This window comes from Oceanispirochaeta sp. M1, assembly GCF_003346715.1.
In the GTDB taxonomy this organism is placed as follows: Bacteria; Spirochaetota; Spirochaetia; order DSM-2461; family DSM-2461; genus Oceanispirochaeta.
This window is the reverse complement of the sequence record NZ_QQPQ01000017.1, coordinates 57,672-115,342: the sequence shown is the minus strand read 5'-3', so window position 1 is coordinate 115,342 and position 57,671 is coordinate 57,672. Positions and strand designations below refer to the sequence as shown.

The window sequence follows — 57,671 nt, the reverse complement described above, 5'->3', positions numbered from 1 at the left end:
CTGGTTGAAGAGTATGCGGACAGAGTGGCTGTATTCAGTGAAGGACTCAAACATTTTGACGGCATTCCTACAGAACTATTTAAGACACCCGAGATTCTTGATAAGGCAAACCTGCAGCAGACCCTTCTGAACCAGATTTTAAGAAAACTGGAAGATCGCGGAGTAATAGTGAATGGACACATTCCCGGAACCTCAGCATTTCTTCGGCTTCTGGATAACTGCGGGAACAACCAGAATAGTAAGGAGCAGTCCTGATGTCACAGAACAATTTTCTCAGCTATAAAAACAGAGGCTCCCTGCTCAACCGAACCTACCCCTTTGTCAAATTGATATGGGTTTTCATGGTCGCCCTAGGGCTGTTTCTCTTTAAGACACCAATCTCCGGAGGAATCATGTTCCTCCTTGTTCTCACAATGACTCTCAGTGCGGGAAAAATCAGTATTTTTGAAATTCTCCGCAGCGGAGTTATCGTATTCGGATTGGGATTTCTACTGATGCTCTTCCACTTCTTCATAGATCCGGGTGAAACAGTCTACTCCCTGGGATTCCTGACTATCACTGATTACGGCCTGATTCAGGGACCCGTATTCTTTTTCAGACTGTCTGTTATCGTATTATCCAGTTTCGTATTGATCTGGACCACAGACACAAGAGACCTGATGACATCTCTTGTAAAGGTCGGCATGCCCTACCGTTATGCATTCACCGTTTTCCTGGCCCTGAGATTTCTGCCCCTTATTCAGAAAGAGGTGGAAGCTGTTCAATCCGCCCACTCTATTCGAGGAAGAACAACAGGCTCAGGTCTGGGTCACCGATTCAAACTGTGGCAGCGATACGTTTTCACCATCCTGATAAACGGACTTCGCAAGGCGGAGGTAACAGCGGACGCTCTTGAATGCAGAGGCTTCGGTTATGACAGTAAAAGAACCTATCTGAAGGATGTTCATTTCAAGGCACGGGACCTTATCCTCCCCATACTTACCGGAATGATCCTGACTGCTCTGATCTATATGGAACACAGCAGCTGGAGAGGAATGCTGGGAGTCTGACAACGGGCGGAGAGTTATCCTTTCACAAATGGTCTGATAACATCCATGCTCTGGTCGTGAATCAGGCCGTTAGTGGCAAGGACTTCGGTGGGCAGTCCGTCAATTCCACCACTGTAGTCGGTCACCAGGCCGCCGGCCTCCTGGACCAGGAGAATTCCCGCGGCGACATCATAAATTTCTATATGTTTTTCCCAGTATCCATCATACTGACCACAGGCCACAAAACAGAGATCCAGAGCTGCAGAACCACCCCGGCGGAAATCACGGATATTCACCATCATCTCAGAAAAAAGAGGAAGATTGGTCTCCTTCATACCCGCTCTGATACAGGGAAACCCTGAAGCAAATACGGAATCTCCGATTTTACCAGTATCTGAGACATGGATGGGATTCCCGTTCAGGAAGGCTCCCCCGCCTCTGACAGCCGTAAAAAGATCATTCAGGGCCGGCGCAAAGACTGCGGCAAGCTCTAAACGTCCTGAGATTTCCAGAGCGATGGAGATCGAATACTGGTACTGGCCATGGAGAAAGGCGATAGTACCGTCAATGGGATCTACAATCCAGCGGCAGTCGTGACTACCGGTCTCCCCCTCTTCTTCTCCCAGAACAGCATGGTCCGGATACTTCTCTGATATTTTCTTACGGAGAAAACTCTCAACAGCCTTATCCGCCTCGGTGACAATATCTCTGTCAGTGGCCTTATGTTCAACCCGGATGGTTTTAAGTCTTTTCCTGTACTCCAGGCTGATATCACCTGCCTCTTTTATTATATCTTTCAAAAAGATCTGAGCTTCGTTTAAATTAATCATGCATCAACTTTAACAGAAAACCGGATTCAGTAATATGCTTATTCAATAAGCTTCAGGTCCTTGGGTTCTGAATTATTTCCAATATTAAAGTAGGACATAAGCTGTTTCATCTCACCCGCCTGTACCGCAAGAGTTTCTGACGTAGCTGCCATCTCTTCTGAAGAAGAGGCATTCTGCTGTATAACCTGATCAAGCTGAGTCAGTGCGATATTGATCTGTTCCACTCCGGAGTTCTGTTCCTGACTGGCTGAACTTATCTCCTCTATAAGGGAGGATGTTTTTTCAATATTCGGAACAAGCTTATCCAGCAGTCCACCGGCCTCTTCGGCAACAGATACCGACGACACAGCAAGGTCTGTGATCTCTCCTGCCGCTTTCTGACTGCTCTCCGCCAGCTTACGCACCTCTGATGCAACTACGGCAAAGCCCTTACCGTGTTCTCCCGCTCTCGCAGCCTCAATGGCTGCATTAAGTGCCAGCATATTAGTCTGCCGGGCAATCTCTTCAATAACATTTATCTTATCGGCAATATCCTTCATGGCAGACACCGCCTGAAATACAGCCTTACCGCTCTTCCGGGCATCTTCAGTAACCTGGGTAGCCAGTTTTTCGGTCAATCCGGCATTCTCTGAATTCTGCTGAATATTGGCAGCCATCTGTTCCATTGAACTTGAGACCTCCTCTGCTGAGGCGGCCTGTTCAGAAGCTCCCTCTGACAGGACCAGGGTGGCGCTGTTCATCTCGACACTGCTGTTTGCCACACTGTCGGAACTCTCCATAATACTGCCAATTATATTATGCAGATTATCTTTCATATTGTTCAGGGAATCAGCCAGATCCCCCAGCTCATCTTTCCTTTTATTATCAAAAACAGCCTGTATGTTACCTTCTGAGATCTCACCGGCAAATGATATGGCTCTTTTCAGAGGGATGGTTATTGTTCTCGATATGAGTGATGCCAGCAGAACCGCCAGAGCAGACATAAAAATTCCGATGATGATGATCACCAGGGACATCCTATTTGTAAGATAATTGATTTCGGCCTCAGGAATACTTACCAGCATAGTCCAGACATTTCCCGATGCACCAAGCTCTATGGGGATTGAATAGTTATACATTCCCCCCTTGATACCCTCTATCTCGGAATGAAAGCTGAAGGACTCTCTTCCTTCGATCCGTCCCTGGACCTCATCAGTGATCCACGAGTATGAACTAACATGCTGTCCCACCATGGATTCATCACTGGTAGCAACAAGAATTCCACCCTCTGAGACCAGTGTAAGAAAACCGTTTTCATAAATATTTACCTTGCTGATCTCTTCATTCAGATAACCTACTTCGAAGTCACTGCCCACAACGCCCGCAAATTGGTTTGAAGAGTTATAAACCGGCATGGCAATTGTCACCACAGTCTGCATTCCGTTGGAATATTCAAACTCATAGACATCGGAAACTGTTACTTTTCCTCTGTCCCTTGCATCTGTATACCAGGTGTTCGATGCAGGATCTTCTGAAAGCTCTGAAGGATAGATCCCAAGTACACCGTTTCCCTCATCATAAATCCAGGTGCTGTAGCCACCGCTCTCTCCATATGTTTCTGATCCTGCAAATTCCGCATCTCGGTTATCAAACATTCCCGGTTCAAAGGTAGCCCAGGTATCATAGATATTGGATGTCCCTGAAGAGACAACAAACCAGTTACTGAGAATTTTCGTGACAAGTTCTCTTGAGTCCTCAGTTGTTCCATCCTGAACAAGGGTCTGAACACCGGATGCCATGGATGTGGTTTCACTGATTACTGTCTGAAAGATTCCCTGAACCTCCGAGGCATAATGAGCCGCATATTCATGGGCAATGACCTGCGAATCCTTGCTGGCTATCTCTGTCGTCCTGTTTCTGGTAAACAAAACGAAGAAGGCAATAATAAATATGATCAAAAAAGAAAAAATTAGAGTTAGTTTAGTACCTATTTTCAAAATGGATCTCCTTAATTACCTGAAATTATAGAATTTTCACCACTGTATATCTAGTTTTATTGACAAAAAGATACATTCTCTTCTATATTAACTACCATGGTAGTTAATATAGTCAATCAACTCAGAGAAACAGGACTCAGTGATTATGAAGCAAGGGCCTATATGGCACTCCTGGAAGAGCACCCTCTCACAGCATATGAGTGTGCTGGAAACGCCGGCATCCCCACATCCAAGATCTATGGTGTAATGAAAAAACTGGAAGAGAAAGAACTGGTTCTGGAACTGACAGAGAAGAATAAAAAACGCTATATACCCCAGGAGCCTGAGGAGTATATTTCCTCCTACCGCTTCAAAATGGAGAAGACTCTCAAGGTGCTGAGCAAGGAATTGAAAAATCCAAGGCCGAAAAAAGAGGTTTCCTATGTCTGGAACCTCAATGAGTACTCCTCGATTATTGAAAGGGCTGAAAAGATGATCAGCCGCTGCCGGACATCACTGCTCATATCTCTGTGGGCCGAAGAATTCAGCACTCTGGCTCCCCTTATCAGAGGGAAAGAAAAGGAAGGGATAAAAACGGCTGTCGTTCACTTCGGGCAAGCTTCGGAAACAAGCAGTCAGATTTTTGAACATCCCATACAGGACACACTTTATGAGGAAAAAGGGGGCCGGGGTTTTACTCTTGTCTGTGATGGAAATGAAGCTCTCTCAGCCACTTTTTCTGATGATTCCAGCGAGGGAGCCTGGAGCCGGGGCAGAGGATTTGTCACCCTGGCGGAAGACTATATCAAACACGATATCTACATTATGAAGATTGTAAAACACTTTGATCACGAACTGGTTGAAAACTATGGTGAGGGCTATATCCTTCTCCGGGATATCTATTCAGACAGAACATTGGGAGAGAAATAATGGAAGTTTATATTGATGGTAAATGGTACGCAAAAGATGAAGCAAAAATATCGGTCTATGATCATGGACTGCTATACGGTGACGGTCTGTTTGAAGGTATCAGAATCTATGGTGGTAAAATCTTCAGACTGAAAGAGCATATAGACAGATTATCTGAAGGGGCCCGGGCCATCCGCCTGGAACTGAACCTGTCCCATGCAGAAATAATGGAGACTGTGGAAGAGGCGGTCCGCCGAAATAAAAGAGAAGAGGGGTATATCCGTCTTCTGGCCACCAGAGGGAAAGGCCCTCTGGGCATCAGCCCTTTCACCTGTCCCCGATCTTCACTGGTAATCATTGTAGAAGATATTCAGCTCTATCCAGAAGAACTCTATGCCAAGGGGATTCCCATCATTACTGCCGCCACAAGACGATTGAGCGGAAGGATCTTTGATCCCAGAATTAAGACCCTGAACTACCTTAACAATATTATGGCGAAGATCGAAGCTGTGGATGCCGGATGCCTTGAAGCTGTCATGCTCAGCGAAGAAGGCTATGTCTGTGAATGTACAGGAGACAATATCTTTATAGTTAAAAACGGGAAGCTCCTGACACCCGCATCCTGGCATGGTCTGCTGGAGGGTATAACCCGTAATTCCATATTGGAGCTGGCCGAAAAACTGAAAATAGAGACTAAAGAGACCACCCTGACCCGTTTTGATCTCTATACTGCAGATGAGTGCTTTCTCACAGGATCAGGGGCCGAATTAATCCCCGTAATCTCTGTGGATAAAAGAGTTGTGGGAGATGAAAAACCGGGACCTGTGACCCTGAGGCTCAAAGAGGTTTTTACCGAGTTGATCTACTCCTGAAATACTGAAATTCCGGGGCATTTTGATTTTTTGGTATTTCATTCAATTTAGAGATTCTCTCTGAAGATCGATTTCATTATACTGATCCGGTCTTCAAGGAGTTTGTTATCAAAACAGAAAAAAACCATTTAATTCCCGGAACCTTCCCTTTTTCACCTAAGAAGGTCCCTTTTTACTACGGCTGGGTTGCCATGGTAGCCGGAGCACTGGGTATTCTATTCAGTATTCCCGGACAGACCATGGGTGTATCAGTCTATACAGACCATCTGATCACCAACTTGAATCTCAGCAGAATTGAGATATCCACTGCCTATATGATCGGGACTCTTAGCAGTTCACTTGTAATGACACGGGCCGGTATATTCTATGACCGCTTCGGAGCGAGAGTGGCGGCGGCAGGTTCAGCCCTCGGACTGGGACTCTGTCTCATATTTCTCTCCCGTTCTGTGAATATCACTTCTTTTATATCTGCCCTTTTACATATTTCCGGAAAAAAGACTGCCTTTGTCTTTATGATTATTGGATTCTTCGGAATAAGATTTTTCGGCCAGGGAGTACTGACTCTGGTCTCCAGAGGAATGGTAATGCGCTGGTTTGAGGCCCATAGAGGTTTTGCCGCCGCCATCATGGGTATATTTACATCCTTCGGATTCTCATATGCGCCCCGGATTCTTCAGAGTCTCATAGAGCTCTCCAGCTGGGACCGTTCCTGGATGTATATGGGAATGACAACAATCATCCTGATCATCCCTTTTATTATCATCGTTTTCAGGGACAGCCCCGAAGACTGCGGCATGGAGATGGAAGAGGGAGTAAAGATTCATACAGGCAGCAAGGCAAAGAAGAACGAAGCTGTTAAGTCTTTGACCCTCCAGGAAGCCCGGAAAGATCCACGATTATGGTGCTATGTAGCAGTTCTCTTTTTCTGGGCCCTCTACAGCACTGCCTTCACATTTCATATAACTTCCATTTTTGCATCCCTGGGTAAAACGACCACTCAGGCAGTGGCAATATTTCTGCCCATTTCTATTATCTCAGTGGGTGCCCGTTTTCTGGGAAGCTGGCTGAGCGATATAATAGATATGAAATACCTGTTTTACACTCTTATTCTCTCCTCTATTACAGGTGCCTATGCCCTGACACTTCCTTATACAACATTTGCAGCAGCTCTTCTTATCGGAGGGTTTGGAGTGGCGGGAGGCCTCTACGGAGTCATGAATTCAGTAACATGGCCGAAACTTTTCGGCCGTGAACATCTGGGAGCCATCTCAGGAATGGCCATGAGCTTTATGGTGGCCGGAAGCGCCATCGGCCCCTGGAGTTTCAGCCTGATGGAAAAAATCTGGGGCCATTACCGCTACACCGGATGGCTTGGAATTATTGCAGCAGCTATTATTGGATTAGCCGGAATCCCCTTCCTTTCCCAAAAGCGGAACAATTAAAATTCACCTATTTTTCAGTCAGAGTAATGAGTCTTGTTATGGCTTTTCCTGTTGACTGTTCCATCTCTCCTGCGGCCTGGAGGGCATCGTGCAGCTGTCCGGTACTCTCCAGCATCTCCTCAACACGTCTATTTACCTTATTACTGAGACCCAGCAGCTGCTGAAGACTGTTCTCCGCCTTTTCGCGACTGTTTTTGATTTCAGAAGATTCCCTGAGAACCTGATCCGACTCTTTCTGTACGGATTCAAGACTCCCTCTTATGACATCTCCCTGGCGGTTCTGCTCATCCAGAACCCCCTTCATCTCATTAAGATTGTCCCTGAAAATTGAAACACTCATCTGTATACTGTGAAAGTTTCCTTCCACTCCCTCGGTGGCACTGACCATACCCCTTATCTCAGACAGGATTTCCTTGAGTTCTTTATCGGACTCGGAAGACTGAGCGGCAGTCTGCTCGGCAAGTTTTCTAATCTCATCAGCAACAACGGCGAAACCCTTTCCTGCATCCCCCGCATGTGCCGCCTCAATGGCCGCATTCATAGCCAGCATATTAGTCTGGCTGGAGATTCCCGAAATAATATCATTGGTTTCAATCAGCTTCTCGGAACGTTTGCTGACTGCCTGCACCAGCTGACTCATACTGTCTACAAGCTCTTCACCCGACTCACTGGATTCTGAAAGGAGGGTAAATGAGTCCTCCATCTTTCCAAAACGGGAGAAGAGTTCTTCTGTTTCTTCAAGAAGTGTTGAAATGGTGGTGGCCGCCTGCTCGGTCTGCTCAGATTGCCTGTTAACACCCTGAACCAGAGAGGAGAGAAATGTATTTAGCAGACTGCTGACCTCGGCATTCTCTTTAAGGCCTTCATTCTGACTGCTGATTTCCAGATCTACCGAGTTTATATGTCCCGTAATATCCGCAACAGCCTGCCGAGAACTATCCATACTGCTGCTGAGAGCCTGACCGGATTCTGAAAGATGCCCTCCTGCTGAACGAATTTCCTGAAAAAGATCCTGAAGCTGCCTGGTGGAGACTTCGAGTTCCCGACTGAGAATATCGCTTCTGTTTTTATCTGCCGTAAACTGTCTTGCCAGCAGAAAAGCCATACAGAGAAGAAAGCCCATCATTCCATAACTGAGTATCGAGCTTGTCTGCAGAACAAGCATTGCATTGAGTGTATCGTTGATAAAGGCAAGCATCAGGAGCAGAATACCCACAAGAGCATAAACCCCGCTGTTCCGCTTCCTGACAACAACAATCACTCCGATATATACGATGTAACAATTCTGCAGCAGCATCACAATCTGCTGAACAGTAATCAGCGAAGTGAAGAGTACAGATGGTCCGAACAGGATCAGCAGACTGTACAGGCCCGAGAGTCCCATGGAAGCGTAGAGAGGAAGCTTGTGAACATCCTCTGGAAAAAGCTCCTTCAGCAGCACCAGCATGGCAACTCCGATGGTGGCAAAGGTAAGATATTCAAGCCTGATAATGACCTGCCAGGAGATTGCAGGGATAAGTTCCTGCAGGAAAATTGATTCCGTAACAAAAGCCCTTATGACAGCAATCATGGTAAAAATGAAAAAATAGAGATATGACTTTTCTCTCATAAAAAAATAGAGGACCAGGTAGTAGAGCATCATTGAAAGGGAGACTCCAATAAGGAGCATCTCAAGACCCCGTACCAGGTCCCAGCGGGATTTCATTGATCTGTATTCACCCAGTATGAGCTCTTCCTGGAGTCCTCCCGTAGACTGATGAAAGTTGCTGACCTGTATAGAGATCTGCAGTTCCTTGACTTCAGGTGGAATGGAGTAAAGCTCCCGGTCATAACCGGGAACCGTAGATTCTTTATCAATTCCGGCTATGCCGGTTTCTCCAACTAAATGTGAATTTATATAAATGCGGTGTGCATTGCTGGGCCTGTTAATTTCAAGGGCCAGAGGAGGCTGATTACCGGGAAGATCAACTGTAAGGCTGAATGTGGCATATCCCATGCTGCCGGGAGAATCCTGAGTATCAATATCATATGAATTCCAACTCGAGGGGACCTTTACATAGCTGTCATGATCTCCGGGATTTTCCAGTTGTTTCTGCCATGAGAATTCCCAGTCACCATTCAGTACAGCAAATTCTTTCCAGTCATGGCCGGTCAGATCCATATGGCCCTGTACCGCGTCCTGACTCCAGAGCAGAAAGGAAGTGAAAAACAATAAAATACTAAGGATAATTTTTTTCATGGACAATTATTCATATAAATATCAAACATTGTAAAGTGTTAATCTGTGAAACACCTTCCCGCTGAATCGAAACAGCAATCATCCGCGGGATCATAGAAAAAAACCGGTATAACTGTCATTCTTTTCTACACATTTCAGCATATCTATGTACAATACTGCTGTACGGTTGAAAAGCCGTTAATGAAGAACTGGAGACTATAAATGAGTATTTTTTATATGGACGGAGAATATATAGATTCCGCACAGGCTGTTATATCCGTAAACGATATGGCGGTACTGAGAGGGTATGCAATATTCGACTTCCTGAGAACATATAACAAACGGCCCTTTTATCTGAAAGAGCATATCAGCCGTTTTGCCCATTCAGGTGAATGTGTGGGCCTTGATCTTCCACTGAGTGAACTTGAGATTCATGACATCGTAATGGAGACCCTCTCACGAAATGATTTTGAAGAATCCAATATCAGAATCATGTATACCGGGGGAATCAGTCCGGACTCGGTTGTCCCTCAGGGAAACGGTAAGTTTATCGTTATGGTGACAGAGAGGATGAAGCTCCCTGCCTGGTGGTATACGGAGGGTGTAAAAATCATTACTGCCGAAGTGGAACGCTATATCCCCGAAGCAAAAAGCACAGATTATATGAATGCTGTCATGACACAGCAGCAGGCGAGGAAAGCCGATGCCGTAGAAGCTGTTTATGTAGACAAAAAAGGCAGAGTTCTTGAAGGGACAACAACGAATATCTTCCTCCACCTGGATGGAAGATGGATAACCCCCGACAAAGGAATACTCCCCGGAATCACCCGCTCTGTTATGATCGGATTGATGGAAAAAGAATATGGTGTAGAATTGGGAGAAGTAAGCCGTGAGGATCTGGCCCGGGCAGATGAGATCTTCGTATCTGCAACTAACAAGGAAATTATTCCTGTTATTCAGGTAGATGATATAACAGTCGGAAATGGAAGAGCCGGAGATCAGACGAAGAAAGTAATGACCCTTTTCAGAGAATACACAACAGCCTATGGTCTGCAGCTCAACACTGTCGAAAAAAACACTTCAACCTGAAAATATCCCTGCCTTAATTGAGTGAAAAGACTCCCCTGAATCTCATTGCTGTATTATAGTATCAATAACAGTACATCCACTTCAGGGGAGATTGATTCAATGGACGGATCTCAGGAAACAGATACACTCACGACCCTACCTTACGACCGGACAGATTCGGAAACAGAAAAACCAAATATACTGATACTGATGACAGATCAGCAGCGGCATGACAGCATCAGCGCCGGGGGTGCAGATTTTATGCATACCCCCCAGCTGGACAGACTGGCGGCCTCCGGCCGTCTCTATTCCAATGCCTTCACACCGATCCCCGATGGAATGCCCGCCAGACATAATCTTCTTACAGGACTGACAGGAAAGACTCACGGTTATACAGAAAACAATAGAACCTTCGGAATGCCCGGCTGGATCTATACCTATCCACAGCTCCTTTCAGATCATGGATATGAAACTATCTCAATAGGGAAGAATCAGTTTGTTCCCCCACGGCGCCACCGCGGTTATGACAGGATACATCTGATGGAGCCTCATCCCGAATTCAGGGAGGAAGATGATTACGCCGTCTACCTTAAAAAACAGGGATACGGGCATATTCTCAATCTCCACGGCTGTGAAAATCTCCTCTATCATATTCCTCAGAATTCACTCCTCCCGGAAGAGCATCAGGGAGACAGCTGGATAGCCGACAGGGCTCTTGATTTTCTTGAAACAAACAGGGGCCGTCATCCATGGATGATGAAGCTGAGCTGGCTCTCCCCCCACCCCCCTCAGACTCCAGCCAGGCGCTTTACTGATCTCTATTCAGAAAAAGAACTGCCTGCCACCCTGAAATCCACAACGCCCCTCAGTCATGCGGCAGACAGAAATGCAGGCATGTTCAGAAATATACCTTCCGCCTGGTTCAGACGCTACAGAGAACTCTATTACAGTTCAATCTCCCAGGTGGATTACAATATCGGAAGAGTTCTGGACTGCCTGGAAGACACTGACCAGAGGCGAAATACCCTGATCATATTTCTAAGTGACCATGGCGATATGCTGGGTGATCATGACTGCATGGAAAAAGGGCTGCCCTATGACAGCTGTACAAGAATCCCTCTGATTCTCAGTTATCCGGAAAAAATCGATCCCGGAGAAAAAAACTCAGACTTCGCCGATCTTAATGATATTTTTCCCACAATAATGGATGCTACAGGAATAAAGATTTCCTACACCACTTCCCGTCTGCCGGGAGAAAGCCTCATCAAAGATAAAAAATCCATGAAGAAAGATCGTTCAATCCAATATGTGGAATACGGTTCCGGAAGCAGACGCTGGATTTCACTGAGAACGAATAACTACAAATTTAATTACTACTACAGAGAAGGAAGGGAAGAACTCTTCAATCTGAAAGACGATCCGGCGGAAAGCCGCAACCTTCTCTTCGGTTCACAGGATGAGACAGTCAAAAAGGTGAGAGAAAATCTCAGATCACGCCTTCTGGAACAGGAAAGACTCTGGGGCCCTGATGGTTGTCTTAATGAGGATAATTTTATCTCTCTGGAAGAGAGTGCTGAACTGCCTGCCCTGACAGGGCGCTATCCTGTTTTTCAGAATAAGATAAAAGATCCAAGAGAACAAAATAGAATGAACGGCTTTGTGGATGAGGTTCTCCAATGTGTAGAAAAAGAGAGCATCGTGGAACTGGAACAGCTGGATCTGGAAAAATGGCAGAAAGAGGGTGGACTCAGTGACAAACAGATCAGGGATCTTCTTGTTAAAGAAAAGACCCTTAAGCCTACACCGAAAAAAACGCCGGAGTGATGTTACTCACTCTGGCAGGGTATAGAACCCTTCGGTCTGAGCTAATAAATGCAGGAGCAATACATGACACAGAACAGAGACGATGCACTGACACTTTTTAAGGAATTTAATAAATCAGAAAGCCTTTATACCCATGCCCTGTCAGTTGAAGCAGTGATGCGCTACGCAGCCGGACAGAGAGGATTCGATCCTGAATTCTGGGGAATCGTCGGCCTCATGCATGATATCGATTATGAGATGTATCCCGAAGAACACTGCATTAAGGCAGATGAAATACTGAAGGAGAGAGGATGGCCCGAAGAGCTGATCCATGCAGTGGTCTCCCATGGTTGGGGAATCTGCAGTGATGTGGAACCCGAACATGAAATGGAGAAAGTCCTTTTTGCCTGTGATGAACTTACAGGACTGATTACCGCAACCGTACTTGTCCGCCCCTCAAAAAGCATCATGGACCTGGGCGTGAAATCTGTTAAGAAAAAATGGAAGGCCAAAGGTTTTTCCGCCGGTGTAGACAGAAGCACAATCGAAAAGGGTGCGGGTATGCTGGGGATGGAAAACGGAGACCTGATTGCCATGACCATCGAAGGAATGAAAACAGCAGCACAGGAAATAGGCCTGGCAGGCACAGAGTGAAACGGAATCCCAAGATTCAGCCCCTGACAGAAACAATAGAAGATCAGGTAGCCCGTAATCCGCTGCTCAATATCGATACATTTATAATCCCCTCCCCCTACATAAGAGACCCCGATATAGAAAAGGACCGGGAATACAGCTGTGTCTGGGTGGATGAAGGTGAAATACTGGGTTATATGCTGGTCTATACGGATCGCTATAAACGCAATTTTCATATCTATAAACTGGTCACTAGTCCTTTTGGGAGAGGCCGGGGGATAGGAACCGCCTTTATTGAGTACCTTGCCTCAAAAATACCTGGAAACGGAAGAGTCTATCTCTATATCTGGGAAAAACAGGGAGACACAATCGAGTTTTTTCAGAACAAGGGATTTCATCATGGTGAACCCATGGTCTACAGAAATCTTGTGTACTGCCACCTTCTGGCCGACAAACACGATATTCTGATAATCGAAAGAAAGGAGAATAAAAATGCTCCCTCTGCTTCAGAAGAGATAGGAAAAACCAGGCATGATGCCCGTAAAACCCTGCGGCTTATGTCCAATATGGTAGATATGCTTGCCATGGATAATGCGGACAGAATCATTGAGGATATCAACCGGGAATCCACGACTATGAGCAATATGCTCAACTCCTTCAGGGACAGCCTCCTCATATCCCATACGGTAAATCTTCAGGATGTGATTCTTGAGAGGATCATTCCCTATATCGAAGCCTCCACTACCCCCTGCGATCTGCACCTTGAACTTAAAACAAGAGAGGCTCTTGTTCCGGGTTCCTTTGTTAATATAGGCCGGGCACTGATCAATATGGCATCCAATTCCCTTGATGCCATAACTGATACAGGCAGAAATGGAGTTCTCAGAATAACCCTGCTGAAAGAAGAAGATTATGTTCTTCTTGAACTTGAAGATAATGGTACGGGAATTCCTGAGGAGAAACTGATAAAAGACAGTGAAGGACTGCCGGCCTTTGTGGGTAGAACAACAAAGGGTAATAAAACCGGTGAGGGTCTGGGAACCCGACAGATCTATGCGACCTTCGGTACCGAGAATATCAAAGTAATCAGCCGTCCGGGAGCAGGAACTATCTGGCAGATAAGACTTAAAATAATCTCCGGAAAACTGGATAAATGGCATATACAGATGGAGCGGAGACTCAATGAATTTAAAGTACTCTGGGAAAAACCAGATGTACATGAAGGGGCAAGCAGGAATGCGGTTATCGCTTCAATATGGCAGCTTCGTAAAATGGAAATATTCCTTTTCGATCTGATTCTGAAGTTCAGCAAATTTCATAATATAAGAGTAATTTTCAGGACAGTACTTTCCTATGTGGAAGGAGCTCTAAGCTGGGAAAAACTGAATGAAGAGGTTTCAACCTACCGCTGTGAAGATGACCGCATGAAACTCTGGCTTCTGGAAATTACTCAGGAAATCAAATCCAGGAAAGAGAAACTGCTGGAAGCCAGGAAAGAGAACGATTTTCTGGGAGCCATGTTCAAGAGTTACGGACAGGCCTTAAAAAATATTATAATTTTCACATTAGATCCTGAGACAGGGAATTTCCGGGCTACAGACAGAAAACTTGCGGAGCATCTCGATTTTGCTCCTTATCTGGGAAAGGATAAGGAGCAGCTTGTAAGAGGTGAGTTTATCGGGGATATGAATATTGACAGCAAACCAATCATACTGGGTGTCTGGACTGTACGGTCTGATGAAGATCTGATGAATAAACTGCAGCTGATTCGCTCAGCGGCTAAAAGACTGCTGGAGATGGGTATCCACCCAACCAAGAAGTTATCCTTTTACCAGACTACCTATATCAGGCATACAGAAGATATCGACAGTAATGCCTCCTGTACTTTTCAGGAGCTATCAGAATGCAGTGATGAAGATTTGAAAAGATTTACCCGTCCGGCGGATGATGAGTTTCAGAACTTTTTTGCAGCGGCGGACTGATCGGCGGACTGATCGGCGCTGTGTCTGAAAAATCTGAAAAACCAAATGGGCAAAAAAAGCCCCCGGGAAAAGGAGGAAACCCGGGGGCGAGCAAATGAAAAAAATCTACAAAATTCTTAGGAGAATTACTGTTGTTCTACACCCATAAAACCAAAGCTTTAATAAGTGGTTACAAAAAAAATATTTTTTTATTCACCTTTAATTTCATACCCTCGTCTCTGCAATATACGACCCAGAATAATTGAACTGATAATGATCAGAGGTAGAGATACCGCATAGCGGATAATTGTAAACTTTACACCCATATATGAGCTTTCAAATATAGTCATTGCCACCCTGGCAACAGAGGATGCTGCTATATAGGTGAATATTACTGTAAGACGGGCACCTTTTCTATGAAGAGCGGCTGCCATCGGCAGACAGACAATCATGGGACCCATGGTTGTACTTCCAAGAAGAACAGCCCAGAAAAAGCTCTTACCGCCCCCCCCTTCACCCAGGTGTCTCTCAATAGTCTTCCTCTCTACCCAGATATCAAATAAGGCAATTAGAATAAAGGCAAAGGGAAGAATCTTAACCATTGTCAAAAGGTTCATTGCAAAAATTTTCCCTATTGCACCGGGAGCAGCTGAATCAATAAAAAACAAAGCGATCACTAGGATAAGAGAAAGTACAATTATGGCAGGCATAATAATTTTCTTTTTATTCATCTAAAAGATCTCCCCATATAGAATCCCTGTTACCAGAGCTACAATAATTGCGATAATAAATGATATGATATTTCTTAACACCGCGACTCTCATACCAAGATACTGACGTTCAACCGGCAGAGTTACAATTCCCACCATCATCAATGAAGAGGTAAAAGCCGCAATAATCATATAAGGAACAGAGCTGTCTCTCAGGACTCCCCCCAGAGGGAATGCGACGAACCCCGGAATAAGGGCTATCGAACCGACAATGGAGGCCGTTATCATGGCCAGCCAGCGGTTATCTCCTCCAAGATACTTTGAAATGACTTCAGGAGGTAGAAAATACAGGGTAATGGAAATGAGTATAACCATCAGCATTATCATGGGTGCAATCTTCAAAAGGCGTTTTCCAGCCAGTTTCAGAGCTTTCTTTGTTCTTTCCCTGCTTTTGTACAATGAGAACAGCAGAAGAACTGCTGTGAGACTTGATAGAATAATAAATTCCATTGATCTTCCTTATTTTATAGAATTATCAGGGTAGGACATTTCCGGCGGCTCTATAGAGAGCATACCACTCTTCCCTGCTGAGTTTAAAAGAGGCTGCCTTTGCCATTTCTTTGATTCTAGTGATTTTTGTTGTACCGATCACAGTTTGTATACCCGACGGGTGGCGGAGTATCCATGCCAGAGCTACTGCTGAATTACTGACTGAATACTTTTCAGCCAAGCGGTCAATTTCCTTATTCAGCTCCGGGAATTTCTCATTATTCAGAAATACGCCTTCAAAGAAACCGTACTGAAAAGGAGACCAGGCCTGAATTGTAATATCATGAAGCCTGCAGAAATCAAGGATTCCACCATCATGATCCAGAGAAGCATCAAGCTTCATATTCACATTGAGCCCGCAATCGATCATACCGCTGCGCATCAGGCTCAGCTGCAGCTGATTGAAGGCAAGCTTCTGATTCACAGACTTCTGGAGAAGCTGAATCTGCATGGGATTCTGATTACTCACGCCAAAGTGTTTCACCTTACCGCTCTTTTGAAGGCGGTCAAAAGCCGATGCGACTTCATCGGGTTCCATCAGAGTGTCGGGACGATGAAGAAGAAGTATATCCAGGTATTCGCTATTCAGCCTTTTCAGTATTTCATCTACAGAATTCAGAATATGACTCTCCGAAAAATCAAAAAAGCCGTCACGGATACCGCACTTGGACTGAAGAATAATATCTTCTCTCTTAAATGAGCTCAGTTTCAGAGCCTTTGCAAATACCTCTTCCGACTTGCCTCCACCGTAGATATCGGCATGATCAAAAAAATTGATACCCTCTTCCATTGAGCAGGTTATCAACTCCAGTACCACTTCAGGTTTCATTTCCGATATCCGCATACATCCGAGGGCGATGGAGGGTATTCTCAGGCCTTCAATTGCCGTATTTATGCTGGTCATATTTTTTTCTTTCATTTGATCAAATATATAAGAAAGATCATATATAATCCATCAAAAAATTCCCGGGAAAGGAGAACCCCGGGAATTATTAAAACAGAATGAAGATCCAGGAATCACACATAAACCCTAGACCTTTAATAATTAAACATCAGTCATCGAATCAGGTTACTTTTTGTAAGTTTTTTACTTTACCTGTCAGTAGGAAAGTTCTATGCTTTCGGAGAGACATCATTCGGGAGTCTACGGAATAAAGGTCATGATAAAAAAAACAAGATATCTGTCCCAGAAAGAGAGAGAAACCGCAAGAAAATATTTCTTCCGTTTCGTCTCCTTCAACGGGATAAGTTTCAGCTTCCTTGGCAATACGACTGTATACCTTCTGGCCATTCTCTACGGTGCCAGCAACCTGCAGCTCGGCTATATTTCAGCTGCAACATATATAACAGGGGGAATGCTGATTTTCTATCCCCGTCTTTTTCAAGGAAAATCCAATAAAAATGTAGGCTATATCGCCTGGCTGCTCAGGGGACTTGTCTGCCTGGGTTACCTGCTTCTCCCCATGCTCAGCGGAGCCTCAGCTGTCTGGGTCATCCTTATAACATACACACTCTTCTGTATAACCCGTACAATCGGGGTTGCCATACAGCAGTCAATCCGGAAGATGATCTCCACAAGCCGTACCAGGGGCGAAGTGATCATGACATCCTCCACCCGTTTCAACACCATTGCCATGATCTCCCGCTTTTTCAGCTATATGCTGACCTCCTTCAACTATCTTTCGGAACTGACCGGGATACTTACCCTTCAGTTCATAGGTATTATTGCCAATACTTTTGCCAGTATCAATCTCAGAAAAATGCCCAACAGGGAGATTGTGGACTATCAGCCCGGACAGAATATGGTACGTATTCTCAAAGATACTTTTAAAAAAAAGAGAGAACGGACAATACTGCTTCTCCGGTGGAGCGCCATCTGTATTGAAATTATGGGAGCCATGACCATACCTTTCCTGCGTCAATATGCAGGATTCTCAGCCTCCCAGATCTTTATGTACACCCTGATTATCACAGTGGCATCCATCGTTGCGGCTCTGATAATCCGCCCCTTTGCCGACAGAATGGGAAGCAGACCCTTTATTCTTCCCGCAGGAATCACCGCCGGTCTCCTCTATCTGACCTGGATGACCATCTCTCCGGACCGCAGCCCCGAGTTCTTCTTTATACTCGGATTCCTGACAGTGTTTGTACAGAATATACTGTCTCTGCTTACGGCCAGACTCTTTGTTCAGTCCATCCCCGAAGAAGGATCAGTCTCCTATACATCCATGGATATAGTAGTAACCTCCTTCCTGGCCCTTTTGCTGGGAATTGCAGCCGGAGGGCTGGCAGACCTGTCATCCGCGGGATTCAATCTTCCTATTCTCAATGTATATGGCCTGACCTTCACCCTGGCTTTAATTATCTGTATTTTTATCACCGTAGTCGCCTCAGGTTTTTATGAAAAAGGCAGTGCAACCATGAAGAAGACATGGACCATGCTTCTTTCTATCGAACATATGCGTACTTTCCGGGATATCAGCATGCTGAGCAGTGGTAAAAGCAACCATAAACGGAAGACCCTGATCCTCTCTCTGGCCTACACAGGTTCTTCTCTGGCCAATGAAGAGATGAGACAGATGTTCCTTAATCCTGTGAGTTCAGAAAAATCAGATATAATGAAAACTCTTTTTGAAAGAAAGAGGCCGGAGCTCATACCTGATCTGATCAGAGAGGCTATGGAAAAACACTCTCTCTACAGACATGAGGCCATATTTGCCCTGGGAGCCTACCCCTCTCCGGAAGTGGAAGAGGCCCTGATCCATCTCTTTGATGACGAAGACAGCCTGACTGCCTCAAATGCCGCAAAATCTCTGGGCCGTATAGGTCATACAGCAAGCCTGGAGAAGATCTACGACCGTTATATAAAGGGTAAGAGAGGAAACATAACAAGAGACCTGAATTATGTGATAGCCCTCCATAACATGGCTCCCGAGGGAAAATGGCTGGAGAGTCTTTTCTCAGCAGAGATAAGTGCTCTGGGAAAATGTTATGAGCAGAGTCTCTATACCCTGTTCAGCCGACAGAAAGATATGAATCCGCCCCTGGGCTGGATCTATCAGATGAACAATATGGAATATGGTGAAGGGATTCATATACTCCTTGACGAAACAAGGGAAATGGAGATCTTTTTTCAGGCTCAATCACATCTCTATTCATCCTATAATTCAAAAGATTATGCAGCAATCTGGAGCTGGTGTCAGAAATCTCTCAATAATGTAGAAAATCTCAGCAAGGCGGCAACGCCGATTGTCAGATCCATTCTTCAATTTGATCCCCATAGTGGAAATCCCAGCAATTCTATCGCAGTATTATATTATACCTATCAGATACTTTCGGAAGGGGGAGCTCTTTGATCAGCCCGGGACAGATGAAGTCTTTGTTTATGGATATGAATGAAGCTTTAATCATTACAGATAAATCAGGCCTTATAATGAATGTGAATCATGTGGCTGAAAAAATAATCGGAATGTCCGAGAGTGATCTGCAGAGAAGACACATCAATGCCCTGCTGACCCCAAGACAGAAAGAGATCAAAAGTGAAGAGATATCCAGAGACAGAAAAACAGGACTGATAATGTGGCTCCTGAATATCCGGAAGAATCAACCTGTTACGGGGATTGAAAACAGCGGTGCATCCACGTTCCTGGCTGCCATGACACATGAAATCAGAACACCTATGAATGGAATTATAGGGATGACCGATCTGGCTCTTGAAGAAGAGATGAGTCCCTTCCTGAAGGAATACCTTGATGTAATCAGGCTCTCTGCAGATTCACTGATGCGGGTTATAAATGACATCCTGGATTATTCAAAAATTGAATCCGGAAAGCTTATCATAGAGAGTATCCCGATTCCCTTCCCGATTTTTCTAAATAATATTGCAAAGCTCTTCAGCCCTCAGGCTGAATCCAAGGGGCTGGAATTCCGCTATAGTATGGGAGAAAATATTCCGGATATAATTATGGGTGACCCCGTCAGGATCAGACAGATCATACAAAATTTACTCAACAATGCCCTGAAATTCACATCCTCCGGTTATATCGAATTTTCCAGCTATCTAGACATGGAAAAATCCCGTATCTATTTCTGTATCTCAGATACTGGAATCGGAATTCCCCCTGAGAAACAACATCTCCTGTTCCGCTCGTTTACTCAAATTGATGCATCCACAACGAGAAAATACGGAGGGACCGGTCTTGGCCTGGCAATCTGTGCCTATCTCACCAGCAGTATGGGAGGACAGATTGATGTTAACAGTAAAGATTCCAAAGGCAGTACATTCCGCTTCTTCCTTCCCCTTGTACTTCCGGAAGAGAAAAAGGAAGAAAAAGGTCCCTCCAGGGTAGAAAGAAAAGAACAGCACCTGAGTTCTGAAGGTCCTCTGATTCTTCTTCTGGAAGATAACAGAGTAAACCAGCTCCTGGCCGTAAGAACCATGGAAAAAGCCGGTTACAGAGTTGTTACTGCAGAGAATGGGTTTGAAGGTCTGGACCGATACAAGGAGCAAAAGCCGGATATGATTCTCATGGATATACAGATGCCCGGCAAAGACGGTTATGAAACGGCTGCAGATATACGTGAACTTGAGAAGGATAAGAAAAAAAAGACTCCCATCATAGCCCTCACCGCCCTGGCTCTGGATGCTGATAAAGAAAAAATCAGAAAAGCGGGAATGAATGATTTTTTAGGAAAACCTGTCAGTCCTATTGACCTTAAAGAGATGCTCCTTAAATATTGTAGAGAAAAGTAAATTATTCCGTGTAGGAGAAGAATCATCATGAAAATCAGGAAAACCCTCCAGTCGGTCACTCCCTATGTGGCCGGAAAAAGCAAGGCTGGGGCCGTGAAACTCTCCTCCAATGAGAACCCTCTTGGACCTTCCCCCAGAGCTCTGGCTGCCATAAACCGGGAAATGAATCATCTCCACCGCTACCCTGACGGCCGCTCTTCCGTGCTGATAGAGGCTCTTGCCGAGCATTTTGACCTGAAAAAGGAATGTTTTATCGCCGGAAACGGATCAGATGAGATATTTGCTCTCATAGCAGGAACCTACCTGGAAGAGGGACAGGAAGTCGTCACCGCTGATTCCACATTCTCAGAATATAATTTCTCAGGTCTCCTTTTTGGGGGTCATGTCAAAAAAGTGCCCCTCATTGAAGGGAAATTTGACCCTCAGGGATTGCTGAATGCAGTGACAGATAAGACAAGCCTGGTATTTATAGCCAATCCGAACAACCCCACAGGAACATTCTTAGACTGCAGTGAAATTCGAAGCTTTATGGAAAAGCTCCCAAAGAGTGTTATCCTTGTCCTTGATGAGGCATATGCAGAATTTTCAACCCACAAAGACTTCTGCTCCGGCAGAGATATGGTTATGGAATACCCTAACCTTATAGTAACCAGGACCTTCTCCAAGATATACGGCCTGGCCGGACTACGCCTGGGATTTGCCATGGGGCACCCGGATATAATTCAGGAGATATTCCGTTCAAAGCAGGCCTTTAATGTGAATCTACTGGCTCAGAAAGCCGGTGCCGAAGCACTGAAGGATGACGAGTTTATTGAAAGGACTCTCAAACTCTGCAGAGAAGGTAGAGAATATCTGTACAAGGCGCTGGAGGAAGAAGGATTCTTCTATTATCCCAGTGAAGCCAATTTTATCTGCATCAGAATCAATAAGGACAGTAAGGAGGTATTCGATTCTTTCCTGGATCAGGGTATGGCTATCCGCCCCCTCAGCTCCTTCGGTATGAATGATTGGATTCGCTATACCATAGGTACGGTCGAGCACAACAGGGAGTTTATAAGACTCCTGAAAACACTTAAGGACTGAGCTCATGTATCTCATTTTGTCATTACTGCTGCTGCCTCAGGTTATCAACTTCATCCTGGCACTTGTACCGGCTCTTATCCTGCTGGGATACTTTTATAAAAGAGATCCCCGCCCTGAGCCCAGACAGACTGTGACAAAGGCTTTCCTCTGGGGAATTGCAGCCACTCTGCCGGCACTATTGATAGAAATGCTGTTCTCCTCTCTGACCCCCTCAGGGTTGCATCCGCTGGCTTCGGCCGCCATCCGGGCCTTCCTGATAGCGGCCCTTGTGGAAGAGAGCTGCAAGATGGCTGTGGTCAACAAGTTTATCTATCCCCTGCCTGAATTTGACGAAGTCAATGATGGTGTAGTCTATACTATGGCGGCGGGACTGGGGTTCGCCTTCCTGGAAAATATTCTCTACAGCATGAACTCAGGACATTCCTGGAGCCTCTTGATAATGAGAGGATTAACCTCTGTTCCCCTCCACGGTCTGGCTTCCGGTCTTATGGGGTATTACATTGGAAAAGCAAAGTTTGCCCAAAGGGATTCCCGGATGATCGGCCTTCTCTGGGCAGTTTTCTACCATGGTCTCTATGACTTTTTCCTGTTCACAGAAACAGCTCTGGCATGGCTTACAATACCACTGCTTCTGATCCTCTATAAACACACAAGAAGCAAAATGGACCAGGCCATTCAGGAAGATAAAGACGCCTATAGAGTATGATCATTCCCTCGTCTAAACGCGAAGGGAAATAGATGAAAATGATATTTCAGCTTTTTTCAAACTTTCTATTGACAATTATCCTCATACGGAATATCTTCATTGAGCAAACGACGCAGGGTGGAGCAGTTGGCAGCTCGTCGGGCTCATAACCCGAAGGCCGTAGGTTCGAGTCCTACCCCTGCTAAAGTATTTAAGAGTAAGGTTTTATCCTTACTCTTATTTATTTATAAATACATAAAATACAGCCGATAAACTCAAAGAACTGCAACCGGAATTATGAAAGAAAAATGACTTGTTCAAATCTATTTTTATTATTTTCACAGAGTTTGTTGACAATTATTCTGAAAGGGATTATCTTCTTTTAGCAACGTCGCAGGGTGGAGCAGTTGGCAGCTCGTCGGGCTCATAACCCGAAGGCCGTAGGTTCGAGTCCTACCCCTGCTAAAGTATTAAAGAGTAAGGTTTTATCCTTACTCTTTTCTATTTATAATTACATAAAATACGGCTGATAAACTCATAGAACTGAAACCGGAATGATTGACGGGAAATGACTTATTCAACTCTATTTCCATTATTTTCACAGAGTTTGTTGACAATTATTCTGAAAGGGATTATGTTCTCTTGGCAACGTCGCAGGGTGGAGCAGTTGGCAGCTCGTCGGGCTCATAACCCGAAGGCCGTAGGTTCGAGTCCTACCCCTGCTAAATACATAAAGAGCAAAGATTTATCTTTGCTCTTTTTATTTATAATCGAGTAAAATACTTCCAGAATATTTCCAGAATACTTATAGGACTTGAAAGGAAACAGAGCGTTGTCATTGACCGATAAGCGAGACCTACACCGGCCAAAGTGCTAATGTACAATTCTTCAATATCTGTTCTTCAGGCTTTCCGATGTAATAACCTTGCGAATAATCTATACCAAGTTGATTAACCATATCAAAGGTAACCTTATCTCTAACATATTCAGCAATTGTTTTTGCTCCGAGTTTTGCTGCATAATCAACCAGAGTCTCAATCAATACCCGCGCTTTCCAGTCATGGCTGATGTTTCGAATAATTGATCCATCCAATTTTATATAATCAAATTGAATTTTTAACAGCAAATCAAAGTTGGAGTACCCGGAACCAAAATCATCAATGGCGACTGAACAGTCATGAGACCTGATTCTGTCTATAAACTCGAGAACCTCCGGGAATTGTTCAATCCTTTCAGATTCAAGAAATTCAAAGGTAACTTGTTTTCCAATATTATATTTTTCCAACTCAGAATAGATATGTTCAGTTGTAACCGAATCAAGAATATCATCCAATGATAAATTTATTGAGAAAAGAAAATCACTGCTGGAAAAATACTCAAAAGATTTACTCACCATAATCCGGGTCAGAACCGGATAGATTTTAGCCCCTTTGGAAAGTTCCAGAAACTCGGCCGGGCTGATGATCTGCCCATCCTCTTTTAAACGGATCAGGCATTCATATTTATAAACAGTATTTGTAGTATTATCATAGATGGGCTGAAAGAAGGGAACAATATTCTCATTCTCAATTGCTTTCTGAAGTTTATACAACTGTACCAGATTCTGTTTATGAAGCTGGGGTATGTTCAGTGTATGGTTATAGATCACATATGGCTTTTTTTGCCTTTTAGCCATTTTCAATGCTATATCACAGGTTGTAAGGATTTTTTCTAAGGTAGAAGAGATCCCCATAGACGCAGTAATTATTATGGATGAGTTATCTATTATGATTTCTTCTTTAATAATGGCATTTATTTGATCAACAAGTTTTCTGATACTGCCTGGACTCTTTAATCCTGGTAAAAATAATGCAAACTCATCTGAGGAAAGCTTATACAGTTTGGTATCGGAGTATTGGGCTGAGAATTTTAACAGACGTATGCTTGTCTGCTCAAGCACATAATCCCCACCTTCGATGCCTATCAGACTGTTGATTCTCCCAAAACCGTCAATATTTATGAGAATCAAGGTTTTATTAAAATACTGTTTAATGTCTTGAACGAGTTGCTTTCTCTTGGGAAGCCCGGTCAACTCATCAAAGTAGAGCTGATTTTTTATCTGCTTCTCCTTCTTTTGCAGTATCAATTGAAAATTGAGTGTCAGAACAATGATGATGATAAAGATAGTGATTGATTCAATATAAGATGGAGTCAGAAAATTGTTTTTACTAATGAATATCAGATCGTAGACTTTGATAAGGTTAATAGTAATAAAGAGAAAAAAAGAATATAGGACTCCCGCCCGGGCCCCCTGAGTATAGAACGCGATCAGAGGCAATGGTAAAATCCATAAAAAAGCGCTTGGTCTTGAACCTTCATAGGCTGCAATGATTAGAATGTGAATAGTAATTACTATTAAGGCTCTCAGATATGTGAGCTTCATATTCCTGTTATATTTAAAGGAAATACAACTGAGAAATATTCCCAGGGATGTTACAATACAGACATAACCCATAAAGTATGTATGCCGCACTGTGAAATTTAATACTCCGTTAACTGCAATAACAAAAAAAGAAACCCATAAAAACCAATAGACTCTTTTGCTCAATTCTTCAGTAATCACTAGTTTCCCTACTTCTTGATACTTAACTTAGTTTCAATAACTCAACAGTAAATGTCATGAAACGATGAAGGAAATAACAATCAGGAGTATAGCATAGTCCTGAGATATGTCATTTAAGATTTTTTATATTATAAATGAACTCAAAAAATCTGATACCAGCAAATAGCGTCAAACAGTAATCTCAATCCTGTTCCCCTCAGGGTCCAGTACCACACTCACAGAATACCCGTCCCCCTGGGTCCACATGGCAAGGTGATCAATTTTCATATAGGGCAGCTCTATTTGTTATGGAAGTGGCGGAAATAAGAACTTCCGAAAAGATAAACATCAGAGTGGAAACGAAAATCATAATAAAAGGGAGGAGTCCTGCCCTTGTGATCTGAAGAATGACTCCGATTAGGGGAGAAAGCAAGGCGCTGCCGAGATAGGCAAATCCCATCTGATAACCTATAAGGATCTGAGAGTTCTTCCTGCCGAAGCGCTTTGGAGTCTCATGAAGCATGGCGGGAAATACCGGGGCCAGGCCGAATCCGGTCAGTACAAATGCAATTCCTGAAAATATCTGAGGCAGGGGCAGGGCGATAAGCAGGAGCCCAAGAAATGCCATGAAAAGCCCGCCGCGTATCATCTGGGTATTATTCAGCTTCATTGTGATAAAACCGGAAAGGAAACGGCCCAGAGTGATACCTCCGTAGTAAAAGGACATCCAGAAGGCAGCACTTTCAATGCTGAAAGATCTGTCCTGTACCAGAAAACTACTGCCCCATAATCCGATGCCCGCCTCAACGGTGCTATAGAGGATCAGGAAAGAGAAAGCATATGCCACACCCTTAATCTTAAAGACACTCGTCTTTTCTAATTGATCTTCTCCATTCTCTGCTTCATGTTCAGATGGATTGGAAGTCTGCACCCTCTTCCAGAGAGGAAGACTGAGCATCAGGATAAATGAGAGGGCTAATTGGATAATTGAGATTGTTCTGTATCCGGCTCTCCAGGTTCCTGCCCCTCCCAAAGACAATGACATGATCACAGGTCCCAGGGTTGCACCAACTCCCCAGAAGGAGTGAATCCAGTTCATATGCTGAGCCTTGAAGTGAAGTGCAACATAGTTATTCAAAGCGGAATCGACAGCACCGCCCCCTAGCCCGAGGGGAATTGCCAGCAGCAGGAGCCAGAGATAGGAAGGAGCAAAAGAAATGCCCAGAAGGGCTCCTGCAGTCATCAGACAGCTGATAAATGTGATGCGACCTGTTCCAAGCTTCTCAATGATATGACCGCTGATAAAACTGGAGACCACCGTGCTTCCGATGACAACCATTGAGACGAGGCTGCCGTCACTGAATGTCAGCCCCCATTCACGGCTCATCGCCGGCAATGTTACCCCCAGAATTGAGTCGGGAAGACCCAGGCTGATAAAGGCAAGGTATATGATAAATAAGATAACTGTTGTAATCATTTTTAATTTCCTTTTCTGATTTAGTTCTCTACGATCTCAAAACCGCAGCTGAGCTTATGCATCCCTGAATATTTCAGGCCGTCTATATAACTGAAGTGGATGTCTGGTTCAAAAGTGATCATGGGAGAGTGACCGGGCTGTGATGCCTTCATAACGGAATCACTGATAGCCCTCTTCAGATCCTCAGTAAACCACTGTCCCGACAGAACAATACAATCAGGATTGAGCAGACAGTTTATAGAGAGAATTATATCTGCAACAAGTTCTGAAAAGATCTTTGTATTCTTCTGCACTCTGCCCTGCTCTTCCCGTTCAACCCAAACAGGCATATAAGAGACTTCACCGGCAAAATTGCTTCTACCTTTCAGTACCCGCCCATTTACAATAATCCCCGCACCGGATAATCCGTCCCGGGGATAATAGATATAAACAAGGCTCTCGGGATTCTCTTTCTCCAGCCTCTGGTAATAACCCAGAGCAGTACAGTTCACATCATTCTCTACAGAGATGCTCCGGTCAAACTTTTCAGACAGGTGCTCAATGAGGTGAATATTATTAAGTGTTTTAATATCACAGCTGTCGACAGTTCCGTTATTGACGATTCCGGGAATCCCGATGCTGAGAACCTGTATCCGGGGATATTTATCAATCAGTTCACTCAGGGTTTGATCAATCTCTTTCAAGCTTATCTGTTCATAATCTTCAAATGACTCATAGATCTGCTCCCCCAGCATATTTACAAGAGATGAGTAAATGGTCTGTACAGAACCTTCCACACGAAGATACATCAGAAGGACAAAGGCATAATTTTCGTTGTAGACAAATCGCCTGGAGGGACGGCCTCCGGTGGATGATGCCAATTCGATCTCCCTGACCTCAGTACTCTGCAGCAGCTCATCAAGTATATTTTTACAGGAAGCCACACTGAGTCCCGTGGCTCCTGCAAGGCTGTTTTTTGTGCTGTATTCTTCCGATTTAAGTGCGGATCTGACCAGATCCAGGTTTATCTGTTTTAATCTTCTTGTATTGAATATCACTTTCGATACCTCTTAACGAAAGTATTGTGAAAACTACCTTATCTGTCAATAGAGCAGCTCTCTGGTTCACAAATAAAAAAATCCCGCCTCCAATGGAAGCGGGATCTATAATAAAATTAAATCAGGATCTGATTATTTACCCCATTTACTCATATCAAGTTCTTTCTCACCCTTGGAGACAAGAATTGTTCCGACCATATCACCTGTAACATTGGTGATTGTTCTGCCCATATCAAGAAGAGCATCGATTCCGAGGATCATGGCATAGGCTGCTGCCACTGCAGAACCCGCTTCAATTGTGATACCGATAGAGTTCAGAACCATAAGAAGCATGATGGCTCCGGCACCGGGAATACCGGCTGAACCGATAGAGGCAAGTACTGCTGTCAGAATGATGGTTAACTGCTGTGTAATATTCAGATCCATTCCTATGGCATTGGTGATAAAAAGAGCGCATACACCCATATAGATGGCTGTACCATCCATATTGATTGTGGCGCCCAGGGGCAGTGTAAAGGATGAGATTTTTTTGGGAACACCCAGATTCTCATTCATATTACGCATTGTTACAGGCAGGGTTCCACTGGAACTTCTTGTAACAAAGGCTGTGATCATTGCTTCTCTGGCACCCTTGAAGAATTTGAAGTAACTCAGTTTGTTAATGATAAGGAAGACTCCGTAAACACCGGCAATCTGTAGAACAAATCCTACATAAGCGGTCAGAGTAACCAGTCCCAGAGAACCGAATGCACTGGCTCCCTGTTTTCCGAAAACAACTGCGATCAGGGCGAAAACACCGATGGGAGCATATTCAAGAATCCAACGGACGATGATATACATTACTTCTGCGGCACCGTCAAATACGGAAAAAAGAATGTTGCCGCTTTTTGCCAGTCTCTCATCTTCAGAGTTCTTAATTACTGCAATACCGATACCGAATACCAGAGCAAAAAAGATTGTAGGAAGAACCTGTCCCTGAGACAGGGCACCAAAGGGGTTCTTGGGGATGATGGCAATAAGGGTATCAATAAACTTGGGCTGTTTCAGAATTTTACCTGCGGCATCGGCAGTAACTGCAAGCTCAAGACCGGCACCGGGATGAAACACATTGGCAACAATAAGACCGATAGAAACGGCCAGAGCTGATGTCAGCATATAGTAAACAAAGATACGGACACCGATCTTACCAAGTTCCTTGGGGAGAATACTTGCGGCACCCACAATAAGAGATGTAAGAACCAGGGGCATTACGATCATCTTTAACAGATTAACAAGGATGCTTCCCAGGGGCTGTACGACTGCGATGGAGGGACCGACGATGATACCGACAACGGCACCAAGGATCAGACCGATCAAAATCCTTAATAAAAGATTCGCGTTGAAGTACCATGAAAAAAGGCCCTTCTTCTTTGTAGAATCACTCACTTAACTTTCCTTTTTGTTCTCTATTAAGGAAAAATCTTAAAATAATAAAGAACAATACAAAATTATTCCCTGCGGGAACCCTACTATAATAGGTTTTATTTGGAGATACTCAAGTTAAGAATTCTTAATAATAGGGTTCCACGGTCCTGAATTGATTATTCCCCGGATAGTCTGACCACTGTGATCCTCTCATCATATTCCACTGCTCCGCTTTCAAACAGAACAAGTAGATCAGCGTTGTCGGTAACAGCCAGCTCAGAGTATGCAGAAGGTCCCTCATAGCCACTCTTCCATGTTTTCCAGCTTACACCCCCGTCCAGAGAGCGGACAACAGTCATCCTGACTCTGTTGAAATAGTGATCGGGATGTGAATAGTAAAGAATCTCTGATTCCTTTCCAACAGCACCATGACTGAAATAAGAGCCGAAGGGCTCAGACAGTCTCTATAAGCAGATCTTCCGATAGTTTTTCAAGCATTGTAGCATTGATATCACAGTCTGTGACAATTCTATCAATTTCTTTGGAAGAAGCAAATGAGCGGACTGCTTTTTCACCGAATTTGCTGGAGTCAGAGAGCAGGATAACCTCTGATCCCTGTATCACAAATTCCTTCATAACTTCGGCCCTGTCTATATCCCGGCACATGGCTCCATCCTCTGCTGTAAATCCATCCATCCCCAGAAAAACCTTTGAATAATGATAATAGGACATATACTCCCGGATCATGGGTCCCACCATGGTCTCACTGCCTTTTTGAAACTCACCACCCAGCAGTATGACCCTGACACCATCAGCATCTTTAAGCTGACGGGCCACAAAAGCATTATTTGTCAGGACATTCAGACTCTGAAACCCCTTAAGCTCTCTTGCCATTAAGGCGATGCAGGAACCGGCTTCAAGAAGAATGGTATCTCCCTCATTCACAAGGGCTGCAGCCGCCTTGGCGATTCTGAGCTTGGCGGATGTATTGATTCCCAGGCGGTGGGCAATATCATCTTTACTTGAGAGAGCGGCCCCTCCTCTGGTTCTCACCAGAAGATCCTGGTCTTCAAGAGATCTGAGATCACTCCGGATGGTTACAAGTGATACATCCAGGTTATCCGAGAGCTCCTGAACAGAAACTTCCCCACCCAGGCTTACAAGCTGCAGAATATTCTTTTGACGCTGATTCATATCAGTATTATAGAGCCCCCGGCCCTACCCTGTAAATCTTCTTTTGAAAGCCTTTATGTGGTGAATTGTGTTTTTTATGAGTTTTTATTGTTTTCGATAGTAATCGTTTTGACTTTCGTTAGTAATTTCTGATATTCTATATCTAAGTAATATGATGCGGAGGATTTCATGAAAGAGCGGATCAGTGCATTCAGAGACAGGATACTCTCTACCAGGCCGACAATCTGTACCGAAAGAGCCAGATTTTATACTGATGCCTATAAAACTCATGCCGATAAACCGGTAATTCTCAAAAGAGCTTATGCTCTGAAAGACACCCTTGAGAAGATGAGCATCCGGATTGAACCGGAAGAACTGATTGTAGGAAACCATTCCTCCGCCATCTACGCCGCCCCCATATTCCCTGAATATGCAGTGGAGTGGATCATTAATGAAATAGATGAGTTTGAAAACCGCCCGGGTGATGCCTTTTTCCCTGATGATAAATGCAAAAAGGAACTCCTTGAAATATGCACAGAGTGGGAAGGCCGCACAACTCTGGACAAGGGCCGCGCCCTGATGACAGAGGAACTGCTGGCCATTCATGAAGCCGGAATTATCCGGGCCGAAGGAAACCTTACCTCCGGTGATGCCCATATAGCCGTCCACTTCCCCAAGGTTCTGGAAAAGGGACTGGACTGGTATGTGGATTACGTTGAAGAACTCCTCAATAATACGGACACCGTCAATGCCCGGGGCATCAGGAAGTATCAGTACTACAAGGCCACAGTGATATCCCTTAAGGCTATGCGGATATATATCAGACGCTATGCAGAACTGGCTGAGCTTCTGGCCGGCAGTAATATGAATACAGAACGCAGTGCAGAACTGAGACTGATTGCAGAGAACTGCAGGATGATCTCTTCCAAACCTGCCGGAACCTTCTATGAAGCCCTGCAATTGAGTTATTTCCTGCAGCTGATTATGCAGATTGAGAGTAATGGTCACTCCCAGTCCATGGGACGTGTGGATCAGTACCTCTACCCCTATTACATAAAAGATAAGGACCGCATCAGCGACGATTTTGTGATGGAGCTTTTTGAGAATACATGGCTCAAACTGCTGAGTATGAAAAAGATCCGGTCATGGTCTCATACCAGATTCTCCGCGGGAGGACCTCTGTATCAGAATGTCACCATCGGAGGCCAGCTCCGTGACGGTTCGGATGCAACAAACGAACTCAGTTATCTCATACTCAGATCTGTGGGTGACACAAGACTGACCCAGCCCAATCTCACTGTCCGTTTCCATCCGGGACTCTCAAAGGAATTCCTGGATGAATGTATAGAAGTTATCCGCATGGGCTTCGGAATGCCCGCCTTCAATAACGACTCCATCGTTATTCCTTCATTCCTGGAACTGGGAGTGGAAGAGGAGGATGCCTGGGACTACTCCGCCATCGGCTGTGTTGAAACTGCCGTCCCCGGACGCTGGGGATACCGCTGTACGGGAAAACACTTCCTTAACTTCATGCGGGTATTTATGGCGGCTCTCAATGACGGAACCGATCCTGTGAGCGGAAGACAATTCTGCAAGGGAACCGGTATGTTCACAGACTTCACCGAGTTTTCACAGCTCCAGGAGGCCTGGGACAGACAGGTCCGCTATTATGCCAAGGCAGGGATCGCCATCGATGCTGCCATTGATGTGGTTCTCCGTGATGAAGCACCGGATATACTATGTTCCGCATTTACCGAACCATGCCTGGAGAGGGGACAGACAATCCATGAGGGCGGAAGCAAATATGACTTTGAATCGGGACTGCAGGTGGGAATTGCCAACCTGGGAGACTCTCTGGCAGCCATAAAGAAGCTGGTGTTCGAAGAGAAGAGAATAAGTGCCGGTGAGCTGATGGAAGCCCTGGAAAATAACTTTGAAGGTACCGGCGGAGAGAAGATCAGACAGATTCTCCTAAACCATGCCCCTAAATTCGGAAATGATAATGACTATGTAGATGATCTCCTTGTAGACGCCTACAACTCCTATATTGATGAAATCCAGAATTACAGAACAATCAGGGAAGGCTCGGAAGCCATCGGCTGCCGCTACTATGCCGGAACCTCAAGTATTTCAGGGAATGTACCTGCAGGTTCTGTTGTACCTGCCACACCCGATGGCAGAAAGGCTGGAAAACCACTTGCTGAAGGCTCATCCCCCTCTTCGGGTGCCGATAAAAACGGGCCCACCGCGGTTATGAGAAGTATTACTAAGCTTCCCACCAACAAGATCCTGGGAGGTGTACTATTGAATCAGAAAATGACTCCCGCCATTCTTGCCGAAGAGGCAAACAGAGATAAACTCTCCGCCATGCTCCATGGATTCTTTGACGAACTCAAGGGCTGGCATATCCAGTTTAATATTGTAGATAGAGCAACCCTGGAGGCAGCTCAGGCGGCCCCTGAAGAGTTCAGGGACCTGATTGTCAGGGTTGCCGGATATTCAGCCTTTTTCACAAATCTTTCTGCAGAAACACAAAACGATATTATCTCAAGAACCGAACAGGTTATTTAAGCGCTTTGGGCAGCTTACTTGATTTCTAAGCCTTTTTGACGGAAGATCTCTCGAAATTCTTCCATCTGCTCTACCGGATAGGGCTGATCCGCATCCGCAGGCTCATAGGGTCTTCCGAGAATTCTGAACTTGTCACGGGCAAGTGGATTGAAGTTCATAAGCTCAACCGGCAGTTTACGGCTTAGAGTATTTAGAAAATCTGCAATTCCCTCAAGGTTATCCTGTGAGTCAGTGAATCCGGGAATGATGGGGATTCGAACCAGAACTTCCCGGTCCGAATCTGCCAGAGTCCTGAAGTTCTGCAGGATCTGTTCATTAGGTACAGCTGCATGCTCCATGTGGGCGGCAGAATCGATAATTTTGATATCCGTAAGAAACATATCAACCAGAGGCAGAATAGATTCCAGTATGGCTGTTGATGTAAACAGGCTGGTCTCCACTACACAATGGATTCCCTTTGCCTTCATCCTTGTAAGGATTTCTTTAACCAGTTCCGGTTTACTCAAAGGCTCTCCACCGCTTAGGGTGATGCCCCCGTGGGACTCTTCAAAAAACGGAAGATCCCGGAGCAGTTCCTTTTCAATCTCATCAACATCCATCAGATTCCCGAGAAAATGAAGGGCTCCTGTGGGGCAGACCTCGGTGCATAAACCGCAGCTTGTACACAGTTCCCGATCGATGCTGATCCCCTCTTTACCCATTGTGAGAGCACCCACCGGGCAGACGGGAACACAGTCACCGCATTTAAGACATTGATTCTGAAAATACCACAGCTGCCTGTCGGCTTCTATTCCTTCGGGATTATGGCACCATTTGCAGTTCAGGGGGCAGCCTTTAATAAAGAGTGTAGTCCTTATACCGGGACCGTCATGGACTGCGAATCTTTTGATATCAAATACTATGGCGTTCATTTTCTATGCTCCGTAGCCGGTTCTGGCAATAATTTCATCCTGTAGATCTCTGGCAAGCTCGGTAAAATATGCTGTATACCCGGCCACTCTTATGGTCAGTCCCTTATAGGCCTCGGGATTCTTCTGGGCATCCAGGAGATCCTCTTTATTGACCACATTAAACTGCACATGGTGAATATTGAGGCGGACAAAAGTCTTCAGCATGGATGAAAATTTCCTGAGATCCTCAGGGGAGCTGAAAAAATCAGGAAGAAACTTCATATTAAGCAGGCTGCCGTTGCTGGCCCTTATGGAGGGTATCTTGCTTACAGACTGCAGCAGGGCTGTAGGGCCCTTCTCATCCCTGCCGTACATGGCAGAAATTCCGCCGTCAGCAAGAGGAGATGCCGCAAAACGACCGTCCGCACTGGCCCCCACATTCTTACCCATGGGGACATGAGCAGATACGGTATAAAGACCCGTATGATAAACCCCGCCCCGGGCATTTGTGTATGGCTTCAATCCATCGGCAAAGTAGTTTACCCACTTTGCACCTATTGTATCAACATCATTGTTATCATTACCGTATTTGGGGATTTTCCGCAGCACCTTCTGCCTCAGTTTCTCCTGACCCTTCCAGTCATCCTTAAGAGCCTGCAGAAAATCAGCAGCCTTGACTGATTTCTCATCAAATACAAGAGTTTTAAGAGCAATCAGAGAATCCGCTACATTGGCCACCTGAATCAGCTGAATACCGGAAAGATTATATCTGGCTCCTCCGGCAGTCACATCCAGCCCCTTCCGGGTACAGTCATCAATTACCGAAGAGAGAAAGGGAGAAGGTACAACCTCGGCGTGAGCCCGGTCAACGAAATCACAGGAGCGGATCATCTGTTTTATAAAATAATCCAGCTGTCCCCGGAATGCCTCTTCCAGCTCTTCATAATTGTCATAGCTGTCCAGAGAACCCAGAGCCGGTGCGATCTGCTCTCCACTCTGCATACAGACACCATTATTCAGAGTCAGCTCCAGAGCCTTAACCATATTAAACATGGCCGCATCGCTCCATCCCAGATTATTTCCCGGTGTAGTCAACTCAACACAGCCTACAACCGCATAATTCAGAGCATCCTCTCTGGAAATACCCACATTCTGAAGCGAGGGTATAATGCTTTCATCATTGAAAATCTGGGGCATACCGCTGCCCTGGCCGATTACATAGGAACAGAAATCTATAAAGTCATCGGGACTGTCCTTGTGAAGCCTTACAGAAAGGTTCGGCTGGGGTAGTCCAATATGTTCCTGGGCCTTGAGACACATCCAGGAGATAAGATTGGAAGCATCCTTCCCCTCTGAATCCAGCCCGCCAACAGCAACATTGAAACCGATCGGAAATCCTGCAAAATAGCGGGCACCGTCGGAGTTTCTCAGGTAAACAATCTTGTTAAAAGAGAGCCAGAGATGTTCCAGCAGCTGCTGTGCTTCATCAAGATCGATAATACCTGCTTCCAGATCCTTTTCAAGGTAGGGATAGAGATACTGATCCATACGTCCCGGTGAAAAAGAGGAGGCATTTGATTCAGCCTGAAGCAGAACAAAAAGAAACCACAGAGATTGAAGAGCCTCATGATATGACCCGGGAGCTTCGGCCGCAACTTTGGCGCAGTTATTTCTGATAACTGTCAGGTATTCCTCATTATATCCGTCAACCTCTTTCTCTATCTTTTCATTAAGAAGAGAATCAGCCAGAACAGAATAGCGTTTCATAAAATCACACCCAGCCTGGAGCATTATCTCCTGTGCCTGATAAAAGTCTTTTACTTCATCAGCGGCAGAATCTCCTGCGGCAGTCTTAGCCTGCCTTACATCTTCAAGCAGCCCGGCAGGTCCTCTCTGCAGCCAGAGCTCGGCATTTGGAGCAATATGTCCCTGGGCATGATCCTTCTGGTTGATTTTTACAACCTTGGAGATCTCTTTGATCTCCTCTCCCCGGTTCTGATTGATATGATCTTCAAGGGTCCTGTCCTTCCAGAAGGGAAGAAGGGTATTAAACAGGATGTCCCTGTCTGTATCTTTCTTGGAGAAACGATCCTGTTCCCTGCTGTCGAGAATATCAAATTCTCTTTCAAGCCAGGAGAGACCGGCCTCGGGAAAGACAACACCACTGCGGATACCGGGAGTCCGGTTCCCCACAATCCTCTCCATGGGATCAATACGGATAGGAATTTCCTTCAGAGAACGGGCAAAGGCAAAAGCTCTTTGTAAAACTATGGAATATCCCTCATGCTCCTTATATGAATCAGTTATGCTTACAGCCTGATCCATAGAGACGATTCTCTCCTCTTCCATGATCAGTTTTCTATATGATTCAAGCTCAGGATTCAGGGACAGATCCCTTAAATTACTGGAGTAACGATTTAAAAATTCCTTGAAATGAGACAATTGGGGCCTCCCCTTGATTTATCATATGATAATTATATACTGTCATATGAAATATAATCTATCTTTATTTCACAGTTTAAGCTATAATATTAGCAATTTTCACCCATTTAGTCTAATTAAGGCCCTTGGGACTAACCAGCACATCACCAAAGCTCTAAACGCGCTTTGGTAGCTATAAGGAGTTTATTAATGAAACGAGTCCTGCTCACCGGAGGAAACGGATTTATAGGAACCAGATTTAAGGAAGCTCAAAAGCATAATTTTGAGATCCTCTCCACCGATGTAAGCGAGCTGAACATTCTGGAAGAAGAGAAAGTACTGGATGCCCTGAATCTCTTTAAACCCGACTATGTAATCCATGCCGCCGCCATCGCCCTCACCGACTTCTGCAATCAGAATCCCGAAAAATGTTATGCCATCAATGTTACCGGAGCCGTAAATATTGCCCGGGCCTGTAAGGCAACAGGTGCCAAGATGATCTTTCTCAGCACTGAACAGGTCTTTAACGGCAACCCTGAAGGAGGACCCTACAAGGAGAGTGATACTCCCGTACCCGACACCATGTACGGTAAAAACAAGCTGGAAGCCGAAGGCCTTATCAAAGAGATTCTTGATGAACTCATCATTCTCCGCTTCACCTGGATGTTCGGCGTTCCTGAGCGTTTCTGTCCTGTTGTGAACAACGTCTTCTGGGATACAGTCAAAGCAGTTATGAGAGGTGAAACCCAGAAGGTACCCGCAAATGAATACCGTGGTCTCACCTATGTAAACGAAATGATGGACCAGTTTGATAAAATCCTTGCCCTCCCTCCCGGAACCTACCATGTGGGTTCCAAGAATGAAAAAAGCCGCTATGAAATTGTCTGCCTGATTCTTAAAGAGATGGGATTGGAAAAGAGAATCAAAGAACTCATCATTAAAGACGAAGAAAAGTACTCAGACAAGCCACGGGATGCCCGGCTGGACACCTCCCTCATACAGAGCCTGGAAGTCAAGTTCTCCGATACCAGTGAAGCCGTTGTCAGCTGTGTACAGGAAAACTTCCTTAATATGAACTGATTCTATATCGGCGGGGGAGATCCCCCGCCGGATAGACCCTTACCCACTACGGGAAACCCCTTACCCGTCCTCCTCCCTCCCCTCTACACTCAGTCACATCATCAACATAAAATTCCACATGTATACTCAGTCCCTGTAAGTAATTAAATAGATCCATAAAAATAATATTTTCTTGGCACAACCCTTGCTATATGAAGAGCAAGGAGAAATAATTATGGAGAACATGGATATACAAATCATCTGCGGCGGAAATGAATGCGATTTCCACAGCGAAGAATACATACTGGCCTCATCAACCGTATGGGAAGCAGATTTTTTTCAGATCACAGCCGAAGGGCAGGAAGTACTGCAGAAAGTAGCGAATCCCCAGACCCTGTGATATACTCCTAATCCCATGAGCGGATTAAAACATCACATCCTACTCTTCATCCTGGCCTGCTTGATAAGCGGAGGAATTTCCGCCTCAGGCCGGGTGGATGAGCATACGAAACCTGATATAAAAATTCTCTATATCCCCGGTGTTGCAGACCCCTTCTATAAGTCCATGGAAGAGGGAGCGCAACAGAAAGCAGAGGCTATGGGGATCAGTCTGACCGTATCGGATTACCCGGAAACCTGGGATCCCGCAATACAGATTCCTCTTCTCAATGAAGCCGTAGCCGCAGGAGACTATGACCTTATAATGATTGCTCCTGTGGACAGGGATGCTCTGGTTTACCCTCTGAAGGTCCTCTATGAAAATGGAATTCAGATTATTACGGTGGACACAGAGATAGGAGACGGTGACTATAAGAGCTCCTCTGAATGGTCCTTCCCGCTCTGCCATATAGGAACTGACAATTTTGCCGGAGCTGTGGCTCTGGGAGAAGACCTGGCCGAAAAGGTCGGAGAAAAGGGAAAAGTTTATATCAATACCACTACAGCCCTGACCTCTACAACAGAAGAGAGAAAAGATGGATTTATTGAAGGAATATCCCATTTCCCGGAAATGGAAGTTGTCCGTGTCGATTACAATGGAGACCTCCAGGAGGTTGCCAGAAACCAGACCCTCTCGGTCCTGATGGACCATCCGGAAATTGTAGCCGTCTTCGGTACAAATGTATTCAGCAGTCAGGGGGTATCTTCAGCCGTTAAAAACACAGGTTTATCCGGTGCGGTCAGAGTTGCAGCCTGGGACTCCACAGAGACCCTTATCCGCAGCCTGCGGAGGGGCGAGGTAGACCTGGTCCTGGCACAGAAACCTGCCGAAATTGGTGCTCTGGCAATTGAATGGGCTCACAGCTACCTTATTGAAAACAGAACAATACCAAAAAGCATCACCTCGGGATACGTCATTCTGGATAAAACGAATATAAATGATCCCGATATGGAGCAGTACATCTACTAACAATGAAACTATATCCACGGCTGGCTTTGACAATTCTGACACTCATTATCATGCAGGCCTCTTTTACGGGTTTCTATGTAAGCCGGACAATCAGGAATAATAATCTAAAGGACGCAAGAATTGAGCTGGAACTGAAAACAGACTTTATCATCAATAACTATAATTCCTGGAAACGGCATCTCTGGAAACAGCTGATTCTTATACGAAATTATACAGCCGTCACAGCCATATCAGAAATATCAGAAGAAGATCTCAACTCCCTTCTCACATCCACAGGCATTGATGCTGTTGTTGTAAAAAGTGAAGAACTCAATTTTTCAATTGAAGCCATTAACAGCAGCCCTGACTTTGTACTCCCCTCAGGAGAAGATCTGAGCAATCTCTTTAATCATCCATCTATCAGGCTCTTCAATATCAGGGGACAGTTCTACATGGTGGGAATTCTCTACCTTCAGGAACTGAGCAGTCCCGCAGAAATATATCTTATCAAGCATATCAATGACAGTTTCCTTAAAAACATAGTATTTGATACGGATGGAAAGATTCTCTTCCACACAACTACCGACTTTCTGGCGGGTCATGATGAAGTTCAGAAGGCAGCTTTCAGACATATAAAACCCGATATGGCCTATCTTGAACTCTACGCCCTTGAAGATGAGGGAGAAAGCTTCAATATGGCAGGAATCAAGGTAGGTGAAATCATCAGCGACAGCGGAGCTAGTGATGTATTTCTGACAATTATCCTCTCCAATGAACCCTATCAGCGGAGAATTCAGGCCATTGAGAGGACAGTGCTCACAGTCTCTCTTTTTACTCTTATCATCACAGCCCTTCTGACTCTGCTGTTTACAAAAGGAATTACCAGACCCGTTGCAAGCCTTGCAAACGCCATGGGGCATATCCGGAAGGGCAGCTACAATATTCAAATCAAGAATTCCGGACGGAGTGAAATAGGGGTTCTTCTTAAGGGCTTTAACGGTATGGCCGCCCGGCTGCACCACGACCAGATAAGAATTGAGAAATCACTTGATGAGATTACCTTTCTCAACGAGTTCAACGAAGAGATTATTCACTCCATAAGAGATGCCCTGGCAGTTGTGAACGATGACCTTGTAATAGAAAAGTCGAACTCCGCTTTTGACCATCTTGCCGGAGGGAAATGCGCCACACTGACTGATTTCGTAAAACATGCTTTTGATGATTCACTGATTGAAATAGTAAGGAACATACTCTCTCAGGAGAATGAGGAGTGGATACGGCGTATACGAAACAGGAACAAAGGGATCTTCGAACTGAAAATATACCCCGTACACAGAGAGTTCCATCTCCACTCGGATAAAAAGATGTGCGTACTCCTTCTGGAGGATATCTCTGCAAGAACCGCCTATGAAGAAAAAACGACACAGGCAGAAAAACTCTCAACCATAAGCATGCTTTCAGCTGGAATCGCCCATGAGGTTAATAATCCCCTCTCTTCCATCGTTACAAATATTCAGAATCTTATCTATGAAGAGAAGGACCCGGAACGACTTGAATCCCTGCGGCTGGTGGAGGATGAATCGCAGAGAATCGCCCAGATTATAAGAGATCTGACAGATTTCACCTCAAGAGAACAGGATCAGGGAAACAGATGCTCTCCCCTGCAGATATCTGAAGAGGTCAAAAGACTGATTCAGCATTCCAGGCGCCCCGACGGTTCCCTGATTCCCCCTATACTGATAACAAGCGAGGGAGTCAATTCGGATGTGATGATCTCCAAGGGAGAGCTGATGCAGCTTCTGATCAACTTGCTGCAGAATGCTGTTCACGCAGTCACGGGTGAGAGTCCCATTGAAATATTTCTTACAGAATCTGAAGAAGATACTCATATTACAGTAAAAGACAGGGGATGCGGTATTCCGGAAGATATCCGGAGCAGGATTTTTGATCCTTTCTACACCAGTAAATCAAATGGAGAAGGAACCGGACTGGGCCTGTCTGTAGTCTACGGTATAATGCAGAAATACAAAGGCAGTGTTCATGTAGACAGCACAGTCGGAGAAGGAACATCTGTGAAGCTCCTTATTCCAAAATACTCCGGGGAAAATGAATGAACATACTTATTGCAGATGATGAGAAAGGAATCCGCGTCGGACTGAGTAAACTATTCCAGAGGGAAGGTTATGACTGCTACACGGCCGAAGACTATAACAGTGCAATTGAACTTGTAAGGCACAGAGAGATTCACCTGGCTCTCCTTGACATAAGAATTGGAAACAGAGATGGTGTTGAACTCCTCAAAGCCATTAAAAAGATCAACTCTGATGTCAGCTGTCTGATGATTACAGGTTACGGCAGTATTGCCAACGCAGTAGAAGCTATTCGCTCGGGAGCCGAAGACTATCTTCTGAAACCTCTGGACAACGACTACCTCCTTGCTACGGTCTCCTCCCGTCTGGAATTAAAGCAGCTTAAAAATGAGAACCTCTACCTCAGAGAGACTCAGAAAAAGAAGATGCTTGATTTTGACTTCAGCACTAATCATCCTGCCATGAAAAAAATCATGGATATTGCAGACAGAGTCAAGGATACAGATACAACTGTGCTGATCACAGGAGAGAGCGGAACAGGCAAGGAAGTCCTGAGCAGATATATTCATTACAGCAGTAACAGGAAAGATGCTCCTTTTGTTGGAGTCAACTGTGCTGCCCTGTCAGAAACTCTTCTTTTAAGTGAACTCTTCGGACATGAAAAAGGGTCATTCACAGGAGCACAGGGACGGAAAATCGGAAAGTTTGAACTTGCAGACCGGGGTACACTCTTTCTTGATGAGATCGGGGACATGTCCCTGGATGCTCAGGCCAAACTTCTCAGGGTTCTGGAAGAGAGCAGCCTGGAGAGACTGGGGGGAAACAGAACCATCAATGTTAATATAAGAGTCATTGCTGCAACGAACCAGAATCTCAGGGAACTGATGGAGAAGAAGCAGTTCAGGGAAGATCTTTTCTACCGCCTCAATGTTATCAGGCTGGAGCTGCCTGCACTGCGCAAGCGACCTGATGATATAGCATTGCTGGCGGAATATTTCAGAGAACGTTTCAGCCGTGATTTCAAAAAAGGGGAGACCGAATTCAGTGAAACGGCCCTGGATAAAATGATAACATATGACTGGCCGGGAAATATCCGAGAGCTGAGAAACCTTATCAATCAGAGTGTGCTTTTATCAGATTCAAGACAGCTGGACCCCTTAAGTCAGGGTGCTGGCCTTATGCCGCTGTCCAGGAGATCTGCAGCGACGGCCGAAGGAGCCAATCTCCAGGAGATGGTGAATCATATGGTTGAAGAGTTTGAAAAAGAGATAATCACCCGGACTCTTCAGAAAAATAAATTCAATAAAACGGCAGCCGCCGAAGAGTTGGGAATCACTAGAAAGACCCTGTTCAACAAGATGTCCAGATACGGACTGTAACAGCTTGTAACAGAATCTGCCTCCTTATCTGTTTAATAAGAAAAAGATAAGGCAGGAATTCTCTATGAAAAATATTTTGATGCATATTCTTACTCTCACGTCCCTTCTATTTCTGATCAGCGGCTGTACAACCAGCTCTATTATGGGCCTGTCCAGAGCATCCTATGTTGAAGATCTTCAGCAGCAGTTAGAAGATGATTCCCGTCAGGACCGCCGTATAGAGAGTGATCTCAGGGAACTTAAGAACAAAGATGATTCACAGCTTCTCGCTCTTCAGCAGGATCTGACGGAACTTAACGGTAGAATGGAGGAGCTCCAGAGGGTATCGGAACAGCTGGATCTGATAATAGCCTCCCTGGATGAGACAGAACAGGAAACCAGGAAACTTCAGAAACTGGCTGATGAGTTTAAAATCCGTATGGCCACCGTACATGAGGACACTCTCTCTGTTCTCGTTACTGCTTTGGAAGAATATATAGGCGGCAGTTCCGAATCTGCCGATGCTGAAGAGTCATAAAAAACCGCTCCCCGGGGAGGAGCGGCCTAAAGGAGAATAGGAGAATAGGAAAAAGGAGAAAAACTAAAAAACTTTATTCAAGAACCAAAGCCGCAGCCCCGAGGAGACCGGCATCTCTACCGGTTTCTGCCAACTTTATTTCCATTGCTTCACTCATCATCTCATGGGTATGAGAGAGAAAACGCTCTCTGATCCGATTCAAATACATATCACCGAAGGACATAAGCCCGCCGCCGAGTATTACCAGTTCAGGATCAAGCATCTTATAGATATTATATAAGGTGGAACCCACAACATCCGCCGAATTCTCAACGATAGCGGTACATATGGGATCACCCTTCTTCATTCCTTCTTCAATAGTCTGACCGTTCATCTGATCCGCCGTTTCGGCAGTGATCCCGATACTGCTCTCAAGCCCTTTTTTAAGGTGCATCCTATACAGATCAGGAAAGAAAAGTCCCGAAGCCAGCGCCATGGCACAGCCGTAATTACCGCAGGTGCATTTCACATCCGAATCAATATCGATAATGGAGTGCCCGACCTCACCGGCCGTACCCACCTTACCGCGGAGCATCTTGTCATTGACAATGATTCCTCCACCAATTCCGGTGCTGACAGTGACAAATACAAGGTTGTGATATCCCTTCCCTGCTCCGAACATAAACTCACCAAAGGCCTGAGCATTGGCGTCATTATCAAGGATGATTCTCATCCCGGGCAGAAGAACGGAAAGTTTATCCACAAAGGGATAGTCATAAATATTATGAGCAAAATTGCTCACTGTAACGATCATTCCCTTCTTAAAGTGGATATGAGCGGCACAGGCGACTCCTATTCCCAGAACATCCTCTGCCATAACTGAGCAGCTATCCATTACTTTTGTTACAAGCTCTGCAATTACACTTACAATATCATCCCACTGTTTATCACTGTGATCATAAACAGTCTCTTTCCCTACAAGGGTTCCATCTGTTTTAAAAAGGGCAGCCGATAATTTGGTGCCCCCCAGATCCACTCCGCAGATCAGTTTCTCAGACATAGACTAACCCTTAACTGAACCTGACATCAGCCCGCGTACAAAGTAGCGTCCTGAAACCAGATAGATAGTCAGTGTGGGCAGGGCTGCCATAAGGGCGCCTGCAAAGTGTACGTTGTATTCCTTAACACCCGTAGATGAACTTACAAGATTGTTCAGAGCAACAGTCATGGGCTGACTTGTAGCATCACCGAAGGAGACACCGAAGAGGAAGTCATTCCAGATATTGGTAGTCTGCCAGATAACGGAAACAACAATAATAGGAGTTGAGTTGGGTAGAATTATATCCTTGAAGATCTTGAAAAAATGAGCCCCGTCCACCTGGGCTGACTGTACCAGTTCAGAAGGAAAGGTGTCATAGGTATTCTTGAAAAACAGAGTTGTAAATCCAAGACCGTACACTGTATGAACCAGAACAAGACCTGTAGTTGTACCGGCCAGATTCAGGGTTCCCAGAACACGGGCCGTAGGGATCAATACGATTTGAAAAGGAATAAAACATCCGAACAAAATAAGTCCGAAAAGAATTTTATCTCCTTTGAACTGCCATTTAGACAGAACAAAACCGCTCAGTGATCCCATAAGAGTAGACATAAATACCGCAGGAATAACCATTCGGATGGAGTTTAGAAAGTAGGGTTTCAGACCCGTGGCCTGAACACCGATCTGAGCTTCAGACCATGCCTTTGTCCAGGGTTCGAATCCGAATGCTACGGGTAATGCCAGCATATTTCCGCCTCTTATTTCGGCAAGAGGCTTAAATGAATTGACTACCATTACATAGAGTGGTATCAGAAAGAATATGGCGAACACCACCATAATCACCATATTTACTATTTCCGCGGTTTTATGAAGCCGCATTGTATCTTTAATTGTCATATCAGCTGTCCTTCACAATATTGCGGATGTACGGAATGATGACAATGGCAAACAGAACCAGCATAAAGACTGCGGAACTGGCACCGATACCCATCTGATTCCTGGTGAATGTATAGGAATACATAAAGGTGGAAGGCATCTCTGTTGCCCGTCCGGGCCCACCGTTGGTCAGAGCAATAACCAGGTCGTAAGACTTGATAGCCATATGCCCCAGTATTACAAATACAGAGGTGAAGGAGGGACCCAACTGGGGAATGATAATCTTAGTATAGAGCTTCCAGGCTCCGCAGCCATCGACCACGGCCGATTCAATTGTGGCATGGTTCACAGCCCTCAGACCTGCTAGAAACATGGTCATCACATATCCTGTGACCTGCCAGATGGCGGCAATAACAATGGTGTAGATGGCCTTATCTGAAGTTTTAATCCAGTTGAATTTAAAATTGATAAATCCCCAGGAATGCACGATCTGCTCCAGTCCGATACCTGGATCCAGAAACCATTTCCAGGCAGTACCGGTAACTATAAATGATATAGCCATGGGGTACAGATAGATGGGTCTGAAGAAACGATCTCCCAGCTTGCTCCAATCAATCATGATTGCCAGAAACAAACCTAATACAGTTGAAATAGAGATATATAGAACAGTGAATATTGCAAAGTTCTTCAATGCAATATGCCAATTGGCGTTTTGAAACATTTTTATGTAATTTGTCATACCCACCCAGCCGTAGGAAGGCATCAGACGGGAATCGGTGAAAGAGATATATACAGTAAAAATGATAAAGGCATACACAAAAACAAAAGTGAGAATGATTGTGGGCAACAGAACAAAGCGGGCCGTCAGATCATCCCTGGTAATACGCCATTTATTGGTTATAGCCATAGATATAAATCCTTTAACAGTTAAAGAACTGCCGGCTGCATCCCAGATTGAAAGACAGTCGGCAGAAAATCAGCGGTCAGACCGCATTAGTTTGAATTATTTTGCGCTTGCAACTGCTGCAGCGAGTTCCATTGCAGCTTCTTCGTCACCGTAAACACCATTAAAGTGAGAGGTAACTACATCATACATAGCCTGTTTTACACTGGCAGGTGATGCATGACCATGACCCATTGATCCAAAGAGAGTTCCGTTTTTGGAAGCTTCGGCCAGGTCTTTCATACCTTTTTTACCGGCAGCGTCAAACTCTGTATCGGGGATGTCGGTTCTTGCAGGTACAGATCCCTTAACCAGATTGAATGCAACCTGAAAGCTGGGAGCCAGAATGGCTTTTGCCAGTTCCTGCTGAGCATGTTTGTACTCAGGTGCTACATCAAACATTACAAACTGGTCGGCGTTGAAGGTTACGGTTCCCTGTGTTCCGGGAGTTCTCATGAAGTAGAAGTCTTTTCCAGGTTCAAGACCGGCAGCCTTGAATTCACCCTTGGCCCAGTCACCCATCATCTGGAAACATGCATCGCCTTCAATAACCATGGCGGAGGCCAGGTTCCAGTCTCTACCGCTGAAGTTATCATCAACAAATGATCTCAGCTGAGACATTTTGTAAAATGCATCAACCATAGTGTCAGATTTCAGTGCATCTTCATCCAGATCAATCATTGATTTCTTGTAAAATTCGGGTCCACCGGCTGCGATAACACAACTGTCAAACATTGTGGCATCCTGCCAGGCCTGTCCGCCGTGTGCCAGAGCGATTTTTCCGGACGCCTGAACTTTTTCCATGGCCATGATGAACTCATCCCATGTTTTAGGTTCAGTGATTCCAAGATCATCCATAATCTCTTTGCTTGCCCATACCCAGTTGGTAGAGTGTACATTAACAGGAGCAGCGACCCACTCTCCGTCATATTTAGAGAAGAATTTAAGGGCTTCAGGTACAACTGCATCCCAATTCTCAGCTTTTGCTACATCATTGAGGTCTGCCAGGAATCCCAGTTCAGCCCAGTCAATAATATCAAAACCAAGCATCTGAACCGCAACAGGAGGATTTCCTGCTGTAGCTCTTGAACGAAGAACAGTCATGGCACCATCACCACCACCACCGGCTACAGGAGAGTCAGTCCAGCTGATTCCCTTGGCTTCAAGATCTTCTTTTAATACATTAAGAGCGGCTGCTTCACCACCGGAAGTCCACCAGTGAAGAACTTCAACTTCATTAACATCCATTACCTCTTCTGCTGCAGTATCCTGCTGACCACCAGCAAAAAGACCAGCTGTCACCATGGACAGAACCAGCATTAGATAAAGTACCTTTTTCATAAATCCCCCTTGTTTTCCACAATTAAATTGTGGATCACGGTTTAATAATTTAAATAATTGTACCACCACGATTTTCATATGTAAAGTTTTAATTTTCATTTGAAGCTTATTTTCTTTACTTCAAACACTAATCAGTATCATCTAAAACAATATTTGTACTTATATAACGATATAGGGGTCAATCACAGATCAAAAAGGAGGATATATTTTCATATGAAAGTAATGTTGAATGAAATCAGGAAGAGACAGAAAATCTCTGTCCCTCTGCAGCACTCCTGTAGGCTGCATCCATCACATACTGCACAGCTGCTCCATCACTGAGTGAAGGAGAGAAAGACTTACCCTCAACAATTGATTTAAGAAAACGATACTGGTTCTCTGTATGAAATCGGGTCCAGCCTATGACTGAGCGGGGTGCAGGAATCTTTGCATCAGGGTAATGCTGAAGGGTTTCCAGACGATTCCATCCCATCCCTTTATTATCCTCATCAAAATAATAGAGAAAATTCGGGTCCATCAGCTTAAAACTGAAGGAGCCCCTGCTGCCGTAGACTGTGATATTCAGATTATCCAGAGTTCCTGTGGCAAAACGTGAGACCTCAATTGTCCCCTGTGCACCTGAATCCAGTTCACATTGAAGCCAGGCAGCATCATCCACGGTAACGGATTCTCTCTTTCCGCTACCGTCGGCCAGGGGCCTCTCCTTTATATAGGTCTTCATATCTGCTTTTACAGAACTGAAATCCCCCAAAAGGAAGCGAAGAAGATCAATCACATGACTTCCCAAGTCCGCCAAGGCTCCTCCACCGGACTTTTCAAAATCCATTCTCCAGGAGAAAGGTCGGGAGGGATTCTGATAACCAGTATGAAAGTATTCCCCTCTGAAGGAGTATATCTCGCCTATTCTTCCCTGCTCCATCAACTCTTTTGCCTTCATAATGGCAGGGATAAAACGATAATTGAATACCATCCCTATCTGTCTGTCAGACTCTACAGCGGCCTGTTCCAATTCTCTTGCTTCTCCAGCATTCAGTGCCAGAGGCTTTTCGCAGAGTACATGCTTCCCAGCCTTCAATGCCTTCATGATCTGACTCTTATGGAGTGAATTCGGAGTGACCAGATCTACAATATCAACTTCAGGATCAGCCAGAAGCTCATCATAGTCCCGATAGGCCTTCTCAAAACCGGCCTTAGAAGCTGTTTCTTCAGCACCCGCAACCGTAGACCTGCAGACTCCTTTAATAAATATATCCGGAAGCTGCCCCGGATAAATATATGAAATATCAGACCAGGCAAGCTGATGTATACGTCCGATTCCACCGAATCCGGCCATGGCAATTACTATTTTTTCCATCTTTAAATTCACTCCTGTTTCTGATCTATATTTCATCTGATCATTATATTATTTTATTCAGAAGAATTCTCATCCAGAGACTGTCTCAAATTCTTAACTGCTTTTGTAATTTTACCGATGCCTGGTATAAAACGATTTCCCGGTCCCTCTCCATCCTCACCTTTCAACAGAGCCGACGAGAACTCACCAACAGTCATTCCAGCTTCAATGAAAGGTGCCGCATTACCCGGCCCGATACCACCGTCTTCCATCAGGTCGACCTCATGATCCCGTCCTGCATCCCGGATCATCTGTTTCAGATCAGCAATACTCTGAATCATAATCGGGTCTATCAGGTGAGGGGTCTTTCCCTTCTCATTGATCCAGAAACGAGCTCTACTTTCATACTCAATAATATCAACAAAAGGAATATACTGCCTGAAAAAATCCAGAGGAAGTCCCTGCCAGCCCCATACTCCCACCTTAAGCCCCAGAGCATCCTTTATAAAGGTGATATCCTGCATGGTGTTTTCCATGGCGGTCTCCAGGGGGATAGTAATCAGGTCTGCCCCTGCATCCTTCAACTGCCTGTACAGGTCAAATGTCGGACGGACCATCTGCAGCTGTATTTCAATCTCCAGACTGGTATGAGGTCTGATACCCATAAGTACATCAAGACCTCCCCTGGGAGCATTGAAATTCATATACTGACCATCTCTCATCTCCAGATGAATCCAGTCGGCCCCCGCTGATTCAAGCTCCCGAACTGTCCCGCCAAGATTTCCATAATCAGCCCAGAAAAGTCCTGCGGCTATCTTAATTCTATTATCAATGATACCAATTTTCTCTGATCTCATATTTGCACCTCACAAACATTCATATGAAAGCTATTTGACTTTCATATGAACCATACTATACAATATTCCTTATGAATGCAAATAAAAATTGGAACCCTGACAAAATCTACGACTTCCTTATTATCGGATCGGGGATGGGAGGAAGCTCCATAGCCCATGCCCTGCACTCCTCAGGTGCCTCAATTCTAATGGTTGAACGGGGTGACTTCATTAAGCAGGAAAAAGAGAACTGGTCTGTTTCCGAACTGGTATTGAAAAAACGATACGCTGCCGATGAGGTCTGGCTGGATAAGAATGGTATTGAGTTCAAACCGCGGATGTATTACAACGTCGGAGGAAATAATAAGTTTTTTGGAGGAAGCGCATTAAGACTCCGTAAATCTGATTTCAACTCAGACTGGCCCATCGATTATAAGGAATTATCCCCCTGGTATAAGAGAGCAGAAGAACTTATGGGTGTAAGGGGTGAAGCCGGAGAAGATTCCACAGAACCTGATGATCAGTGCTACTCCCTTCCCCCGGTAGAACATGAAGAGACCATTGAAAAACTAAAAGACAAACTGCTGCTGCAGGGACTCCACCCCTTTCACCTGCCTGTTGCGATAGATTCGGCACCCGGAGGCCGCTGCCGGAAAGGTAGCCCCTGCGATGGATTCCCCTGCATGGTAAGAGCCAAGGGTGATGCGGAAAACAGCTTTCTCAGACCACTACTCCTCCGATCGGACTCTAACTTGACCCTTTTAACCAATACAAAAGTGGAGAAACTCCTTTTAAATGAAAAGAACAGTCGAATAGAGGCTGCTTTAATAACTAAGGATGGAAAGAGTTTCATTCAGAAAGCCCATACAATTATCCTTTCGGCAGGAGCCGTCAATTCAGCGGCTTTACTTTTACGCTCATCATGTCCCTCCAGACCAGAGGGAATATCCAACAGCTCAGGCAATGTAGGCCGCTACTATATGTCTCATAGAAACTCAGTCCTTCTGGCCCTTTCCCCATTCAGGAAAAATCCCACTATTTTTCAGAAGACCCTTGCTGTCAATGATTTTTACTCACGGGGTTGGGGGAATATACAGCTCAGGGGGAAAGTACAGAAAGAGATGCTTCAAATAAAGAATAAAAAGCTTTACAAACTATTTCCCGGATTCATAGCAAAGCGGAGTATTGATCTCTGGTTGATGAGTGAAGACAGGGCAGATCCTGAGAACAGAGTCAGCCTGCAGGACGGGAAGATAAAGATATGCCTCAAAGAAAATGAAAACCCCGGGCACGAGAGCCTAATAAAAGCAGCTGCTAAAATGATGAAAAAGGCCGGATACCCTCTCATTTTTATTGATAGACGAGGTATTGAAGCCGTCCAGCATCAATGCGGAACTCTCCGGATGGGGAAAACTTCAGAGAATGCAGTACTGGATAATTGGTGCAGATCTTTTGATCATCCCAACCTTTACATTGTGGATGCATCCTTCTTCCCCAGCTCTGCTGCCGTCAATCCGGCGCTGACAATTGCCGCCATGGGACTCCGTGTGGGAGATCATCTGCAAAATCAGTACCGAAAAAAAAGATCTCAGTTGACAAATTCTTAGAATACCCTACATAATATTTTCATATGACAATATCATTTTATCATATGAAAGATCATTCTAAGGATATATTATGAAAAGTCTTTCAGAGCTTCTGGAAGAGGAAAAATCATTCTGTTTCGATACTTTCACAGAGAAGACTGCCTGGGCACTGGGATGCGCTGCTGTAAAAGAGTGTATGCTTCAGGATCTCCCTGTAGCCATACGCATTGAGAGAGATGAACAGATTCTTTTTCAATCCGCCTTAAAGGGCAGCTGCCGGGATAATGACCTCTGGCTTGGGGGAAAGGCAAGACTTGTCAGGCATTTCAGACACAGTTCCTTCTATATATCCAGAAAACTGATAAAAGATAAGGAAGATCTCTACAGTAAATACATACTGAAACCCGAACTGTACAGAGCTAAGGGTGGTGGAATTCCTCTGTTTCTTAAAGACGGGATCATTGCAGCTGTTCTTATAATTTCCGGACTGAAAGACAATGAAGACCATGATCTGGCAGTGAAGATTACCAAAGACTTTCTTAAAGAAGAAATAGCTTCCCCATGAAGACTATAAGCGTTACTATGAATGGATTATTAAATAGGCAACTCCAGGGATTGGTTAGATCATGAATCAGAGACACAAACAGATATTGAGCATCATGTCAGACGGACGTAAGGTAACGGTTAATGATCTGGCAGAACAGCTGGAAGTATCCCAGGCTACAATCAGACAGGATTTGACACAGCTTGAAAACAAAGGTTTCCTTAGAAGAGTACATGGTGGAGCCGTTCTGGATGAAACAGATGATATTTCCCATCGTATGGGTATCAACTATGAGCAGAAACTCCGTATTGCCCGAATGGCGGCACAGTATGTTAATGAGGGAGAAACCATCTATATTGAATCTGGGTCCATCAATGCCCTCTTTGCCAAAGAAGTTTCACGTATCCCCAAGACAACAATAATCACATCAAATGCCTTTATTGCCAGACAGATAGGTAAAGAGGCTCTGGGAAATGTAATCCTCCTGGGAGGTCTCTACCAGCCTGAAAGTGAATGTATGGTGGGTAATCTGGTTAAGATCTGCCTTAATGCCCTTAATTTCACAAAGGCTTTTATCGGAATTGACGGCTTTTCAATAGAGACCGGTTTTACAGGTCGGGACATGATGCGCGCAGAAATAAATTCTGAAATAATCAGCCGAAGCCCTCAAACCTTTATTCTCACAGATGCCAGTAAATTCGGAAAGATTGCCCTTTCCCGTTACTGCGGTGTGGAAGATATTGATTATCTTATTACAGATGAAGTTCCGGCACCCGAGTATAAAAAGGTTCTGGAAAAAGCAGGCGTAAATCTTCTTATTCCGGAATAGTTCTCTTTAAAATTTCCAGACCGAACATATGGATGGGAATCCCCGAATCAAAGACAAGGTCTGCCGCTTGGAAAAAGCTGCTCCTTGAGAAATCAACCGGGATCATAACCAAAACGTTTGGAAATTTTCAATGCATGACTGATTAAGGTTTCCCCGATTTCCTTATATTGATCTCTGGTTACCCGATATTCCGGACCCACGATCCACAATGCGGCTATAGGATAGTGGCGATAATCAAATATAGGGACACCGATACAGTGAACATCCGGTACTTCCTCACCATCATCAACAGCATAACCCTGAGCCTGTACAACAGCCATCTCATCAAGCATGGCTTTCTTACTGGGAACCGTATTGTCAGTGTATCGTACAAAGGTTATCTGATTGACTATGTTGTTCCTTTCATCTTCAGGAAGAAATGCCATAATGGCCTTTCCGGGAGCCGAAGTCTGAACGTGAACTCTTTTACCGATTTCGGCAGTGAATTTTATATGCTGAAATGAAATAAGCTGTTCTACCATGACCACTTCATTTCCAAGGAGACTGCCGATCAGGACAGTTTCATTTATTTCATCACGCAGAGCATGCATTACATCTATAGAATTTTCAATAAGCCCTTTATTACGCATCCCTGCATACCCCAGATACAATAAACGGGGAGTCGCATGATATTTCCTGGATTCCTCTTCAACATATCCGTAGTATTCCAGACTTTTAATGACCCTGAATACACTGTTCTTTGGATAGCTGAATGCATTAGAAATTTCAGCAATAGAGGCTTCTTTCTTATCTCTGGCAAGATATTCCAGTATTTTCAATGCCCTGGCAATATTAGGGATCAGATATTTACTCTGTTTCCTGTCATCATCAAAGGTATCAGTAATTGCATTTTCTGTTTCCATTTTAGCCATTATAACTCCATCATCTTATATATTAAATGAGATTATGATTTATATCATAAATTAAAAGATAAACTTTGTTAATAATGTAGATAATTTAATTATGATCCGGCTGATCAAAGCCGAATTTACGTGAAATTCTCCCTGCAGCGTTTGAGACTGCCTGCCCAATCCGTTCCATCCCTTTATCTCTCATTCTTTTCTCGGGCCCTGTTACCCAGATTGAACCGATGGGAGTATTGCGATAATCAAGAACACAGGCAGCAACACAGCAGATACCGCTGACCTCTTCCCCCTTATCAATGGAATAACCGGCTTCCTGGACTTTTATGATTTCGTCAAGCATTGCAGTCTTACTGGGGAGGGTATAATCTGTGAAACGTGTAAAGGTGAGATGATTCAGAAGATTACTCCTTTCATGTTCTGGAAGTGCTGCAATAATGGCTTTTCCTGGTGCTGAAGCCTGTACAGGAACCCTATGTCCGATATCAGTTGTAAACTTTATCAGTTCATAGGCAGGGAGCTGTTCCAGGATGACAATATGATTCCCCAGAAGTGTACCAATCATTACAGTTTCATTGATCTCATCTCTCAGAGTGTTCATTGAGTCCAGAGAATTGGCAATAAATCCCTTTTTATTCATCCCTGAGTAACCCAGATAGAGGAGACGGGGAGTCACATAATATTTCCTCTCCTTCTCCTCCACAAACCCGCTTAGTTCAAGACTCTTAATAATCCTGAAAACACTGTTTTTAGGGATATCAAAATGTTTTGTGATTTCAGGAATACTGGCCTCGGGAACTTCCCTGGCCAGATATTCCAGAATTCTCAAAGAGCGTCCTACATTTGGAATAAGATAACGCTCGTCTCGAGAGTTTGAATCATCACTCATTAAGCAGGGCTCACAGCGTCAGTATCATGACTGACTTCACTTTTACTTAATTGTTCATTCATTATGATCGCCAGTACAAGAATGAGACCCTTCAATATTTGCTGCCAGAAAGCAAGTATGTTCATCATATTGAGACCATTACCAAGAACAGTTACAACCATTGCTCCAAGAAACATACCGATGATTGTCCCTTTACCTCCGTTGATACTGGTACCACCGAGTAATATCGCTACAATCACATCAAACTCAAAGCCATAGGCCACACGGGGATCACCGGCACCTATCCTTGAAGCAAACATAACTCCCGACAATGCAGCAAGGGCTCCCACAATAATATAAATACTAAAAATTACTTTTTTATCATTAATACCTGAAAAGAAGGCCGCCTGTTTATTTCCACCGATTGCCATAGCATATTTACCCAAAAGTGATTTTCTGGTGATAACCATAAAGAGCAGCATAAACACCACCATGATAATCATTGGAATGGGAAATCCGGCAAAAGATCCACGGGCAAGTTTTGACCAGTTGGCAGGCATATCCTCCCTGATAGACTGACCATTACAAGCCACCAAAGCCAATCCTCGTCCTATATACATCATCCCCAATGAGGCTATAAAGGGAGGGAAATTAAATTTAGCTACCAAAGTTCCGTTGATTACGCCGAACATGAGTCCGCCGAAGACACAGACGATTGCCGCCAGATACAGGGGCCAGCCATATACGGAACCAAGCAAGGCATACAGAACCCCGGAAAAAGCAACATTACTTCCTGTAGACAGGTCATAATTACCTGTCATCATAAGAAGAACTCCCCCGCAACCCACAATAATAATCTGAGCAGCCTGGCGAAACATGTTGAAATAATTATATTTACTGAAAAAATTATTTGTAATTACTCCGAAAACTATATTAAGGAGAATGAAAACAAGAAACATAAGAAATCTCTGATCCCTGAGTAAACCTGTTTTCTTCAGATATGAGCTAATACTTTTCATCTAAAGTGTTCCTCCTGCTACTACTGACATAATTCGATCACTGTCAATATCAGTGCTGTTCTGTATAATATCTCTGGCCTTTCCTTCATGCATCAGCACAATACGATCGCAGAGTTGTATAATTTCAGGGAGTTCCGAAGAAAAAACGATAACACCTTTCCCTTCATTTGCCAGATCTCTGATGATGTCATGGATCTCTTTTTTAGCACCCACATCAACGCCTCTGGTTGGCTCATCCATAAGAATAATATCACTCTCACGGTTCAGACACTTTGCAATAACAACTTTCTGTTGATTACCACCGCTGAGGAAGGCAACCGGCTGTTCCCGGTCTCTAGCTGCTACAGACATACTTTTCATATATCTATCAGCCAGTTTATTCTCTTTATCGCTGTTAATGAGTTTATTTGTTAATACACTGGAGATTCTCATCATGGGTATATTGACACGGATCGGAAGTTTACCAAAAATACCGTCCACTCTCCGCTCTTCCGGAACCATTGCAATACCGGCCTTCAATGCACCACGGGCATTCTTATATTCAGCCTTGCTGCCGTTTATATCAATATTTCCAGAGTATTCATCAATACCAAAGAGAACACGGGCAACTTCTGTTTTTCCAGCACCCATCAATCCATAAAAACCGAGGATTTCTCCTTTATGAAGATCAAATGAAACATCCTTCAATTTCCTGTTGGAGATTTTACTGGCTTCAAGCAGTTTCACTGATTTATCTGTTTTGCTGGGGATATATTCTTCGATAACTACCTTGCCAAGCATCATACGAACCAGTTCAACACAGGAATCAGGTACGCTGTTATGGCACTGTTTCATAATATCTGCAACCGGTCTTGTTTCTATCATCTCACCATCTCTAAAGACCGTGATATTATCTCCGATTTCAAAGATTTCACTGAGCTTATGGGAAATAAAGACAATAGTGATGCCCTCTTTTTTTAATTTTTCAATAACAAGAAAGAGGCGTCTTACTTCTTCTTCACTCAGAGAAGCCGTAGGTTCGTCCATAACCAGAATCTGGCAGTCAGATGAAATTGCCTTTGCAATCTCTATCACCTGTTTCTGAGCAACGCTGAGTCTACTGACACTCATTCCAAGCTCGATAGAATCATCCAGACCTTTAAGGATCTCTTTAACCCTATCCATGTTTTCACTTTTCTGAACAAGGCCGAAACGGGTTTTTTCCTTACCAAGTGTGAGGTTTTCCTCTACAGTAAGATCATCTACAACATTTAACTCCTGATAGAGCACACTGATGCCGCTGTTCATGGCATCCTTTATTGAAACGGGATTAAATGGTTCACCATTAAAACTGATCTGACCGGAAGATTTCTGATATGCCCCTGTCAGTATTTTGATAAAGGTTGATTTCCCGGCACCATTCTCACCAATGACACAGTGGCAGGAATTTCTTTTGATATCGAAACTTACACCCTTGAGGGCCTGTACTCCGGGAAAACTTTTTGTAAGATCCCGAACTTCGACAATTGAGTCTGTCTGCATTATTATTCCTCCCCCTATTACCTGGACCGATGCCGCAGATACTGATCGATAAAAACAGCTATAAGCAACAGTAGTCCCTGTACGATCTGCTGATAAAAGAAAGGAACACCTGTAAGGTTGAGTCCATTCTGAGCAAGACCGACAATTAAGGCTCCGAAAATCATGTTGATTACAGATCCCTCTCCACCGAGCATACTGGTTCCACCTAGAACAATAGCGATTAGCACATCAAACTCGAGTCCTATACCGATATTAGCTGCAGCGAGACCTACACGGGAAACCTGCATGGCACCACAAAATCCGGTCAATCCGCCGACTAAGACATAAAGTAGAAAGAGGACACCAACCACGTTGATTCCCGAGAGTTCTGCGGCATGTTTGTTATCACCTATTGCGTAGGCATATCGCCCTAAGACTGTTTTCTTTTCAATAAAAAGGAAAATGAGAATCACAATTATCATATAAATGAGAGCCATGGGTACTTTACCAAAAAGCATAGCTCTTCCGAAATTGCTGAAGTTATCAGGGAGTCCGGATGAGATATTTGATCCACCTTCCCAACGGGCTATCAGAAATGCAAACCCTCTGGCTGCATACTGGGTACCCAGTGTTGCGATTACGGGAACAATTTTTAATTTCCCTACGGTGAATCCGTTAATAGCACCCCATAATGATGCCATGAAAATTGTGGCAATCAGTGCAATCGGGAGTGGAACACCATGCTTACTCAAACTTGCAAAAAAGATCCCGGAAAAAGCCAGGATACTACCTACTGATAGGTCAAAATTCGTTGTCAGCATAAGAAGGTTTGCTGCAGAACCTATAATTATGATCACAGCTACTTTTAAGAGTACATTAGTAATATTTTGTGTTGTCAGAAATGTGGGCGACATAATGGTCAATAAAACCATTATGCCGATAATAATTCCTACCAGAACCAATTTCTGTAAATGATTCTGGAAGAAAAGAGTTCTTCCTTTCACCTTAAACCTACCTGATTAATATCTTTTTGAATAATGAGATGAAATGACAGAGACTCCCCTGAAGGAATCTCTGTCTAAAAAATTATTATTTTTTAATTTCTGCTTTCAGATCACCTTCGTAAAAGAAGTTTGTTTCCAGAAATCTCTGTGCTTCTTCAATGGGTGTATTGTAGAAATCCACAACAGGGCTTAATACAGGAGTTTCCATATATTTGTCCATGGGGATTTCACCTTTAACAATTGCCATCATTGTATCAATTTCAGCACGAGCTACATCACGAACCGCACCGTGAGTCATTTTAAAGGAGCTGCTGGGATCATAGATTTCCAGCATTGCTGCTTCACTTCCGTCCAGACCAGCTATGACTTCAGTCAAAGGAACACCGTTATCCATAACACCGCGGCCAAGCTGTTCACAGGCTGCAAGAGCACCGAGTGCCATTTCATCATTGGCTGCAAAAATGATATTTACTTCTGGGTTTGCCTGAAGAATATCAAGAGTAACTTCCATGGATGTTACAGTTGAACCGGCACCGTTAAGCATTGTAACAAGTTCCGCTGAAGGATCAATAGATTTAACACCATCA

General features: G+C 44.5%; 49 protein-coding genes and 3 tRNA genes (2 of these 52 cut by a window edge). 26 read left to right on the top strand and 26 right to left on the bottom strand.

The window, feature by feature from the left end; translation table 11 throughout:
- On the top strand, nucleotides 1-255 hold the end of the coding sequence (locus tag DV872_RS13815; protein ID WP_114630531.1) for an ABC transporter ATP-binding protein. The gene continues 1,500 nt to the left of window position 1, outside the view; 255 of the gene's 1,755 nt are visible here — the last part of the coding sequence; its start codon lies off the left edge, out of view; the stop codon is at nucleotides 253-255.
- Complete coding sequence (locus DV872_RS13810; protein WP_114630530.1) at nucleotides 255-1,049, top strand: energy-coupling factor transporter transmembrane protein EcfT; 795 nt, start codon at nucleotides 255-257, stop codon at nucleotides 1,047-1,049. The genes DV872_RS13815 and DV872_RS13810 overlap by 1 nt, the downstream gene beginning before the upstream one ends.
- Nucleotides 1,050-1,063: 14 nt before the next feature.
- Here DV872_RS13810 and DV872_RS13805 read toward each other — a convergent pair whose 3' ends face one another.
- Nucleotides 1,064-1,858 (bottom strand): inositol monophosphatase family protein, encoded by a 795-nt coding sequence (locus tag DV872_RS13805; RefSeq protein ID WP_114630529.1) that lies wholly within the window; start codon nucleotides 1,856-1,858, stop codon nucleotides 1,064-1,066.
- A gap of 38 nt (nucleotides 1,859-1,896) precedes the next feature.
- Nucleotides 1,897-3,834: a methyl-accepting chemotaxis protein gene (locus DV872_RS26835; RefSeq protein WP_114630528.1), complete on the bottom strand. Its 1,938-nt coding sequence runs from the start codon at nucleotides 3,832-3,834 to the stop codon at nucleotides 1,897-1,899.
- Between the two features lie 96 nt (nucleotides 3,835-3,930).
- Between DV872_RS26835 and DV872_RS13795 the strand changes: the two genes are divergently transcribed.
- From DV872_RS13795 to DV872_RS13785, 3 genes are all read left to right on the top strand, one after another.
- Nucleotides 3,931-4,743, top strand: a complete 813-nt coding sequence (locus DV872_RS13795; RefSeq protein WP_114630527.1) for a TrmB family transcriptional regulator — start codon at nucleotides 3,931-3,933, stop codon at nucleotides 4,741-4,743.
- Nucleotides 4,743-5,594, top strand: coding sequence for a branched-chain-amino-acid transaminase (gene ilvE, locus DV872_RS13790; protein ID WP_114630526.1), 852 nt, complete (start codon nucleotides 4,743-4,745; stop codon nucleotides 5,592-5,594). Before DV872_RS13795 ends, ilvE begins: the two co-directional genes overlap by 1 nt.
- A 191-nt stretch (nucleotides 5,595-5,785) precedes the next feature.
- The gene (locus DV872_RS13785) at nucleotides 5,786-7,036 is read left to right on the top strand and encodes an MFS transporter (RefSeq protein ID WP_114630525.1); all 1,251 of its coding nucleotides are present in this window, start codon (nucleotides 5,786-5,788) and stop codon (nucleotides 7,034-7,036) included.
- 7 nt (nucleotides 7,037-7,043) lie between these two features.
- Here DV872_RS13785 and DV872_RS13780 read toward each other — a convergent pair whose 3' ends face one another.
- Nucleotides 7,044-9,275 (bottom strand): methyl-accepting chemotaxis protein, encoded by a 2,232-nt coding sequence (locus DV872_RS13780; RefSeq protein ID WP_114630524.1) that lies wholly within the window; start codon nucleotides 9,273-9,275, stop codon nucleotides 7,044-7,046.
- A 201-nt stretch (nucleotides 9,276-9,476) separates the two neighbouring features.
- Here DV872_RS13780 and DV872_RS13775 point away from each other — a divergent pair, with 201 nt between their 5' ends.
- The 4 genes from DV872_RS13775 to DV872_RS13760 all read left to right on the top strand — a co-directional run bounded on the left by DV872_RS13775 (nucleotide 9,477) and on the right by DV872_RS13760 (nucleotide 14,740).
- Entirely contained in the window at nucleotides 9,477-10,343 is an 867-nt protein-coding gene (locus tag DV872_RS13775; protein WP_114630523.1) for an aminotransferase class IV, read from the top strand.
- Nucleotides 10,344-10,442: 99 nt separating this feature from the next.
- A complete protein-coding gene (locus DV872_RS13770; RefSeq protein ID WP_114630522.1) occupies nucleotides 10,443-12,146 on the top strand; it encodes a sulfatase in 1,704 nt (567 codons plus the stop codon).
- A 63-nt stretch (nucleotides 12,147-12,209) separates the two neighbouring features.
- Nucleotides 12,210-12,779: an HDIG domain-containing metalloprotein gene (locus DV872_RS13765; RefSeq protein WP_199563475.1), complete on the top strand. Its 570-nt coding sequence runs from the start codon at nucleotides 12,210-12,212 to the stop codon at nucleotides 12,777-12,779.
- Nucleotides 12,776-14,740: a GNAT family N-acetyltransferase gene (locus tag DV872_RS13760; RefSeq protein ID WP_114630520.1), complete on the top strand. Its 1,965-nt coding sequence runs from the start codon at nucleotides 12,776-12,778 to the stop codon at nucleotides 14,738-14,740. The genes DV872_RS13765 and DV872_RS13760 overlap by 4 nt, the downstream gene beginning before the upstream one ends.
- A gap of 188 nt (nucleotides 14,741-14,928) precedes the next feature.
- Here the strand turns inward: DV872_RS13760 and DV872_RS13755 are convergent, their stop codons facing one another.
- From DV872_RS13755 to DV872_RS13745, 3 genes are read right to left on the bottom strand one after another with little or no spacing between them, the layout of a single operon-like run.
- Complete coding sequence (locus DV872_RS13755) at nucleotides 14,929-15,450, bottom strand: permease (protein WP_114630519.1); 522 nt, start codon at nucleotides 15,448-15,450, stop codon at nucleotides 14,929-14,931.
- Entirely contained in the window at nucleotides 15,451-15,939 is a 489-nt protein-coding gene (locus DV872_RS13750) for a permease (protein WP_114630518.1), read from the bottom strand. It lies immediately after the preceding gene.
- 25 nt (nucleotides 15,940-15,964) lie between these two features.
- Nucleotides 15,965-16,897 (bottom strand): aldo/keto reductase family oxidoreductase, encoded by a 933-nt coding sequence (locus tag DV872_RS13745; protein ID WP_230391554.1) that lies wholly within the window; start codon nucleotides 16,895-16,897, stop codon nucleotides 15,965-15,967.
- 241 nt (nucleotides 16,898-17,138) lie between these two features.
- Here DV872_RS13745 and DV872_RS13740 point away from each other — a divergent pair, with 241 nt between their 5' ends.
- The 7 genes from DV872_RS13740 (at nucleotide 17,139) to DV872_RS13710 (ending at nucleotide 23,224) form a co-directional block, all read left to right on the top strand.
- Entirely contained in the window at nucleotides 17,139-19,334 is a 2,196-nt protein-coding gene (locus DV872_RS13740; protein ID WP_158546973.1) for a HEAT repeat domain-containing protein, read from the top strand.
- Nucleotides 19,331-20,731: an ATP-binding protein gene (locus DV872_RS13735; RefSeq protein ID WP_114630516.1), complete on the top strand. Its 1,401-nt coding sequence runs from the start codon at nucleotides 19,331-19,333 to the stop codon at nucleotides 20,729-20,731. Before DV872_RS13740 ends, DV872_RS13735 begins: the two co-directional genes overlap by 4 nt.
- A 27-nt stretch (nucleotides 20,732-20,758) precedes the next feature.
- Nucleotides 20,759-21,814: a histidinol-phosphate transaminase gene (gene hisC, locus DV872_RS13730; protein ID WP_114630515.1), complete on the top strand. Its 1,056-nt coding sequence runs from the start codon at nucleotides 20,759-20,761 to the stop codon at nucleotides 21,812-21,814.
- Between the two features lie 4 nt (nucleotides 21,815-21,818).
- Nucleotides 21,819-22,520, top strand: coding sequence for a PrsW family intramembrane metalloprotease (locus tag DV872_RS13725; protein WP_114630514.1), 702 nt, complete (start codon nucleotides 21,819-21,821; stop codon nucleotides 22,518-22,520).
- 111 nt (nucleotides 22,521-22,631) lie between these two features.
- Nucleotides 22,632-22,704: transfer RNA gene (locus DV872_RS13720), tRNA-Met, on the top strand.
- A gap of 187 nt (nucleotides 22,705-22,891) precedes the next feature.
- Nucleotides 22,892-22,964, top strand: a tRNA-Met gene (locus tag DV872_RS13715).
- 187 nt (nucleotides 22,965-23,151) lie between these two features.
- A tRNA-Met gene (locus DV872_RS13710) sits at nucleotides 23,152-23,224 on the top strand.
- Between the two features lie 131 nt (nucleotides 23,225-23,355).
- Here the strand turns inward: DV872_RS13710 and DV872_RS13705 are convergent.
- From DV872_RS13705 to DV872_RS13680, 6 genes are all read right to left on the bottom strand, one after another.
- Nucleotides 23,356-25,101, bottom strand: coding sequence for a GGDEF domain-containing protein (locus DV872_RS13705; RefSeq protein ID WP_147283173.1), 1,746 nt, complete (start codon nucleotides 25,099-25,101; stop codon nucleotides 23,356-23,358).
- A gap of 256 nt (nucleotides 25,102-25,357) precedes the next feature.
- Nucleotides 25,358-26,557 (bottom strand): sugar MFS transporter, encoded by a 1,200-nt coding sequence (locus tag DV872_RS13700; protein WP_199563474.1) that lies wholly within the window; start codon nucleotides 26,555-26,557, stop codon nucleotides 25,358-25,360.
- Nucleotides 26,558-26,577: 20 nt separating this feature from the next.
- Nucleotides 26,578-27,594 (bottom strand): ROK family protein, encoded by a 1,017-nt coding sequence (locus tag DV872_RS13695; protein ID WP_114630512.1) that lies wholly within the window; start codon nucleotides 27,592-27,594, stop codon nucleotides 26,578-26,580.
- Nucleotides 27,595-27,726: 132 nt separating this feature from the next.
- Nucleotides 27,727-29,019, bottom strand: coding sequence for a dicarboxylate/amino acid:cation symporter (locus tag DV872_RS13690; RefSeq protein ID WP_114630511.1), 1,293 nt, complete (start codon nucleotides 29,017-29,019; stop codon nucleotides 27,727-27,729).
- Between the two features lie 155 nt (nucleotides 29,020-29,174).
- Complete coding sequence (locus DV872_RS13685; RefSeq protein WP_114630510.1) at nucleotides 29,175-29,357, bottom strand: sialidase family protein; 183 nt, start codon at nucleotides 29,355-29,357, stop codon at nucleotides 29,175-29,177.
- Between the two features lie 94 nt (nucleotides 29,358-29,451).
- Nucleotides 29,452-30,192 carry a DeoR/GlpR family DNA-binding transcription regulator gene (locus DV872_RS13680; RefSeq protein ID WP_114630509.1) on the bottom strand — a complete coding sequence of 247 codons (741 nt, stop codon included), beginning with the start codon at nucleotides 30,190-30,192 and terminating at the stop codon, nucleotides 29,452-29,454.
- A gap of 168 nt (nucleotides 30,193-30,360) precedes the next feature.
- Between DV872_RS13680 and DV872_RS13675 the strand changes: the two genes are divergently transcribed.
- Nucleotides 30,361-32,742 carry a glycyl radical protein gene (locus DV872_RS13675; protein ID WP_114630508.1) on the top strand — a complete coding sequence of 794 codons (2,382 nt, stop codon included), beginning with the start codon at nucleotides 30,361-30,363 and terminating at the stop codon, nucleotides 32,740-32,742.
- A 14-nt stretch (nucleotides 32,743-32,756) separates the two neighbouring features.
- Here the strand turns inward: DV872_RS13675 and DV872_RS13670 are convergent, their stop codons facing one another.
- Together DV872_RS13670 and DV872_RS13665 are read right to left on the bottom strand one after the other, a co-directional pair.
- Entirely contained in the window at nucleotides 32,757-33,653 is an 897-nt protein-coding gene (locus DV872_RS13670) for a glycyl-radical enzyme activating protein (RefSeq protein ID WP_114630507.1), read from the bottom strand.
- A gap of 3 nt (nucleotides 33,654-33,656) precedes the next feature.
- The gene (locus tag DV872_RS13665; protein ID WP_199563473.1) at nucleotides 33,657-36,074 is read right to left on the bottom strand and encodes a formate C-acetyltransferase/glycerol dehydratase family glycyl radical enzyme; all 2,418 of its coding nucleotides are present in this window, start codon (nucleotides 36,072-36,074) and stop codon (nucleotides 33,657-33,659) included.
- Nucleotides 36,075-36,263: 189 nt separating this feature from the next.
- Here DV872_RS13665 and DV872_RS13660 point away from each other — a divergent pair, with 189 nt between their 5' ends.
- The 6 genes from DV872_RS13660 (at nucleotide 36,264) to DV872_RS13640 (ending at nucleotide 42,485) form a co-directional block, all read left to right on the top strand.
- Nucleotides 36,264-37,133: an NAD(P)-dependent oxidoreductase gene (locus DV872_RS13660; RefSeq protein ID WP_114630506.1), complete on the top strand. Its 870-nt coding sequence runs from the start codon at nucleotides 36,264-36,266 to the stop codon at nucleotides 37,131-37,133.
- 214 nt (nucleotides 37,134-37,347) lie between these two features.
- Nucleotides 37,348-37,512 (top strand): hypothetical protein, encoded by a 165-nt coding sequence (locus DV872_RS26585; protein WP_158546971.1) that lies wholly within the window; start codon nucleotides 37,348-37,350, stop codon nucleotides 37,510-37,512.
- Between the two features lie 15 nt (nucleotides 37,513-37,527).
- On the top strand, nucleotides 37,528-38,520 hold the full coding sequence (locus DV872_RS13655; RefSeq protein WP_114630505.1) for an ABC transporter substrate-binding protein: 993 nt from the start codon (nucleotides 37,528-37,530) through the stop codon (nucleotides 38,518-38,520).
- Nucleotides 38,521-38,522: 2 nt separating this feature from the next.
- Nucleotides 38,523-40,613 (top strand): ATP-binding protein, encoded by a 2,091-nt coding sequence (locus DV872_RS13650; protein ID WP_114630504.1) that lies wholly within the window; start codon nucleotides 38,523-38,525, stop codon nucleotides 40,611-40,613.
- Complete coding sequence (locus DV872_RS13645) at nucleotides 40,610-41,968, top strand: sigma-54 dependent transcriptional regulator (RefSeq protein WP_114630503.1); 1,359 nt, start codon at nucleotides 40,610-40,612, stop codon at nucleotides 41,966-41,968. The genes DV872_RS13650 and DV872_RS13645 overlap by 4 nt, the downstream gene beginning before the upstream one ends.
- Nucleotides 41,969-42,032: 64 nt before the next feature.
- Entirely contained in the window at nucleotides 42,033-42,485 is a 453-nt protein-coding gene (locus tag DV872_RS13640) for a hypothetical protein (RefSeq protein ID WP_114630502.1), read from the top strand.
- Between the two features lie 73 nt (nucleotides 42,486-42,558).
- On the opposite strand, the gene DV872_RS13635 is transcribed toward DV872_RS13640, so the two are convergent.
- The 6 genes from DV872_RS13635 to DV872_RS13610 form a co-directional block, all read right to left on the bottom strand.
- A complete protein-coding gene (locus DV872_RS13635; protein ID WP_114630501.1) occupies nucleotides 42,559-43,524 on the bottom strand; it encodes an ROK family protein in 966 nt (321 codons plus the stop codon).
- 3 nt (nucleotides 43,525-43,527) lie between these two features.
- Nucleotides 43,528-44,382: a carbohydrate ABC transporter permease gene (locus DV872_RS13630; RefSeq protein WP_370446658.1), complete on the bottom strand. Its 855-nt coding sequence runs from the start codon at nucleotides 44,380-44,382 to the stop codon at nucleotides 43,528-43,530.
- A 19-nt stretch (nucleotides 44,383-44,401) separates the two neighbouring features.
- A complete protein-coding gene (locus DV872_RS13625; protein WP_114630499.1) occupies nucleotides 44,402-45,286 on the bottom strand; it encodes a carbohydrate ABC transporter permease in 885 nt (294 codons plus the stop codon).
- 96 nt (nucleotides 45,287-45,382) lie between these two features.
- Nucleotides 45,383-46,663, bottom strand: a complete 1,281-nt coding sequence (locus DV872_RS13620; RefSeq protein WP_114630498.1) for an ABC transporter substrate-binding protein — start codon at nucleotides 46,661-46,663, stop codon at nucleotides 45,383-45,385.
- A gap of 235 nt (nucleotides 46,664-46,898) precedes the next feature.
- A complete protein-coding gene (locus DV872_RS13615; protein WP_114630497.1) occupies nucleotides 46,899-48,053 on the bottom strand; it encodes a Gfo/Idh/MocA family protein in 1,155 nt (384 codons plus the stop codon).
- Nucleotides 48,054-48,070: 17 nt separating this feature from the next.
- Nucleotides 48,071-48,853: a ribulose-phosphate 3-epimerase gene (locus DV872_RS13610; RefSeq protein ID WP_114630496.1), complete on the bottom strand. Its 783-nt coding sequence runs from the start codon at nucleotides 48,851-48,853 to the stop codon at nucleotides 48,071-48,073.
- 71 nt (nucleotides 48,854-48,924) lie between these two features.
- Between DV872_RS13610 and DV872_RS13605 the strand changes: the two genes are divergently transcribed.
- The 3 genes from DV872_RS13605 to DV872_RS13595 all read left to right on the top strand — a co-directional run bounded on the left by DV872_RS13605 (nucleotide 48,925) and on the right by DV872_RS13595 (nucleotide 51,791).
- On the top strand, nucleotides 48,925-50,439 hold the full coding sequence (locus DV872_RS13605) for a GMC oxidoreductase (protein ID WP_114630495.1): 1,515 nt from the start codon (nucleotides 48,925-48,927) through the stop codon (nucleotides 50,437-50,439).
- Between the two features lie 70 nt (nucleotides 50,440-50,509).
- Nucleotides 50,510-50,983, top strand: a complete 474-nt coding sequence (locus DV872_RS13600) for a heme-degrading domain-containing protein (protein ID WP_114630494.1) — start codon at nucleotides 50,510-50,512, stop codon at nucleotides 50,981-50,983.
- 61 nt (nucleotides 50,984-51,044) lie between these two features.
- Complete coding sequence (locus DV872_RS13595) at nucleotides 51,045-51,791, top strand: DeoR/GlpR family DNA-binding transcription regulator (protein ID WP_114630493.1); 747 nt, start codon at nucleotides 51,045-51,047, stop codon at nucleotides 51,789-51,791.
- Nucleotides 51,792-51,883: 92 nt separating this feature from the next.
- On the opposite strand, the gene DV872_RS13590 is transcribed toward DV872_RS13595, so the two are convergent.
- The 6 genes from DV872_RS13590 to DV872_RS13565 all read right to left on the bottom strand — a co-directional run.
- The gene (locus DV872_RS13590) at nucleotides 51,884-52,702 is read right to left on the bottom strand and encodes an IclR family transcriptional regulator (RefSeq protein ID WP_114630492.1); all 819 of its coding nucleotides are present in this window, start codon (nucleotides 52,700-52,702) and stop codon (nucleotides 51,884-51,886) included.
- An 85-nt stretch (nucleotides 52,703-52,787) separates the two neighbouring features.
- Complete coding sequence (locus DV872_RS13585; RefSeq protein WP_114630491.1) at nucleotides 52,788-53,582, bottom strand: IclR family transcriptional regulator; 795 nt, start codon at nucleotides 53,580-53,582, stop codon at nucleotides 52,788-52,790.
- Nucleotides 53,582-54,580 (bottom strand): ABC transporter permease, encoded by a 999-nt coding sequence (locus DV872_RS13580; RefSeq protein ID WP_114630490.1) that lies wholly within the window; start codon nucleotides 54,578-54,580, stop codon nucleotides 53,582-53,584. The genes DV872_RS13585 and DV872_RS13580 overlap by 1 nt, the downstream gene beginning before the upstream one ends.
- Nucleotides 54,581-56,101 (bottom strand): sugar ABC transporter ATP-binding protein, encoded by a 1,521-nt coding sequence (locus DV872_RS13575; protein ID WP_114630489.1) that lies wholly within the window; start codon nucleotides 56,099-56,101, stop codon nucleotides 54,581-54,583.
- 17 nt (nucleotides 56,102-56,118) lie between these two features.
- Entirely contained in the window at nucleotides 56,119-57,084 is a 966-nt protein-coding gene (locus DV872_RS13570) for an ABC transporter permease (RefSeq protein WP_114630488.1), read from the bottom strand.
- A gap of 85 nt (nucleotides 57,085-57,169) precedes the next feature.
- Nucleotides 57,170-57,671, bottom strand: partial view of a sugar ABC transporter substrate-binding protein gene (locus tag DV872_RS13565; RefSeq protein ID WP_114630487.1) — the end only. It continues 548 nt past the right edge of the window; only the last 502 of its 1,050 coding nucleotides appear in the window; the start codon falls outside the window, past its right edge; the stop codon is at nucleotides 57,170-57,172.

Excerpts from the sequence above, each read along its gene's own strand:
- DV872_RS13780 (WP_114630524.1), bottom strand. The coding sequence starts at position 9,275 with ATGAAAAAAATTATCCTTAGTATTTTATTGTTTTTCACTTCCTTTCTG.
- DV872_RS13610 (WP_114630496.1), bottom strand. The coding sequence starts at position 48,853 with ATGAGATCAGAGAAAATTGGTATCATTGATAATAGAATTAAGATAGCC.
- hisC (WP_114630515.1), top strand. The coding sequence starts at position 20,759 with ATGAAAATCAGGAAAACCCTCCAGTCGGTCACTCCCTATGTGGCCGGA.
- DV872_RS13655 (WP_114630505.1), top strand. The coding sequence starts at position 37,528 with ATGAGCGGATTAAAACATCACATCCTACTCTTCATCCTGGCCTGCTTG.
- DV872_RS13585 (WP_114630491.1), bottom strand. The coding sequence starts at position 53,582 with ATGAGTGATGATTCAAACTCTCGAGACGAGCGTTATCTTATTCCAAAT.
- ilvE (WP_114630526.1), top strand. The coding sequence starts at position 4,743 with ATGGAAGTTTATATTGATGGTAAATGGTACGCAAAAGATGAAGCAAAA.
- DV872_RS13620 (WP_114630498.1), bottom strand. The coding sequence starts at position 46,663 with ATGAAAAAGGTACTTTATCTAATGCTGGTTCTGTCCATGGTGACAGCT.
- DV872_RS13590 (WP_114630492.1), bottom strand. The coding sequence starts at position 52,702 with ATGGCTAAAATGGAAACAGAAAATGCAATTACTGATACCTTTGATGAT.
- DV872_RS13725 (WP_114630514.1), top strand. The coding sequence starts at position 21,819 with ATGTATCTCATTTTGTCATTACTGCTGCTGCCTCAGGTTATCAACTTC.
- DV872_RS13700 (WP_199563474.1), bottom strand. The coding sequence starts at position 26,557 with ATGATTACAACAGTTATCTTATTTATCATATACCTTGCCTTTATCAGC.
- DV872_RS13595 (WP_114630493.1), top strand. The coding sequence starts at position 51,045 with ATGAATCAGAGACACAAACAGATATTGAGCATCATGTCAGACGGACGT.
- DV872_RS13770 (WP_114630522.1), top strand. The coding sequence starts at position 10,443 with ATGGACGGATCTCAGGAAACAGATACACTCACGACCCTACCTTACGAC.
- DV872_RS13745 (WP_230391554.1), bottom strand. The coding sequence starts at position 16,897 with ATGAAAGAAAAAAATATGACCAGCATAAATACGGCAATTGAAGGCCTG.
- DV872_RS13625 (WP_114630499.1), bottom strand. The coding sequence starts at position 45,286 with ATGGCTATAACCAATAAATGGCGTATTACCAGGGATGATCTGACGGCC.
- DV872_RS13635 (WP_114630501.1), bottom strand. The coding sequence starts at position 43,524 with ATGTCTGAGAAACTGATCTGCGGAGTGGATCTGGGGGGCACCAAATTA.
- DV872_RS13600 (WP_114630494.1), top strand. The coding sequence starts at position 50,510 with ATGAAAAGTCTTTCAGAGCTTCTGGAAGAGGAAAAATCATTCTGTTTC.
- DV872_RS13765 (WP_199563475.1), top strand. The coding sequence starts at position 12,210 with ATGACACAGAACAGAGACGATGCACTGACACTTTTTAAGGAATTTAAT.
- DV872_RS13810 (WP_114630530.1), top strand. The coding sequence starts at position 255 with ATGTCACAGAACAATTTTCTCAGCTATAAAAACAGAGGCTCCCTGCTC.
- DV872_RS13660 (WP_114630506.1), top strand. The coding sequence starts at position 36,264 with ATGAAACGAGTCCTGCTCACCGGAGGAAACGGATTTATAGGAACCAGA.
- DV872_RS13750 (WP_114630518.1), bottom strand. The coding sequence starts at position 15,939 with ATGGAATTTATTATTCTATCAAGTCTCACAGCAGTTCTTCTGCTGTTC.
- DV872_RS13755 (WP_114630519.1), bottom strand. The coding sequence starts at position 15,450 with ATGAATAAAAAGAAAATTATTATGCCTGCCATAATTGTACTTTCTCTT.
- DV872_RS13580 (WP_114630490.1), bottom strand. The coding sequence starts at position 54,580 with ATGAAAAGTATTAGCTCATATCTGAAGAAAACAGGTTTACTCAGGGAT.
- DV872_RS13630 (WP_370446658.1), bottom strand. The coding sequence starts at position 44,382 with ATGCGGCTTCATAAAACCGCGGAAATAGTAAATATGGTGATTATGGTG.
- DV872_RS13645 (WP_114630503.1), top strand. The coding sequence starts at position 40,610 with ATGAACATACTTATTGCAGATGATGAGAAAGGAATCCGCGTCGGACTG.
- DV872_RS13785 (WP_114630525.1), top strand. The coding sequence starts at position 5,786 with ATGGTAGCCGGAGCACTGGGTATTCTATTCAGTATTCCCGGACAGACC.
- DV872_RS13670 (WP_114630507.1), bottom strand. The coding sequence starts at position 33,653 with ATGAACGCCATAGTATTTGATATCAAAAGATTCGCAGTCCATGACGGT.
- DV872_RS13575 (WP_114630489.1), bottom strand. The coding sequence starts at position 56,101 with ATGCAGACAGACTCAATTGTCGAAGTTCGGGATCTTACAAAAAGTTTT.
- DV872_RS13605 (WP_114630495.1), top strand. The coding sequence starts at position 48,925 with ATGAATGCAAATAAAAATTGGAACCCTGACAAAATCTACGACTTCCTT.
- DV872_RS13650 (WP_114630504.1), top strand. The coding sequence starts at position 38,523 with ATGAAACTATATCCACGGCTGGCTTTGACAATTCTGACACTCATTATC.
- DV872_RS13740 (WP_158546973.1), top strand. The coding sequence starts at position 17,139 with ATGATAAAAAAAACAAGATATCTGTCCCAGAAAGAGAGAGAAACCGCA.
- DV872_RS26585 (WP_158546971.1), top strand. The coding sequence starts at position 37,348 with ATGGAGAACATGGATATACAAATCATCTGCGGCGGAAATGAATGCGAT.
- DV872_RS13615 (WP_114630497.1), bottom strand. The coding sequence starts at position 48,053 with ATGAAATATAGATCAGAAACAGGAGTGAATTTAAAGATGGAAAAAATA.
- DV872_RS13640 (WP_114630502.1), top strand. The coding sequence starts at position 42,033 with ATGAAAAATATTTTGATGCATATTCTTACTCTCACGTCCCTTCTATTT.
- DV872_RS13795 (WP_114630527.1), top strand. The coding sequence starts at position 3,931 with ATGGTAGTTAATATAGTCAATCAACTCAGAGAAACAGGACTCAGTGAT.
- DV872_RS13775 (WP_114630523.1), top strand. The coding sequence starts at position 9,477 with ATGAGTATTTTTTATATGGACGGAGAATATATAGATTCCGCACAGGCT.
- DV872_RS13805 (WP_114630529.1), bottom strand. The coding sequence starts at position 1,858 with ATGATTAATTTAAACGAAGCTCAGATCTTTTTGAAAGATATAATAAAA.
- DV872_RS13685 (WP_114630510.1), bottom strand. The coding sequence starts at position 29,357 with ATGACTGTTGTCCGCTCTCTGGACGGGGGTGTAAGCTGGAAAACATGG.
- DV872_RS13675 (WP_114630508.1), top strand. The coding sequence starts at position 30,361 with ATGAAAGAGCGGATCAGTGCATTCAGAGACAGGATACTCTCTACCAGG.
- DV872_RS13680 (WP_114630509.1), bottom strand. The coding sequence starts at position 30,192 with ATGAATCAGCGTCAAAAGAATATTCTGCAGCTTGTAAGCCTGGGTGGG.